The sequence below is a fragment of the Streptomyces sp. NPDC085524 genome, from assembly GCF_044541755.1.
GTDB lineage: Bacteria > Actinomycetota > Actinomycetes > Streptomycetales > Streptomycetaceae > Streptomyces.
This window is the reverse complement of the sequence record NZ_JBITTH010000008.1, coordinates 168,384-223,110: the sequence shown is the minus strand read 5'-3', so window position 1 is coordinate 223,110 and position 54,727 is coordinate 168,384. Positions and strand designations below refer to the sequence as shown.

The following is a 54,727-nucleotide window of genomic DNA, read 5'->3' as shown; positions in this document are numbered from 1 at the left end:
GACAGGGTGCTCGAAGCCGACGCCGACGGTGAGGGCGCGGTGACGATGCTGCGCGGCAAGGACCTGCAGGACAGCCTGATCGACGAGTCCGCGATGCCCGGCATCGACCGGGACCTGCTCGCGGGCCCGTTCGCGCACATCGTGGTGGACGAGGCACAGGAACTGACCGACGCGGAGTGGCAGATGCTGCTGCTGCGCTGCCCGTCGCGGAGCTTCACCATCGTCGGCGACCGCGCCCAGGCGCGGCACGGGTTCACTGATTCGTGGCGGGAGCGGCTGGAGCGGGTGGGCTTCGACCGGATCGAGATGGCTTCGCTCAGCGTCAACTACCGGACGCCGGAGGAGGTCATGGCGGAGGCCGAGCCGGTCATCCGGGCCGTGCTCCCGGACGCGAACGTGCCGGCCTCCGTGCGCAGCAGCGGCGTGCCCGTCGTGCGCGGACCCGTCTCGGAGCTGGAACCGGTCCTCGAGACCTGGCTCGCCGCGAACGCCGACGGTGTCGCCTGTGTCATCGGCGCTCCCGGATTCCGGGCGACGTCCCGGGTCCGGTCGCTGACCCCGAGCCTGTCGAAGGGGCTCGAGTTCGACCTGGTCGTCCTGGTCGATCCGGAGGACTTCGGCGGGGGCGTCGAAGGAGCGGTCGACCGCTATGTCGCGATGACCCGGGCGACCCGGCAGCTCGTGATCCTCACGAGCGCCTGACACCGGTCGGCGCCGCCGTCGTCGTGCACCAGGACGGCGGCTGCGGCCGTCCGGGCCGGGGCCGGATGAAGGAGGGGTCAGATGAATCCGAGGGCGGAGGCGCCGCCGAAGCCGCCCAGCAGGACGAACACGGGCATCAGGACCTTCAGCTCCACCCAGCTGCCGGCCCGGAAGCGCATCCCCTTCGGCGGGCCCAGCGCGTACCAGCGCTTTCCGGCGATCGGGAGGGGCCACAGGACCGGGCAGCCGGAGACGGTCAGCGCGTCGCCGATGTCGTGGACCAGGGCGCCGAGCACGATCGGCAGGCCGAGCCAGAGGTACTCCTGGCCCGGTCCCGTGAACAGCCAGTTCGCTCCGTTGCCCGGCTGGTCGAGGACTCCGGCCAGGATCCAGGCGCTGGTGGCGCCGAGCAGCCAGACCAGGACGTCGCTGGACACCCGGGCGGCCCGCCACAGCAGGCCTTCGACGGCCAGGACCAGGTGGACGAAGAGCAGGGCGAGCACACCCCAGCGGTCGGCGGTGACGGCGAGGGCGGAGGCGCCGCCGCCTATCAGGACGGCCCAGAGCCAGGTGTGCGTCAGGGTGCGGTGGCCGCCGGTGCGGCGGGCGTCCTTCTTGGAGCGGGTGGCCTTGTAGACGGCGTAGGAGATCTTGTCGACCACCTCGCACAGGCCCCGGGACAGCGGACCGAAGGCGCGCGAGATCGTCGCCGACTTGTGGTCGAGGTCGGGGGCGAGGGCGGCTCCGGCGCAGATCAGTGCGCCGACGACGAGGACGGGCCAGGGCATCGGGTGCCCGGCGGCCGCGGTCGCGGCGCCCACCCCCAGCCAGGCAGCCGCCCCGGACAGTGAGTGCGCCGGACCCATCATGGTCGTTCCCCGCCCCGGTGGTGTCGTGTTCGGGCCCTGTCGACTGGTTCGTTCGGGCCGCATCGACGGCACAGCGTACCGTCGGTGATCTTCGTTCCGTCCGCCGGTTCCCTCATCCGGGCGGAAGCCAGGCAAGATGGGGGCGTGACCCTCATTGATCAGCTCCCGCCGAACGCCGACCCCGACGCCCTCTTCGAGGCTTTCTCCTCGTGGGCCGAGGAGCAGGGCATCACCCTGTACCCGGCTCAGGAGGAGGCGCTGATCGAGGTCGTCTCCGGGGCGAACGTGATCCTTTCCACTCCGACGGGCTCCGGCAAGAGCCTCGTGGCCGCCGGCGCGCACTTCACGGCGCTGGCCCAGGACAAGGTCACCTTCTACACCGCGCCGATCAAGGCCCTGGTGTCGGAGAAGTTCTTCGACCTGTGCAAGCTCTTCGGCACCGAGAACGTCGGCATGCTGACGGGCGACGCCTCCGTGAACGCGGACGCCCCGGTGATCTGCTGCACCGCCGAGGTGCTGGCCTCCATCGCCCTGCGCGACGGGAAGTACGCCGACATCGGCCAGGTCGTGATGGACGAGTTCCACTTCTACGCCGAGCCGGACCGCGGCTGGGCCTGGCAGATCCCGCTGCTGGAGCTGCCGCAGGCGCAGTTCGTCCTGATGTCAGCGACCCTCGGCGACGTGAAGCGGTTCGAGGAGGACCTGACCCGGCGCACCGGCCGGCCCACCTCGGTGGTCCGCTCCGCGACCCGGCCCGTCCCGCTGTCGTACGAGTACGTCACCACGCCGATCACCGACACGATCACCGAGCTGCTGGAGACCCGGCAGGCCCCCGTCTACATCGTGCACTTCACCCAGGCCCAGGCGGTCGAGCGGGCGCAGTCGCTCATGAGCATCAACATGTGCACCCGCGAGGAGAAGGACAAGATCCAGGAGCTGATCGGCAACTTCCGCTTCACCACGAAGTTCGGCCAGAACCTCTCCCGCTACGTCCGCCACGGCATCGGCGTGCACCACGCCGGCATGCTGCCCAAGTACCGGCGCCTGGTGGAGAAGCTGGCGCAGGCCGGCCTGCTGAAGGTGATCTGCGGCACCGACACCCTCGGCGTCGGCGTCAACGTCCCGATCCGCACGGTGCTCTTCACGGCGCTCACCAAGTACGACGGCAACCGCGTCCGCACGCTGCGCGCCCGCGAGTTCCACCAGATCGCCGGCCGCGCCGGCCGGGCCGGGTTCGACACGGCGGGCTATGTGGTCGCGCAGGCGCCCGAGCACGTCATCGAAAACGAGAAGGCCCTCGCGAAGGCGGGCGACGACCCGAAGAAGCGCCGCAAGGTGGTCCGCAAGAAGGCCCCGGAGGGCTTCGTGGCCTGGTCGGACACCACCTTCGAGAAGCTGATCGCGGCCGACCCGGAGCCGCTGACCTCGCGCTTCAAGGTCACCAACATCATGCTCCTGTCGGTCATCGCCCGGCCGGGCGACGCCTTCCAGGCGATGCGCCACCTCCTGGAGGACAACCACGAGCCGCGCAAGGCCCAGCTGCGGCACATCCGCCGGGCCATCGCGATCTACCGCTCGCTGCTGGACGGCGGCGTGGTCGAGAAGCTCGACACCCCGGACGCGGAGGGGCGCACGATCCGCCTCACCGTCGACCTCCAGCAGGACTTCGCGCTCAACCAGCCGCTGTCCACCTTCGCACTGGCCTCCTTCGACCTGCTGGACCCCGAATCCCCCTCCTACGCCCTGGACATGGTGTCGGTCGTGGAGTCCACGCTGGACGATCCGCGCCAGATCCTGGCCGCCCAGCAGAACAAGGAACGCGGCATGGCCGTGGGCGCGATGAAGGCCGACGGGATCGAGTACGAGGAGCGGATGGAGCGGCTCCAGGAGGTCACCTATCCCAAGCCCCTCGAAGAGCTGCTGGTCCACGCCTACGACGTGTACTCCAAGAGCCACCCGTGGGTGCGCGACCACCCGGTCTCCCCGAAGTCGATCATCCGCGACATGTACGAACGCGCCATGACGTTCACGGAGTTCACCTCGTACTACGAGCTGGCCCGCACCGAGGGCATCGTGCTGCGCTATCTGGCGAGCGCGTTCAAGGCGCTGGACCACACCATCCCGGACGACCTCAAGTCCGAGGACCTGCAGGACCTGATCGAATGGCTCGGCGAACTGGTCCGCCAGGTCGACTCCAGCCTGCTGGACGAGTGGGAGCAGCTGGCGAACCCGGAGGTGGAGACGGCGGAGCAGGCCCAGGAGAAGGCCGACCAGGTCAAGCCGGTCACCGCCAACGCGCGCGCCTTCCGCGTCCTGGTGCGCAACGCCATGTTCCGCCGGGTGGAGCTGGCCGCCCTGGACCACGTCAACGTGCTGGGCGAGCTGGACGCCGACGCCGGCTGGGACGCCGACGCCTGGGCCGACGCGATGGACGGGTACTGGGACGAGTACGACGACCTGGGCACCGGTCCCGACGCGCGCGGCCCGAAGCTGCTGCAGATCGAGGAGGACCCGGCGCACGGCCTGTGGCGCGTCCGGCAGACCTTCGCCGACCCCAACGGGGACCATGGCTGGGGCATCAGTGCCGAGGTCGACCTCGCGGCTTCCGACGAGGAGGGCCGGGCCGTCATCCGGGTCACCTCGGTGGGCGAGCTCGGCGCGCTCTGACCGCCACCCGCGTCCCGACGTCCCCGCCACCGACCGTGGAGATCCTCTGATGACGAACCCCGCCGAGAGACTGGTCGACCTGCTCGATCTGGAGCAGATCGAGGTCAACATCTTCCGCGGCGCCAGCCCCCAGGAGTCGCTCCAGCGCGTCTTCGGCGGGCAGGTCGCCGGCCAGGCGCTGGTGGCCGCGGGCCGCACCGTCGAAAGCGCCCGGCCCGTCCACTCGCTGCACTCGTACTTCCTGCGCCCCGGCATCCCCGGGGTGCCGATCGTGTACCAGGTGGAGCGGGTGCGCGACGGGCGGTCCTTCACCACGCGCCGGGTCACCGCGGTCCAGCAGGGCAAGACGATCTTCAATCTCACCGCCTCCTTCCATCGTCCGGAGGAGGGCGGCATCGAGCACCAGCTGCCTCCTCACCACTACCCCCACCCGGACACGCTCCCGAAGGTCGCGGACGAGATCCGCGAGCACCTCGGGGAACTGCCGGAGGCGCTGGAGCGGATGGCCCGCCGTCAGCCCTTCGACATCCGGTACGTCAACCGGCTCCGCTGGACCCCCGAGGAGCTCAAGGGAGCCGATCCCCGCAGCGCGGTGTGGATGCGCGCCGTCGGCCCCCTGGGCGACGACCCGCTCGTGCACACCTGCGCCCTCACCTACGCCAGTGACATGACCCTCCTCGATGCCGTGCGCATCCCGGTGGAACCGCTGTGGGGGATGCGCGGGTTCGACATGGCGAGCCTGGACCACGCCATGTGGTTCCACCGGCCGTTCCGTACGGACGAGTGGTTCCTGTACGACCAGGAGTCGCCCATCGCGCACGGCGGCCGGGGCCTGGCCCGCGGCCGCATCTACGACCTGGAGGGCAGGCTGCTGGTCTCCGTGGTCCAGGAAGGCCTCTTCCGCCCCTATCCCGCCCCGAGCACCTCCCCGAAGAACTGAGCACGCCCATGCCCACCCCGGCCCTCCCCTGCCCCTGCGGGCTGCCCGCCGCCTACCCGGACTGCTGCGGCCGCTTCCACTCCGGGGCTCAGCAGGCCCCCACCGCCGAGCGGCTGATGCGTTCCCGCTTCAGCGCCTTTGCGGTCGGTGACACCGCCTACCTGATGCGCTCCTGGCACAGCTCGACCCGCCCGTCCGACCTCGATCTGGATCCCGGGCAGCGCTGGGAGCGGCTGGAGATCCTGGCGACCGAGCGCGGCGGGATGTTCGAGACGGAGGGCTCGGTGGAGTTCCGTGCCCACTACCGGGAGGGCCGGCACAGGGGCTCGCTGCACGAGCACAGCGCGTTCGCCCGCGAGGAGGGGGCCTGGGTCTACGTCGGCCCCCTCTCCCCCGTCGCGTTCGACTGACCGCGCGCCCCGGTGAGGGCGAACCCCAGACTGGTGCAGTACCAGTGGATCTCCTCCGGCTGATCCGCCTTCAGCAGCCGCGAGGCCACCGCAGCGGCCGCGGGCACCTGCGGGTGCCCGTACGGCGGTGGCGGGGCGAGGGCGGCCAGTACGATCCGCTCCGCCCGGTCGGGCACGGCGGCCCGCAGCTCGCCCTCCGGGAGCACGGCCGCCAGGACCGCGGCGCGCGCCCACGGGTCGGCCGTCCGTCTCAGCAGCAGCCCGACGTGCCGCCCCCGCCACCTGCGGGGGCGCAGATCCGCCTTCGCCGCCATCAGCTCCCGGTCCCCCGGGGGTGCGCTCCCCCGCAGCACGGCCGGGTCCCGGGCCGCGAACTCCCGCAGCTCCGCGGCCAGATAGAGCCACACAACGGCCCGGTAGCGGTTGATGCGGTAGCCGACCGGGGTGAGGTGCCCGCAGCGAGCGAGCCGGGTGAACCGGCTCGGGCCGACGCCCAGCGCCCGCGCGGCGGCCGCCGCTCCGGCCACGGTCTCGACGCGCCCGCGCAGCGCGTCCGCCCCGGCTTCGCCCGGCGGGCACTCGGCCGACCTGACCCGGTCCAGCTCGGCCCGCGCGAAGCGTGCCGCGCCGCTGCGCGCCGGCGGCCCGGCGCGCACGATCCCCAGCTGGACGGCCCTGGCGAACTCGCTCCGGCTGAGCCCCAGTTCACCGGCGGCCCGCGCACTCCCCACCAGTACGTCCGCGGCCGCGGGCACCGCTGCATCCCGCCCCGGCCCGGCCTGCGACGCCACGGCCGGCGCCGCCGTCGTCTCCCTCTGCATCATCACGGTCTCCCCCACGAGCAGCGATTACTCTGTGTGAAGACCGTAACTCGGTGCGACGACATCGCGCCGGGCCTGTGGACAACTCCGGGACCTCAGCCGCCGGTGATACGCCGCTCCGCGACTCCCAGGTGCTCGCCCACCCGGTTGACCAGCAGCGTCATCTCGTACGCGACCTGGCCGATGTCCGCCTCGGCCGCGCTCAGCACGCACAGGGAGCTGCCCGCGCCGGCCGCCATCACGAAGAGGACCCCCTCGTCGTACTCGACCATCGTCTGGCGGACCTCACCGGCCCGGAAGTGCCGTCCGGATCCCTTCGCCAGGCTCTGCAGCCCGGCCGCCACGGCCGCCAGGTGCTCCCCGTCCTCCCGCGCCAGCCCGGCGCTCGCGCCCGTCACCAGCCCGTCGTTGGAGAGAACCACCGCGTGCCGCACCTGCTGGACCCGGCGCGTCAGGTCGTCCAGCAGCCAATCCAGCTGCTTGTCCAGTGCCATTCCCAGCCCCTCCCCGTCGACGCGGCCGACGTGGCCGCGCCCCACCCCGCATGGTCGTCCCGCAAGCCTTCCCCACCAGCGCCTTTCCGGCAAGGAGGATGTGCTCATGGCGAAGAAGATGACTCAAGAGGAATGGCGTGCATTCGTCAGCCACTCCACTCGCACCGGCAAGCTCTCCACCGTCCGCGCGGACGGAAGTCCGCACGTCGCTCCCATCTGGTTCGTGCTCGACGGCGACTCCTTCGTCTTCAACACGGGCAAGGACACCGTCAAGGGGCGCAACCTCGCCCGTGACGGCCGGGTCGCGCTCTGCGTGGACGACGACCGGCCGCCGTTCTCCTACGTCGTGCTCCAGGGCCGCGCCGAGATCAGCGAGTACGACGACGACCCGGACTCCATGCTCACCTGGGCGACCAGGATCGGCGCACGCTACATGGGCGAGGAGCGGGCCGCCGCCTTCGGCCGCCGCAACGCCGTCCCGAGCGAGCTCCTCGTCCGCGTCCGGATCGACAAGGTGATCGCCACGGCCGGAATCGCCGACTGACGCGGGCCCTGCCGCAAGCCCGCCGACCGGACGGACCCACCGACCGACAGCCCACCCCACCCACCAGCCCACCCACCTGCCGGCCGGGTCACACCGAATCGGCCTGCGGCTCCACCGAGTCCAGCAGCCGGGCGGTGTGCACCCGCCCGGCGTACTCGACCAGCCTGATCAGCACTTCCTTCCCCGAGTCCTTGTCCCGCGCGTCGCACAGCACCACCGGTGTCCCCTGCTCCAGGTCCAGCGCCCGCGAGACCTCGTGCGCCCCGTAACGCCGGGCGTCCGTGAAGCAGTTGACCGCCACGACGAAGGGGATGCGCCGGTGCTCGAAGTAGTCCACCGCCGGGAAGCAGTCCTCCAGCCGCCTCGTGTCGGCGAGCACCACCGCGCCGAGCGCGCCCTGTGACAGCTCGTCCCACAGGAACCAGAACCGGTCCTGGCCCGGGGTGCCGAACAGGTACAGGGACAGCCCCGAACGGATGGTGATCCGCCCGAAGTCCATGGCCACGGTCGTCGTCGTCTTCTGGTCCACTCCGCCCGTGTCGTCGACCAGTTCGCCCGCCTCGCTCAGCAGTTCCTCCGTCCGCAGCGGACGGATCTCGCTCACCGCGCCCACCAGAGTGGTCTTGCCGACCCCGAAACCGCCCGCGACGAGGATCTTCAGCGCCAGCGCGGCCAGTTCGGGATCCTCCCCCGGGTCCGCGGCCGGTGCCGAGCCCGCTCCCGGCAGCCCGTTGTCGTGTTGTCCCATCACAGCGCTCTCAATCCCTCGATGACTTCACGCAGAATCCGCTCGTCCGGCAGTTGTGCGGGCGGTACCGGCCTGCTGACCTTGACGTGGCCGCCCTCCAGCAGATCGCCCAGGAGCACCCGCACCACCCCCACGGGCAGGTCGGCGTCGGCCGCGAGCTCCGCCACCGACTGGGTCTCGGACCGGCAGAGTCCGAGGAGGGCCCGGTGTTCGGGGCCGAGCAGCGACTCGGCCTCCGCGTCGGTGGCCGCGGCGCCGTCGGTGTCCATGACGACCAGGGCTATCAGGTCGAACCGGACCCCGTGGGGCCCCGGCTTGGTGCGCCCCCCGGTCATGGCGTACGGGCGGACGAGCGGGCCCGCGTCGGCGTCGTACCACTGGCCGTTCATGTGCCGGACCGCCGCCCTCAGCCCGCGGCCGGCGGCCGCGCCGCGAACCGGGGCGGGGTGTAAAGGTGTTCGCCGACCCGCTTCACCAGGCGGGCCATCTCGTACGCGATGAGGCCGATGTCGGCGCCGGCGCCGCTGAGCACCGCCAGGCAGGAACCGTCGCCCGCGGCCGCCACGAAGAGGAACCCCGCGTCCATCTCGACCATCGTCTGGCGCACGCCCCCGGCGTGGAAGTGCCGGCCCGCACCCTTGGCCAGGCTGTGGAAGCCGGACGCCACGGCGGCCAGGTGCTCCGCGTCCTCCCGGCTCAGCGCGCTGGAGGCGCCCACGGCCAGCCCGTCGTTGGAGAGGACCACGGCGTGCCGGACCTCGCGGACCCGGACGACCAGGTCGTCCAGCAGCCAGTCCAGTTCGCCGGACCTGCGGCCGCCGTCGAGGCCGATCCGCTGATGTTCGATCATCACACTTCTCCTTCGCTGCCTGCGTGGGGGGAGTTGTCCTGGACGCCGCGGACCCAGCCGGCCCGGTACGCCGCCATCCGGTCCCGGGCCTGCTCCGGGCTGCGGCCCGGCGGGTCCTCGGGGAGGCGTGCTCCGGCCGGGGCCTCGGGGGCCGGGGCCTCGCGCAGCTGGGGGACGAGGCTGGCCTGGCGCACCCGGCGCGGCAGCTCCGTGACCCAAGCCGGGGCCGGTACTGGTGCCGGTGCCGGTGCGGCCGGCGCCGTACGGGTGACGACGCCCCCGGTGGTGCGCGGCCGCAGCGGGGCCACGGGGGCCGGGCCGGGTTCCTGCGGTGCGGGGGTCCGGTCCGGGGCCGGGATGCCGCGCGGCTCCTCCCGTACGACGGTCACGGCGGGCGGCCGCTCCGGCCCCGGGACCGCCTTCGGCCGGGGGGCGGCCGGGGCAGCGGCCGGCGCCTGGTTCCTGGTGCGGTTGCGGGTGTGGGCCGGGGGCTCCGGGGCGGGTGCCCGGTCGGTCTCGGAGGTGCCGGCCGTGATCGCGCCCTGGAGCATCGAGTTCGGCAGGAGGACCACGGCGGTGGTGCCGCCGTACGGCGACGTGCGCAGGTGCACCTTGACCCCGTGGCGGGCGGAGAGGCGGCTGACCACGAAGAGGCCGAGCCGGTCGCTGTCGAAGAGGTCGAGGGCCTCGGACTGCTCGATGCGCCGGTTGGCGTCGCTCAGGGATTCGCGTCCCATGCCGAGCCCGCGGTCCTCGATCTCCAGGACGTAGCCGGCTCCGACGGGCTCGCCGCTGACCCGGACCTTGGTGTGGGGAGGGGAGAACTGGGCGGCGTTCTCGATGAGTTCGGCGAGCAGGTGGGTGAGGTCGGCCACGGCGCCGCCGACGACGGCGGCCTCGGCGAGCCGGCGGACCTCGATGCGCGGGTAGTCCTCGATCTCGGAGACGGCGGCCCGGACGACGTTCGTGAGGGGAACCGGCAGCCGCCAGGCCCGGCCCGGGGCGGCGCCCGACAGGATGATCAGGCTCTCCGCGTGCCGCCTCATCCGGGTGGTCAGGTGGTCGAGGCGGAACAGGTCGCCGAGTTCGTTCGGGTCGTCGGCGCGGCGTTCCATCGAGTCGAGCAGGGTGAGCTGCTTGTGCACGAGGACCTGGCTGCGGCGGGCGAGGTTGACGAAGACCCCGGAGACGCCGCTGGCGAGCTCGGCGCGTTCGACGGCGGCGCTGAGCGCGGCCCGGTGGACGGTGGCGAGGGCCTCGCCGACCTGGGTGATCTCGTCGTCGGCCGGTGGTCCGGCCGGGGCCTCGGCCACGACGTCGATCTCCTCGCCCGCGCGGAGCCGCTCCATCGCCTGCGGGAGCTTGCGGCGGGCGATCTCGAGGGCGGTGTTGCGCAGCGAGACGAGTTCCACGACCAGGGCGCGGCCGATGCGGACGGAGATGACGAGCGAGGCGGCGACGGCGGCCAGGCCCAGGACCACGGCGGCTCCGGCGGGGCTGAGCGCGCCCTCGGTGAGCGGGTCGGACGTGGCGGCGGCAGCGGTGTGCGCCGCCTCCTGGATCTCCCGCATCGAGCCGCCGACGCCCGCCTGGGCCGCTTCCCAGCCCGCGGGCACGGTGCGGCTGTCGCGGGTGGTGCCGGCGGCCAGGGCCCGGTCCTCGGCGGCGGTGAGGTCGGCGTAGAGGGAGCTCTTGGCCACGGACTGCCAGGCGGCCCGCTGCTCATCGGGGAGGTCCTCCACCGTCGCGGCGGTGAGGGCCCGGCGGGATTCGATGGCGCCGGTCAGCCGGCGAAGCGTTTCGGCGGTCCGCGGGCCCGGTACGGCGAGCAGCGCGTCCTCGCGGGAGAGCATTTCCCCGGCGCGGGCGAATTCGAGCAGGACCCGTGCGTCCGGGCCGAGTTCGGCGTCCCGGCCGCCGCTCAGGGCTCCGCTCACGGCGAGGGCCGCGTCGACCACCGCGGTGTAGGTCTCGTAGGCCGCTTCGGGGGTGGCCCTGCGGGCGACGATGTCCTTGCGGGCCGTTCCCAGCGCCTCGGCCGCGGCCACGAACGCGCCCAGTCGGATCGTGATGTCGGCGCGGTATCCGCCGGAGTCGGCGACGGTGTGCCGGTCTCCGAGGCGCAGCCGCCGGACGGCGGACTCGGTGCGGCGGACCTGCGGGTCCAGGGCGGCACCCGGGTCGGCGGCGGGATCGGCGAGGAGCCGGACCGCGGTGCGCCGCTCGGCCTGGAGCTCGGTGACGGCGGCTGCGACGGGGGTGCGTATCTGGGTGTCGACACGGTGGGCGAGGCCCAGGCGGGCCATGTCCTGGGCGGTGCTGACGGTGGCGAAGCCCCAGAGCGCGAGGAGCGAGACGACGGGGACCATCAGCAGGGAGACGATCTTCGCGCGGACGGTCGCGGGCCGCAGCCGGGAGCCGGGCGCGCGCGGGGCGTCGGGGAGGGGCTGGTGGGGCTCGGGTTCTGCCGGTTCCTCGGCGGGCGGCCCGGCGTGGGCCCGGCGGCCGCGGGCCGGGGGCGCGGGCGGGCGCTGCGCAGCTGCTTCCGGGTGTCTGCGGGGTCTGCGCATGGGCTCCTCGTTCCGGGCGGTGCCTAGGGGTGCGGATGTGCGGGGCGGGCGGGGGGCGGGCCGGCGTGGCGTGCGCGCCGGCGGCTCAGCGGGCGGTCGGCACGGGGTGCGGGACGGGCTGGGCGGAGGCGGATGCGGAGGCGGCCCGCTCGTCCGCGGTCGGGGAGAGGGCGACGAAGGCGGCGGTGATGAAGAGGTACGAGCCGAGTCCGACGGCCAGCGGGAAGATGAACTGCATGGCCGTGGCGCCGGGCAGGGCCGTGTCCGAGGGACTGACGGCGACGCCGACGGCCATCATTCCGGTGTAGTGCATGCTGCTGACCGCGGCGCCCATGACGAGCGAGGCGCCCGCGACGGCGAGCGGTGACTTGATGTTGAGCGCGGCCCACAGGGCGGCGGTGGCCGCGACCACGGCGATGACGACGGAGAGGCCGACGACGAGCGGCTTGTACGAGACGTGGCCGTGCAGGCGCAGGGCAGCCATGCCCAGGTAGTGCATGCTGGCGACGCCGAGGCCGGTGGTGAGGCCGCCGAGCACGAGGGAGCGGCCGCGTTCCTTTCCGTAGCCGACGGCGAAGACCCCGGCGCCGACGACGAGTACGGCCACGAGCAGGCTGAGGATGGTGAGCGGCACGTCGTAGTGGATCTCGGTGCCGGTGACGTCGAAGCCGAGCATCGCGACGAAGTGCATCGTCCAGATGCCGGTGCCGATGGCGGAGGCCGCGGTGAGGAGCCAGTTGCGGCGGGAGGATCCGGTCGCGGCGAGCGCGCGGACGGTGCAGCGCAGCCCGAGGGCGGCGCCGATCGAGGCCATCACGTATGACAGCACGGGTGTCAGCCAGCCATAGGCTGCGTGGTCCAGGTGTCCCATGGCCACGGGACGCTAGTGCGGGTGACCCCACGAACAAGGGGCGCATTTCGAAAGCAGCTGGAACTGCTGGAATATGACAGAGATACGTTCATCTCCGATCACGCCACGCACCAGCTTGCGCACGCACCGCAGGGGTGCCCGGTGGGGGATCATGGGCGCATGAGCGAAGACCACACGCACGTCCGGGAATTCTTCGGGGCGCGCGCCGCCGGCTGGGACCGCAAGTTCCCCGAGGACGGGCCCGCGTTCCGGGCCGCCGTCGCCGAGTTCGGGCTGCGGCCCGGGGACCGCGTGCTCGACGCGGGCTGCGGCACCGGCCGGGCGCTGACCGCTCTACGGGCCGCCGTCGGGCCCGCCGGGACGGTACTGGGCGTGGACCTCACCCCGCAGATGCTGACCGCCGCGCAGCGGGCCGGACGGGCCGCCGAGGGCACCCTCCTGCTCGCCGACGTGGCCCGGCTGCCGCTGCGCGACGGGGCGCTCGACGCGGTGTTCGCCGCCGGGCTGATCGCCCACCTGCCCGAACCGGCGGCGAACCTGCGCGAACTGGCCCGGGTGGTCCGCCCCGGCGGCCGGCTCGCACTGTTCCACCCGATCGGGCGGGCCGCCCTCGCCGCGCGCCACGGCCGTGAACTCACCCCGGACGACCTGCGGGCGGAGCACAACCTGCGCCCGCTGCTGGCCGGTTCGGGCTGGGACGTGACCTCGTACGCCGACGAGGACGCACGCTTCCTGGTCGTGGCCGTACGCCGTCACGAAGGCGGCTGAGCATCGGCCCCCGCGGGCCGGCGGGGGTGCGGGACCGGGCAGCCGCTCGCGCCGTGCACCGGGAACGTGCCGAGCTCGCCGACGTCGTAGCCGTCGGGGTAGCCCTTGATCTCCGGGTTCTGCCGGGCGTAGTGCGGGGCAGTGCGCGGGGGCAGCAGCCGCACCGCGCGCCCGCGCAGCCGCAGCGCGCCGCGCACCAGGCGCTCGATCCGGGGGTGCGGGCGCGCGTAGCGGAACGCGGTGAGCAGCGGCTCGTCGAGGAGGGCGAGGCTGCCGCGGCGCACGGCCGGGGCGAGCGGGGCCGGGTACCAGGAGGCCATCAGGTCGAGGGTGGCGTCGGCGACCTTGCGGCCACCCTCGTCCCAGCCGAAATGGGCCTCTTCGTACGCGTTCAGGGTGGTCTCGAACTCCTCGAAGGAGCCCGGGATGTCCGGGATGCCCAGGTGTCGGCCGAGGGTGGCGTAGTAGTTCGCCGACGCGCGCCGCTCGTGGTGGGTCAGCGGGCGCCAGCCGTACGCGTCAAGCCAGCGCGCCGGGATCACCACGAACGTGCACAGCACGTAGCGCATGTCCTCGTCGGAGATGTCGTAGCTGCGGTGCATCTGGTTGACGCGGCGGATCGCGGTGCGGGCGGTGTCGCTCTCGAAGCCGTGCTCGACGACCGCGTCGAGGAGCAGCGCGGTGTCGTCGTAGCGTTTCTGCGTACGGTCGGTGAACTCGGCGGTCTCGGCCAGCAGGCCGCCGATGGACGGGACGGCGTAGGTCCGGAAGAGGGCGAGCTCGAGGGCCCGGGTGTAGTCCCAGGGGAACTCGTAGGTGGCGGTGAGCCGGTAGATGGCGAGGAAGTCCTTGTCTGGGTCGAGCCGGAGGATCTCCCTCAGCCGGTCGTAACGCTGCACCGGGTGTCCCTTTCTGTGGCGGGCTGCCAACTCTACGTGCAGGTAGCGGGCTTGGAAATCGTCACCCGCAGGCTCTCGACGGGCGGGTTACCCGCTGGTTAAGGTGCGCCGACGAGAGAGCTCCGGGAGGCCAGGTGTCCGACGACGAGGGTGGCGGCTCGCTGTACGTGCTGACCGCCGTGCTACTGACCCCCGCGCAGTTCCCCAGCATCCTGGGCGACGATTTCGCCGAGGCCTGCGCCCTGCTGGGGGTGGCGCCGTCCGGGGAGGGGTACGGGCTGGTGCTGGGCCAGGACGAGGAGGGCGCGCGCTGGACGGTCGTCGTGGACGACGTCTCCCTCGTGGCCACGGCGATCGCCTCCTGGGACTGCGGGATGGACTACGACCTGTCGCCCGACGAGCGGAGCATCGTGATCTCCCTGGCCGGCTGGCCGCTGGAGCTGTCGGTGTCCGCGACGGGCATACCGGAGCCGCACGATCCGGAGCAGGGCGCGGACGGCACGGGGCGGGTGCCGCTGGCGCCGCCGTCGGCCGAGGTGTGGGGGCCGGTCCAGCGGCGGATGGGTGCGGACCAGATCGCGCGGGAGTGGGCCGACTGGCGCGAACGGGTGGCGACGGACGGAGGGGCGGCCGCTGCCGCACACCCCGGGCTCGCACGGGCGCTGGAGGAGGCCCTGGAGTACACGCGGACCCCGCCGCCTCCGGGCCGCGTGCGGTCGTCCTTCGCCGGTGAGGGCGCCCGGACGCTGCGCGTGGACGGGCCGGGCTGGTCGCTGGTGGCCCGTACGGGAGAAACCGGAGGCCCGGACGCCGCTTTCGTCCTGCTGGACGAGGAGCCGAGCGAGGTTCTCACGGTCCCCCACGAGGGGCATCATGATCTTTCGCAACTGCTGGCGGCGCTGGACCGCGTCGCGGTGCGGCCGGCCTGAGCTCCGACCGGGGGGCGGGAACCGGGCGCGCGTACGAGGGGAGAGACGATGGTGGAGTCGGAGCCCGTGGGCGTGGTCGTGGGGGGCCGCACGGAGGTGCTCGACGACGACTGGGGGCGCGAGACGGCGGTGATCCGCCTGGACTCCCTCCGGTTCGGCCCGGAGGCCCTGTTCGGGCTGGAGGACTTCTCGCACGTCGAGGTGGTGTACCACTTCGACCGGGTGCCCGTGGAGAAGATCGAGACGGGCGCCCGCCACCCGCGAGGCAACACGGACTGGCCGCTGGTCGGCATCTTCGCTCAGCGCGGCAAGAACCGGCCGAACCGGCTGGGCCTCTCGCGCTGCCGGCTGGTGAAGGTGGACGGCCTGGACGTGCACGTGGAGGGCCTCGACGCGGTGGACGGCACTCCTGTACTCGATCTCAAGCCGTACATGGCCGAGTTCGGGCCGCGCGGCGAGGTGCGGCAGCCGGAGTGGGCGACGGCCCTGATGCGCGACTACTACTAGAACCCGGGCCGGCGCCCGTGGGCGGACGCCGGCCGGCCCGCCACCGGCAACGATCCGCCCCTGGCGTCGCAGTTCGGCCAGCCGGGCCGAAAATCGCTCTGGATCCCCTCGTTCCGGAATGATCGAATCAGCCCCGTCACTGACCCGGCCCAAAGGGGAGGCAACGCCCCCTTTGGGCACTTCTTCCGACGGAGGCCGATCTCTTGAATTGCACGTCGTACCTGGATCTGCACCGGCAAGTCGCGCAGGACATCGACGCGGAGATCGAATCCGCACTGGAGCGGCTCGGACCCCTCGCACACATCACCCGGAATTCAGTGGCGAAGCTCCTGGACCACCGCAAACTCAGACATCCCCTTTCGGTGCTCCCCCTGCTCGCGCACGCCATCGAGACGGGGAACCCACGGCCGGCCATGCCCCTGTCCGCCGTCCACCTGCTGTGGTGGACCTCGGCCTGCTACCTCGACGATCTGGCCGATGCGAACGGCACACGGATGTGCGGCGAACTCACCGAGAACGAGGCCCTGCTCGCCTCCGTCATCACCGGCAACGCCCTCCCCATTCAGATCATTCTGGCCCAGAAACTGCCGGAATCGGTGCGAAGGCGGCTGGTGACGGAAATCCTCAAGGGATGGATCATCAGCGTCGACGGCCAGATAGACGACATGCGGGGAGAAATCGGAAAGGCGTCGCGCGCATCGGTGGCCGAGACGTACCGCACCAAATCCGGCGGACCTTTCGGGATGATCACGGCCATGGCCGCAATTTTCTCGAGGACCACTGCCCGGAAAGTGGAGCTGTGGCGTGAGTTCGGGTACGTATTCGGCGTCCTGTGGCAGCTTTTCAACGACCAGGAGGACATCCTGTCCGGCCGAGGCGAGGATCTGCGCAACGGCACCGTGACCTACCTCCTCGCCTCCGTCATCGAGGACGCTCCCGCGCGGTCCAGGGACCACATCCTGGGACTGCGCTCCGCTGCGCCCCGCTCGGCCGTGGCCAGGGCGGAACTCGATGTCCTCATGCGGAGGCCCGTCGCCCTCGGCCGCTACCGGGCGGACATCGACGGCTTCCGCGGCGAAGCGCACCGGATCCTGGACGAACTGGGCGGCGACCAGACCTACTCGCCGGTGCTGCGCCACCTCGTGGACCACGCCTCCCAGATGCTCCTCGAACCCGCCCTCGCACCGGTCGCCGTGCGCAGCGCGGCCTGACCGGGCAGGCGGCTCTGACCGGGCACGCGGCCTGACCGGGCACGCGGCCTGACCGGGCAGGCGTGACGGGCTCCGCACGAGGCAGGCCCGAGTCCGGGCGCGGCAGGCCCGAGTCCGGGCCGTCCTGACGGCACCGGGTTGGGCGGCACCCGTGCCGAGGCTGCCGCACGGCAGGCGGCGGGGTCAGCGGCCCAGCTGCTTCCGGGACACGCCCCGGAGGCGACGGCGCTGCGAAGGGTCCAGCAGGAGGTAGGCGGCGGCCGGCACCCCGATCAGGACCAGCAGCCCCGCCCAGAACCCGACGCTCCAGAACAACACGATGGCTGCCACGACTCCGGCAACCGCGACCTTTCCGCGATGGGACATCTGCGGACACCTCCTCCAGGGGTCGACCACTACCCCCCTCAACGCGCGGCCCCGGCCCCGCGTTCCCGGATGTCCGGACCACCGTCGCAGCGGGCGGGCGCCCCGCTCCGGGAAACCGGCCGGGGCCGGGTGACCCGGGGGCCGGGTGACCCGGGTGGCCCCTCCCGGAGGCCCTCGGTCGGGTACTCTCGGCGGCCCTGTGCCCCGGTAGTCAAGTTGAGGGATGCGTGCTGCCCAAGACCCCCGACCTCGTCCACCTCATCCGCTGCTCCGCCGTCTTCCTGCCCGGCGAGCCCGGTGAACCCGGCCGCAGCGGCCGGATCGGCTTCTGGCGGCCCGACGGCGAAGCCGCCTGGGCGGGCGCCGACGCCGACCCCACCGGAGCGGGCGGTTTCGAGGAGCTCACCGTCGTCACCCCCCAGTTGCGCCGGGCCACCGTGACCGCGCTCGTGCTCCCCGTCGACGAGGCCCTCCCGCTGCTCACCCGCGCCCGGGCGGCCGCCGCCCCCGCCCCGGCCGCCGCATTCTGGGGCGCCGCCGCGCTGCTCGCCCTGCACTTCGCGGCCCGTGGCCGGCTGCTGCCCGGCCTGAGCCCCGGCGGCCACGACGCCTGGCGGATGGGGCCGCTGGAGGCCTCGGACCTGGACGCCGTCCGGGAGCTGGCCGCCGCCATGCCGCCCGCGGCCCGCTGCGTACCCCTGAACGCGGACGGACCGCCCCTGCTCCCCACCCCGGAGCCGCTGCTGCGCGCCTTCCTCGACGCCGTCGCCGACACCCTGCCCCGCTCCCCCGCTGCGCCCGCGGCCGCCGGCGGTCCCGCCTACGCCGCCCGGCCGCCGAGGCTGTACCCCGCCCTGCGCGGCTGGGCCGCCGAGGTGGCGGCGGGCCACGACGCGGGCGTGCGCATCTCGCTGCGGATCGAGCTCGGCGGGCCCCTGGAGCGGGCCCCCGACTTCCGGGCAGTCCTCCAGATGCACGGCGTGGCCGACTCCGCGCTGGTAGCCGACGCCGCCGACGTCTGGGCCGGCTCGGGGGCCGCCGCGGCCGCGTTCCCGCCCGGTGCCCGCATGGAGGCGCTCCGGGCCCTGCGCCGCGCCGCCCGGCTGTGGCCGCCCCTGGCCCCGCTGCTGGGCGCCGCCGTGCCGGACTCCGTGGAGCTCGCCGACGAGGAGGTCACGGAGCTGCTCGGCGCAGCCGCCGCCGAGCTCGCCGCCGACGGCGTGCAGGTGCACTGGCCGCGTGAGCTCGCCCGGGAACTGGGCGCCCGCGCCGTCGTCACCTCCCCCGGAGGCCCCGATGCCGCCCTCCCCTCCGGTCTGCTCTCCCCCGGCACGCTGCTCTCCTTCAGCTGGCGCCACGCCCTCGGCGGTCTCGGCGACCTCACCGCCGCCGAACTCGACCGGCTGGCCGAGTCCAAGCGCCCCCTCGTCCGGCTCCGCGACCAGTGGGTCCTGGTCGATCCCGCCGCGGCCCGCCGGGCCCGCGCCAGGCAGGGCCGCGAGCTCGCGGCGCCGGACGCGCTGGCCGCCGTACTCACCGGGTCGGCCGAACTGGACGGGACGCCGGTCGAGGTGGAGGCCACCGGCCCCCTGGAGCAGCTGCGCGCAGCGCTCGCCGCCGAACCACACGAATGCGACGGAGCCGAGGCCGCCGAGGCGCCGCCCGAGCTCCGGGCCACCCTCCGCGACTACCAGCTGCGCGGGCTGCGCTGGCTGGCCCGGATGACCTCGCTCGGCCTGGGCGCCTGCCTCGCGGACGACATGGGCCTCGGCAAGACCGTCACCCTCATCGCGCTCCACCTGCACCGGGGCCGCCAGGACCCGGTCACCGGGCCGACCCTCGTGGTCTGCCCGGCCTCGCTGCTCGGCAACTGGCAGCGGGAGATCGAGAAGTTCGCGCCCGGCACCCCGGTGCGCCGCTTCCACGGACCCGGCCGCGAGCTGTCGGGCCTCACCGGCGGTTTCGTGCTCACCACCTACGGCACGATGCGCCTGGACGCCCCCGAACTCGCCGCCGTCCGCTGGGGCATGGTCGTCGCCGACGAGGCCCAGCACGTCAAGAACCCGCACTCCTCCACCGCCAAGGCCCTGCGCACCATCCCCGCCCCGGCCCGGGTGGCCCTCACCGGCACCCCCGTCGAGAACAACCTCTCCGAGCTCTGGGCCGTCCTCGACTGGACCACCCCCGGGCTCCTCGGCCGCCTCGGCACCTTCCGCACCCGCTACGCCGAGCCCGTCGAGAGCGGCCGCGACCCCAGGGCGGCGGCCCGACTCGGCGCGCTCGTACGGCCGTTCCTGCTGCGCCGCAGGAAGACAGACCCGGGCATCGCGCCCGAGCTGCCGCCCAAGACCGAGACCGACCACACCGTGACGCTGAGCCGTGAACAGACCGCTCTCTACGAGGCCGTCGTACGCGAGACCCTCGCCGCGATCTCCGAGGCGGACGGGATGGAACGGCGCGGACTGGTGGTGAAGCTCCTGACCTCGCTCAAGCAGATCTGCAACCACCCCGCGCAGTACTTGAAGGAGCACGGCCCGAAGGGACACGGCACCGGGGGCAACGGCGCCGGGGACTCCGCCGCGGCGCGCTCCGGCAAGCTCGAGCTCCTCGACGAACTCCTCGACACGATCCTCGCCGAAGGCGGTTCCGTCCTCGTGTTCACCCAGTACGTGGCGATGGCCAGGATTCTGGAGAAGCACCTGGCCGGCCGCGGGATCACGGCGCGGCTCCTGCACGGGGGTACCCCGGTGGCGCGCCGCGAGGAACTCGTGGACGAGTTCCAGGCGGGCGGGGTCCCCGTCTTCCTGCTGTCCCTGAAGGCGGCGGGCACCGGACTGAACCTCACCCGCGCCGGGCACGTCGTCCACTTCGACCGCTGGTGGAACCCGGCCGTCGAGGAGCAGGCCACCGACCGGGCCTACCGGATCGGCCAGACCCAGCCCGTGCAGGTCCACCGGATCATCGCCGAGGGCACCGTCGAGGACCGGATCGCGCGGCTCCTGGAGCGCAAGCGGGAACTCGCCGATGCCGTCCTCGCGGGCGGGGAGGGCGCACTGACCGAACTGACCGACGCCGAACTGGCCGAACTCGTGGCGCTGCGCCCGGCCCTGGGGAGCGACCGGTGACCGAGAACGACGAGAGGACCTTCCCGGCACTGCCGCCCGCTCCCGGCCGAGGCTTCGCCCACACCTGGTGGGGCCGGTCCTGGCTGAGCGCCCTGGAGGACGGCGCGCTCGACGGGCAGCAGGTCAAGGCGGGGCGCCGGTACGCGCGTTCGGGCGCGGTGGGCGCCGTGTCGGTGCGCCCGGGCGGGCTCACCGCGGTGGTGCGCGACCGGGACGGGACGGGGCACCGGACGGACGTACTGGTGCAGGAGTTCACCGAGGCGGAATGGGACCGGCTGCTGGGGCTGGCGGCCGCGGAATCCGGGTACATCGCGGCGCTGCTGGACCGGGAGGTCCCGGCGGAGCTGGCGCAGGAGGCGACGGCGGCCGGGGTGGAGCTGCTGCCGGGCATGGGGGACCTGGACCCGCGCTGCGACTGCGGCGAGTGGGACCACTGCCCGCACACGGCGGCGCTCTGCTACCAGGTGGCGCGGCTGCTGGACCGGGACCCCTTCGTGCTGCTGCTCCTGCGCGGGCGGGGCGAACGGGAGCTGGTGGCGCAGCTGGAGGCGCGCAGCACGGCGGAGGCCGGGGAGGCCCGGGAAGCCGTGCAGGCGCCGTCCGATGCCGGGGTCCCCGCGGCGGACGCGTTCGCGGCGGCGCGGACCCTGCCGCCGCTGCCCCCTCCTCCGGGCCTGCCGGAGGCGCCGGGCCAGCCGCCGACGCTGGACACCGGGACGGAGCCGGAGTGCGAACCGGAACTCGACGTGGACGCTGTGGAGTTCCTCGCCCAGGCGGCCGCGGACGAGGCGTTCCGGCTGCTCGCCCTGGCCCTGGCTCCGGGCCACGCCGACCGTGCCCCGACGGCCCCGCTGACCGTGGCCGAAGATGCCGTACGACTCACCGCCGAGGCATCCGATTTCCGGGTCCGCTCCCGTCTGGCGGCGGCTACCGGACGGGACCGGGCCGCCATGGACCTGGCCGTCCGGGCCTGGGGCTTCGGCGGGCCGGCCGCACTCGCGGCACTGGAGGACGACTGGGCGCCGGACCGGGCGACGCTGGCGCGGGCGCGTGCCGCACTGGCGGCGGCCTGGGCCGACGGGCGGGCTCCGGTGCTCCGCCGGATCCGCGCCCGCTGGTCCGAGGCGCCCGAGGGGCCCGATGCATCCCGGGGCCCCCAGACGTCCGAGGCCTCCGAGGCGAGCGCGTCGCAGGCCTCGGGCGCCGAACGCCAGCTGCGTCTGGGCCGCGAGGGCCGCTGGTGGCCGTACCGCCGCGAGGCGGGCCGCTGGTTCCCGGCGGGCCCGTCGGCCCCGGATCCGGCCTCGGCATGGGCGGCCCTGGACACCCCGCCGGCCTGACCCGGATCGGGCGAGCCGGACCGCGAGCCCGGCCCGAACCCGAGCCCGTCTCGGCCCGAGCCCGCTCCATCCCGGCCCGGCCCGGCCCGGCCCAGCACAGCCCGGCCCGGCCGCCGCCCGGCCCCCGGCCGGGTTCCGGCCCGCCCGCCGTCGTACTGGCCGACGCACCCCTTGCCGGGTCCCGGCGCCGGGACGACGATGGGGCGCTCCGGGGACCGCGGCACCACGGGAGGATGGCATGGACGATCCGTCGGTGGCGCTGCCGGGCGGGGCCGATCCCGCCGAGCGCACGCATGAACTGCGGCGCGCGGAGCGGCTCGGCTTCGTCCCGGGCGCGCGCTGGGCGGAGACGGCGAGGGGGACCAACGCCCCCGGTACGGCGGTGGCGGTCGGCGAGCCGGTGCACGTCTTCGGGGCCGAGCACTTCAGCCGGCGCGTCCACCCCTGGACCTGCGCGGCGGCCCCGGTGCGGGATCCGCGGACGGGCGGGCTGCTGGGCGCGGTGGACATCACCGGCGGCGACGGGCTCGCCCACCCGCATTCCCTGGCCTTCGTACGGGCGGTGGCGCGGGCGGCGGAGGCCCAGCTGACGCTGGTGGAGTAGGCCAAATCTTGCTCAAGGCCGGGCCTGCGCCCGTCGGCCGGGCCTGGGAGGCGTCTACCTTGTCCCGACATGAGTGTCGATCGTGACTGTGGGTCAGAGGTGCCCGTCGCGCGTCGCCGACTGGTGCGTGCAGGGTTGCGCGGGGCCGCGGTGTTAGGGGCGGGGCTGGTGTGCGGGGCGTCGGCAGCCTCGGGAGCGCGAGCCGGGGCGGCAGCCGTTGGCAGGGCGCAGCCGTGCGGGCCGGGGCGTGCGTGGCGTGAGCTGGTGGCGGGGAACCGGCGGTGGCGAACGTTTCACGAGAGCCATCCGGACCGCGCCGGGAACGTGCGCCGGGAGCTGGTGGGTGGGCAGCACCCGTTCGCGGTGGTCCTGGGGTGCGTGGACTCGCGGGTGCCGCCGGAGTTGGTCTTCGACCAGGGGCTGGGTGATCTGCTGACCGTGCGGTCGGCGGGTGAGGTCCTGGACGAAGCGGTCCTGGGCAGCATCGCGTACGGGGTGCTGGAACTGGGCGTCCCGCTGATCGTCGTCCTGGGTCATCAGGGGTGCGGGGCGGTCGCCGCGGCCGTGCACGCCGAGGCCGGCGGCGCTCTCCCGGCGCACATCCGCTACCTGGCGGAGCGGATCCGGCCGGCGATCGACCACCGGCTTCAGGGCGAGGCCCGGATCGACGCGGCGGTCACCGAGAACGTGCGCCGGGTCCGGGCGCGCCTTACCGCTGAGCCGGACCTCGCCGCCCTGGTCGCTGACGGTTGCCTGGACATTGTCGGTGCACGCTACGAGCTGACCAGCCAGCTGGTGCGCAAGGTGCCCTGATCGGCCATGGTCGGTGAACTTCCCGGCGGACCCGCACCAGCTAGACTTGCAGAGTTATGCAATTTACTAGTTCTGGATATGGTGGACGGGGGTTGCGGTGTGGCCGGGTTCGAGGAAGCGGCGCTGGAACGGGTCCGTGTGGCGCGGGCTCGTCTCCAGGCTGCGCAGGAGGCTGACGATGCCTTCGAGGAGGCACAGGCCGCGGAGGAGCTGGAGGACGCGCTGCGCGTGGCCCACGACCACGGCGTGGCCACCGGTGCCGGGGACAGGCGATGAACCTCGCGGTGCCTTCGGCTGGTCCGGGGTGTCGGTGATGGCCGGGCACCCCCGCGGGCAGACGGCTGTCGAGACACGCAAGCACGTGTGGACGGTGCCGCTGGTGCCGGGTTCCGTGCGGGCCGCGCGCGAGCGCAGCGAACGCTCTCTGGTCCTCTTCGGGCTGGAGAGCTCCTCGGCGCTCTTCGGAGCCGTGCTCTTGGTGGTCAGCGAGCTCGTGACCAACGCCGTCCGGCACGCTCAGCACTCACCGGACGCCGAAGTCACCCTTCACATGACCGAGCACCTGCTCGTGGCCTCCGTCGGGGACCTGGACTCGCGCCCGCTCACGCTGGCCGATGCCGGCCGGGCCGCCGGGCAAGGGCTGCGCACGGTGGCTGACCTGGCGCGGACGTTCGGTGGTGACGTCCGTATCGAGCCTTCTTCCGGTGGGTGCGGCAAGACGGTTGTCGTGCGCTTCATCCTTCCGGAAGGCACGCCGTGACCAGCAGCAGTAGAGAGGCCGTCCAGTCGTACGAGATCACTTACCTCGGCACCGGCCCCGAGCCGGAGGTCCGCACGGTCGAGGCCGGCAAGGTCGCGGCCGTCATCGAGCACGCAGGCGAGCACGGCATGCAGGTTCTCGTCCGTCCGCGCCGCGGCCCGGTCGGGGAGCCGGGCACCGGGAAGGAAGACGCATCATGACGGACAGCCCGCCAGAGAAGGACGCGGCTGCCGAGCACGAGAAGTGGAAGGAGAAGGGCGTCGCGATGCGGGCCTTCTTCTACATCTTCGGCACGCACGTGTTCGCCGGGTTCATCTGGTTGCTCTTCTACCTGGGCCGGCACGCCCAGAAGTGATATCGGGACCGAATGGGATCCAGGCGCGCCTGGGGTGCGGGTTCGGCATGGGAGAGAGCGGCCGCCTTCCGGTGTCAGAAGCGCGTTGAACCCGCACTAACGGAAGACGGCCGCCGCATGTGGGGTGCGGGCCCTGCAGGACCCGCACCGTGGGGCACCATTCAGGTGTGGCGGCCGGCCTTGAGGTCGGCCAGGAGTTCGGCCTGGCCTTCCAGGACGCCGGAGAGGATGCCGCGGGCGACCCGCAGGAGCTCGGCGATCTGGGGATGGGTCAGGCTGTAGTGGACGTTCGAGCCTTCGCGGCGGGTGACCACCAGGTTGGCCTTGCGCAGGACGGCGAGCTGCTGGGAGAGGCTCGCGGCCTCGACCCCTACCTCGGGCAGCATCTCGGCGACCGCGTGCTCGCGTTCGGACAGGAGCTCCAGGACGCGGATGCGCACCGGGTGCCCCAGCGTTTTGAAGAACTCCGCCTTCAGCTGGTACAGCGGCGTGCTCACCTGGGTACCTCTGTCCTGACTGCCCATCTCAACACCCGGAACCGTTCCTTCGTAGGGGCATCGGTTCACCCCTCTTCATACTCGCGACCTCCACAATTGCAGATCCCTGCAATTCATGGACCCGGCGGGGTGCCTCCGCGACATTCGACATGCCGCTCATGATGCAGGTGCCCTTCGCCGTTCTCGGGGAGGGTGGTGCTGTTCTCAGGTAAGGGCGGGTTCCTCGGGCGACTGCGAGGCGGGCCAGTCGTCGGTGGTCCACTGCTTGACCGTCCCGCAAGCTCCGTGGGCTGCCAGAGCTGCGGCGAGGTCGCAGTGGACGGGCACGGGCGGGCAGGTCGCATCGGGAACGAGCGAGCCGTCGGCGGGGATCGCGGCGAGCTCGAGTCGGCGTCCGCTCTCGCCGAGGCGGCGGGCGGCCTGGGCGACGGCGATCTGCCCGCCGGCCGACCAGCCCAGCAGACCGGTCAGGTCCAGGATGACCGGGCCGGTGCCCCGGGCGAGCGCCCAGCCGATCGCGCCGGCGAACCGGTCGGTGGCGTCCGCGCCGAGATACCCGGCCAGGGACAACACGCCCAGGTCCTGACGGGTGGTGTAGCGCCATTCAATCGTCATCGTCAGCTCCTCGACATCACAAGGGAAGGGTGATCCAGATGGCCTTGCCACGCCCGTCCGCATCCGCCCGCACGACAGCGGTGCCGCCGAGCTCCATCGTCAGCTCCACCACCAGGGCCAGGCCGCTGCCCGGCGCGGTGCCGAGCACACCGAACAGAGCGGGCTGGTAGGGGTGACGGTCGTGGACGGCGAACGCAAAGGCCCCGGGTCCGTGGGCGTAGGTCACAGTGATCATCGGTGAGGACACAGCGGCGTGACGGACGGCGTTGGTGACCAACTCGGCCACGATCAGCAGCGCCGGTCCCACGCTCGGATGGCGAAGACCCACCCCGCACTCCACGAGGACCAGCTCGGTGGTCTCCCGGGCGATACGCACGGCCGAGCCCATGGCCGGCACGTCCAGCACGTGCCGGTAAGGCATCGCCTCGACCTGAACACTCACCGGCCCGCCCCCGAGACCGTACGGGCCAGACGGAACCCGGACACGGACTGCGGGTGCAGGCGCAGCAGGGTGTCGTGCGGACCGTGCGCCCAGCCGGGCAGGGTACGCCGGTAGTGGGCGGCCTCGTCCGGGTCGGCGATGACGTCAGCCGGCCCGTGAGCGCTGACCGTCCAGCCGGTCCCGGCCGGGCTGCGGATCTCGTCCACCTGGTAGGTCAGCAGCGCCCGGCCGGGAATCGTGGTGGCCTGTACGGGGGCTCGGACGACGAGGCGTCCGTACTCCATCACGTGCGCGGCGGGCCGTACGACGGCCACCTCCCGCTGGACGTAGACGAGGCGGCCCTGGGCGGAGCCTTCAAGGAGCCACAGGGCCTCGGTGCCGGAGACCTCGATCATGCGCAGGTCGGCGGGGACGGTCATCGTGCGGCCTTCCGGATGCGGTGCGGTCGGTGATGCGTACGGGGCAGCAGGCCCGCCTGCTCCAGGTACTTACGGGCGCCGGCGATCGCCTCGGGAGTGGTGGCGTACTCGCGGCCCTCCAGGCGCAGCAGCTCCAGGGCGCCCACGGCGTCCAGGGCCTGGCGCTGGCCGGGCCGGATACCGGAGGTCATCACGGCGATGCCACGCCGGTTCAGCTTCTCCACCGCGTCCTTCAGGACGAGGGCGCCGGTGGCGTCCAGGGTGGTCACCCGCGACATGCGCAGGATCACCACCTTCACGTCGGCGACCTCGGAGAGTTCGAGGAGGAAGCGGTGGGCGCCGGCGAAGAAGAGCGGTCCGTCGATGCGGTAGGCCACGATGTGCTCGGCGAGCAGGGCGTGCTCTTCGTCGCTGTGCTCGCCGGGCAGGTCGGGGCGGAAGTCGACCTGCTCCATCCGGGCCTGGCTCGCCACCGCCTTCAAGGCGAGGGCTCCGGCGACGACGAGGCCGATGATCACGGCGTACACGAGGTCGAGGATCAGGGTGGCGGCGGCGGTCAGGACGAGGACGACGGCGTCGGAGCGCGTCGCCCTCGCCATCGCGCGCAGCGAGCCGACCTCCACCATGCGGATCGCCGTCGCCAACAGCACGCCCGCCAGCGCCGCGAGGGGGATCTTCGAGACGAGGGGGGCGGCGGCGAACACGATCACGGCGAGTACCGCGGCGTGGGTGAGCGCGGCCAGCCGGGAGGAGGCGCCGGTACGGACGTTGACCGCGGTCCGGGCGATGGCGGCGGTGGCGGGCACGCCGCCGAACAGCGGGGCCGCGAGGTTGGCGACGCCCTGCCCGAACAGTTCCTTGTCCGGGTCGTGCCGCTGCCCCACCGTCATCCCGTCCGCCACCGTCGCGGACAGCAGGGACTCCAGCGCGGCGAGGGCCGCGACCGCGACCGCCGGCGCCAGCAGCGACCCGAACGCGGAAGCATCGAGGAAGGCCAGAGACGGGGCGGGCAGCCCGGAGGGAAGGTCACCGATCGGGGCCGCCGCGTCCAGGTGGAAAAGCTGCGCAACCGCCGTGGCGGCAATGACCGCAACGATCGAAAACGGGACCGTCGGCTTCCACCGGGCGCCGGCCAGCATCACCGCCGCGACACCCACGGAGAGGCCGATCGCCGTCCAGTTCGGGAAGGCCACGAACTCCACGAACGCCCGCCAGGCCACGATCAGGACCTTCTCGCCCTCCGGCTTCTCGACGCCGAGCGCGTTGGGTATCTGCTGGAGGCCGATCACGCACGCGATCCCCAGGGTGAAGCCCTCCACCACCGGTGCCGGCACGTACCGCATGTACTGCCCGGCCCGCAGCAGCGCGAGACCGATCAGCAGGACACCGGCCATGAGACCTACGGTGAGGACGCCGCCGGGTCCGTACGCGGCGACGATCGGCACCAGGACCACGGTCATCGCGCCGGTCGGCCCGGACACCTGGAGGTTCGACCCGCCGAACAAGGCGGCGAGCGCACCCGCGACCACGGCGGTGGCCAGCCCCGCCTCGGCGCCCAGCCCTGAGGAGACCCCGAACCCGAGCGCGAGGGGAAGGGCGACGATCGCCACGGTCAGGCCGGCCAGCAGGTCCCGGCGGGGGCTGCGCGCCATCACCGCGTAGTCCGCCCGGGCGGGCAGGACGGAGCGGACACGGCCCAGCACGGCCGTCACCGCAGTGTTCACGCTCACGAGGCCGCACCCTCGGACTCGCGCAGTTCCTCGAGCAGCACGCTCTGGCCCGTCAGGACCTCGGTCAGGATCCGCCGCGCGGCCAGCATCAGCTGCGCCACGTCTCCGCCCGCCAGCTCGTAGACGACCGTCGCGCCGTTACGGGTCGAGGTGACGATCCCCGACCGGCGCAGGACCGCGAGCTGCTGGGACAGGGCGGAGGGCTCGACCTCGATCGCGGCCAGCAGGTCCCGTACCGGCATCGGCCCGTCCTGCAGCAGCTCCAGGACCCTTATCCGCACCGGGTGCCCGAGCATCCGGAAGAACTCGGCCTTGGCCTGATACAGCGGAACCGGCACGGTCTCGCACCCTTCTCACCACCCCCGAACGGGGCAAACGCCTGGTGCTGTGCCCGCGGCTACCTACGGACACAGCACATGCAGCATCTATGAAATTGCAGACTTTTGCAATTCAACGATTTTGCGGCCCGCTGCCGGGGTGCGGGGCGACATGGGGATCACCGGGCGGCTACGCGTGCCACCCCCACTTGGGAACCTGATCAAGAAGGCCTGACCCGCGCATCGCGCATGCAAGATTGCCGTCTCGGCTGCCTGGAGCACAGAGCGCACCTCCCCGCCGCACACGCCCGTTTCGGGGAGGGTGAGTTCGACCCGCAGGCCGACTGCACGCCTTCCGCCGCGGCCTCCACGTTCAGCGAAGGCCTGACATCAGGCGCCATCGCCAGGCGCCGACAGCCCACCTCGCGTGTTGAAGGACCGAAGGGCAGTCCGGACGTTGAGGAAACCGTCACGCAGGGCATGCATGACGTCGGGTGCGCCGTCAGGGAGACCCCGCCGGTTGGTCTCGGGGTCGAAAATCTCGTGGGCGAGCATCATGAGAGCCTGTTGACGGATCTCGGCGACGTTGGCGTTGCCCGTGCGGGACTTGCCCATCGCGTCCAGCTTTCCGCGTTTCACCTGGATGCCGAAGTACAGGAAGTGCCGGGTCGGCAGGGTGTAGCGCATCCAGATGTCCTTGCCGTACTCCAGCGCCTTGTCCCGGTGGCGAGCGCCGCTGCATCTCCGCGGCCGCATCCGTCATCATGCCTGGTCAGCCACCTTTCGCATCGACGGACTTTCATCAAAATCCGCACACGCCGCCTTCGGGGTTACAAGCAGTCGGGCATCGGCCGGGAGACCCACAAGATGATGCTCGAGCACTACCGGCAGACGAAGAATCTCCTTGTCTCGTACTCGCCGAAGAAGCTCGGATTCTTCTAGGAGCACGAGAAACGGCGCCTGACCTGGGCTTTTGCCCGTCAGGCGCCGTTGGCGTGACCCGCTCGACGCGGATATCCGTTTTTCCTGTTCCTCCCAGTTTCTCCCGCGCCTCTCCCACCCCAGACCGGCTGTTCCGGACCAGTCACGGACCAAACTTGGCTCACGGGGTGGGCGGCACGCCCTTGCTGACGCGGTCCCACTCCTCCATGGACTGCTCGATGAGACGGTTGGCTTGCTCCTGAACGCCATCGAGGAACTTGGCGTAGTACTTGAACAGGACATGGATGCTGTGACCAGCCCGCCGCGCACACTCAGCAGGGTCGACACCCGAGTGGAGCCAGAACGAGATCCCGGCATGCCGGAGGTCGTAGGGCCGCTTCGCCAGGCCGGCCGCGAGCTCCGTGCGGGTCAGGACGTACTCCCGCGCCCTCAACCACGTGATCCCGTACGCCGCCGCCTCCACATAGTTGCCCGCCTGATTTCGGAACAGCCGCCCATCCGGGGCGACACCGAAGCGCTCCACGTGGGCACGCAGGACGCGGACGAACTGCGGCGGAATGGGTACAGGTCGGGTCGCCGTCGCGGCACGGCGCTTGAGCGAGTGGACTTCGTAGACCTCGCCGTCGTCGGTCCAGTCCTTGCCCGCCGTGACGACGCCACCAGTCAGGTTGAGCAAACCCCATCCTGTCTCAGGCAAGTGGCACTGCTCGAGACGGAGGTGAATCACCTCGGCCGGCCGCATGGCCGCAAAGTACATGCAGCCGAAGAACGCCTCGAGATGAGGGCCACGGCCCCGCTGTTGCCCCACGGCCGACAGCAAGCGAGCGACCTGAAGAGGATTGGGTACAGAAGCCGGGTCGACCTCATCCTCGACCGACGGAGCGTTCCACCTGATCCCCGCAAGGGGGTTGTCGACGAAGTAGCCGTTCTCCACAGCCATGTTGAGCACTTCGCTGAACGCCGATCTCTTACGACGCGTGGTCTTGGCTGCAGCAGGCTTTCCGTCCAGCTTGAGGCACAGCGCGTCCAGCGCTCGACGCATGACGGCAGCCTCATTCAGGGAACCAAGGGGGAGGGAATTCCTCTTGACCCAATCGAGCGCCCTCCTCCACTCCTCGGGCGGTTCCTGCTCCCACGCCTTCTTGTTGAACGCGTAGGAGTACAGCGCCCTCCGCAGCACCCGCGGCTCCGGATAGACGGATCCCGGACGAACCAAGGCGGGGGTGACGGTGGCAAACGCGTCTGCAAGGGTTCGACGCGTGTTCCCAGGCGTCCGAGCCCACCGCTGCTCGAGGTACTCATGCGCGAGGTCGTACCATGTCGTCTTCTGCCGTAGCGCTCGCAGCTCCGACGACGGCAGCCCCGACTCTTCGTCAAATGCCTCGCCTTCGCGGGCTGCCGTCATCAGCTTCGAACGCCGACTCTCGGCAAGGCCGAAGGTCATGAACGACTCTGACTTTTCGAGCCCGCTGACCGTCCACCGCACCATGAATGGCTTACGCCGATCCGGGCGCTCGCGTATGTCCCAGAAGCGAACGTTGTAACTCAGCGCCAAGTGTCAGAATCCTTCTCGCAAGCCTCCCACCAGGCATCCAGATCGGAACGACGACACCTGAGTTCACCATTTGGCAGTTTGATCATGCTGGGCGCGTTCCCCCGAGCACGCATCCGATAGAACGCCGACGGACTCATGCGGATTTCCGCCAGAACCTCCGCAAGTTTCAAGGCAGGCGGGCGAGCCATACTTCCCCTCATCTCTGCATATCAGGTGGCCGCGATCGCAAGGCAGGAAAGCGCATTGCATTCCGACCCCCACGGCGGGTGGACAGCTGCGTTCGCTTCGCCCCACCGCCAAGTGCAGCAACTGCGAACAGAGGCAATGGTCCGCACAATCCCCGGTTTCGGAAACCGGGGATCATCCGCTATATTTCGCACCGCCGCCGACGGCGCCACCCGGACGGGCCGCATAAGCGAGCCATCGGGTACCCCCGCTGCTCACTACAAGGCCGGCAACCTGGACCTCTGAGCGCACGAACAGGATTCTCAAGCAGCTGCCCTCCTTGGACTACGACGCGGTGGCGTAATGCAGAGCGCCCTGGAACGACGGATGATCGGCGAGGTTGTAGATTGACATGCACCTGCGAGATGTTCCAGTCCTGTTGGGCCCGTCGCCGTCTGCCGTGAGCGATCTGGTCTCGGAGGCACGACTGCCTGCTACGCGGGCCCGTCGACGACCAAATCCATGACTCTTGGAAATCAAATTGGCAGCGGCCCTAATTCGACGTTGGACTCCATGTCAGGACGAACCAGCGAATGGTCTCGGCCTGGGCGTCGACCGCGGCCAGGAGGCGTCGTGCGGGCGGGCGACACTGGCGAGGAGTTCGATGACGGAGAGGGCCACGGCGACCAGGACGCCGAGCATGAGGGCGCCGGGACTCAGCCGAGGGCCAGGAGGAGTCCGCAGAGCGGGAGGCCGCAGGCCGGAACTGGCCCAGCTCGATCAGGCGGACGACGGTGTAGGCGACGCTCGCGGCGAGGAGGCCAGCAGGGGTACGGGTCAGCAACGGTCCGAGGATGAGCAGAACGACCGCTGCGCAGGCGGCACTGACGATGGAGTCACGCTGGCGGAGTCGGCGAGAGACCAAAGTCGAGCCGCACCTTCTACACGGCAAGACCCTGGAAGGGCGCTGGACGGTGCTCTGCGGCGCGAGACCTCCGGCTGTCAGGGCGCCAGCATCAACTCCCCCAGGCGAGCCGGACATCAGCGCACCGGGTCAGCGTTCGGCGGCGTCCTTCCAGTAGTCCTCCAGCATCTCCCCGGGCCACGCGGGCTGCGTGACGGCGCCCCTCGGCAGGAATTCCTCGAAGACGGCCACCAGGTCCACTACCAGGGTGCCCTCGTCGGCGTCGAGGTCGGTGACGTGCAGGTCTCGCCCGTCGATGCGGAGCAGCCGCGGGAACGACGTCGCGAGCCGGGCCGGGCGCCGGTGGTTGTGGTGCACGAAGGTGCCCGTCGCCGGCCACGCCGGATTGTCGCGCGGACTGCGGGCGTGGAGAGCAACGTCGTCGGGAGAGCCGAAGTTGAAGAACCAGGTGACCTGGAGGTGGGAGAACTCCTCGATCCCCTGCAGCGTCTCCACCGGGTACTCCGGGCGCAGGCGAATGATCGACTCCACACCGCCCTTGAAGTCGTCAAGTCGCCCCTTGTGGCCTCCGACCACGTCGGCGATCACCGGCACCTCGATGGACTTTGCGGACACGCCTTCCCCCTTCTCCGCTCGCGACACAGCAAGGCGGTCGACCACTGGACGTCCGCCTTCACCACCATGGCGCCGTCAGGCTACTCGTTCGAGTACGGCCTTGGCGCGCTCGTCGATCTCCGCCGCCGCGCTGATCCCCCGGTTACGGAAGGGGGACAGCACCCTTCGCATGTTCACGGCGGCCTCACGCACTCGGCCCGACTGCACGCCTTCCATCGCGTCCAGCGCCTGTGCCCACGTCATGCACGCGGCCTCGACGTTGCCCTTGCGGGCCTGCAGCGTGCCCATGTAGCCCAACGTCACCGCATGGGTACGGCTGAAGGTGTCGGCCTTCCGCGTAAGCACGCTGTTGTTGAACTCTCGGAGCGCTCCGTCGAGATCGCCGAGCGTCCACAGGGTGCGCGCGGTCTCGTGAGCTAGGGATGCCCGCTGGAAGAACCACACCCGACTCGGATCCTCGTCACCGGCGCCCGCCGCAGCAAGGTCATCCTCGGCCCGCAGGAGTGCTGCGATCGCGGCCCGTTTCTGCCCATCGGCGGCAAGGCTGCGTGCTTGCACCACACCGAGCAGTGCCCTCTCGCGGGGTGTCGCCAACGTATACCGCTTGCGTTCGACGGAGGCCGTGGCGAGGTCGACAGCAGTCTGCGGGTGGCCGAGGTCCGTTGCCTGGTGAGCCATCGCCCGCAGGATATGGCCGGCGAGCGGAGCGTCGTCGGCTTCGGCCGCGAGCTTGAGAGCCAGGGTGAAGTAGCGCCGCCCGGCTTCGTGGTGGGAGGCATCGAAGCTCATCCAGCCAGCGACGTACACCGCCTCTGAGGCAGCGGCGAGGAGTGCGCGGCGAGTGTCGTCGCTGGTGAACACCCCGCCGATGTATCTGGCGACATCATCGACAAGGTACTGGTAGAGAGCCGTGCGGCCGTCCATGCCGCCGTGTCGCTGGTCTCGCCGAGAGAAGAACTCCGTCATCTCACGTACGGCGCTGACCTCTGCGGCCCCAACCCGGCGGCTCGTCGCGGCCTGCCGGGACTCCGCCCGCTGAGGGGCCTCGTCCCACCACTGCTGTCCAGGCAGGGTCAGGCCGCCCACCGAGTAGGCGGCACCGACCAGCAGCCGGCGGCGTTCGAGGTCCACGTCGCTTCTCCCAAGGTCTACCAGCGCAGTCAGCGTATCGACGTGCCACTCGGATGCCGCGGCCGCACCCATGTCCGTTAAGGAGAGCCCGATTTCGACTGCGGTGACGGGGCGTTGAAGCCGACGAGACAACGTCTCGCACAAGATAGAGGGCGCTCTACCGGAGGGCTGGGTGCCTGCCACCCACATGGCGACGTGCGAGCGGCTCGTTCCCAGCAATTCCTGCGCACCGACCTCAGCCGCGACCCTCACGAAGGCGGCCGCCACCTTCGGCTGCGACCAGCCGGTTTCCGCGATCGCGTCGGCCAGCTTCACGTTTCGCTCGCGCGCCATCGTCTACCTCGGTTCACGAAAACGATCTTTGACGGGTTTGACGGCCTCGGTTGCCGTCCGGAGATACCGCCGCGGTGTGATTCACGGTTCGCTCTTGGTCAACGAAACCACCAACTGCCCTCGCTCGGGAGGAGACCGGTGAAGACCAGCCAGACGCCTGACGACTGCCTCCGACCCGTTCCGGGTAGCGGCGGCGCACAGCGCGAGAACCACCCGTCGGCGGCGGCACTTCAGCTGCAGAACCTCCACCGCTTCAAGTGCTCCGACTAGACGGCCGATCGAGCCCACCACGGGCGCAGGCACGAGCTGCGAGAGGGCGAGCATGGACGGAATCACGAGCCTGGGCAGCGTAATTGACGCCCCCGAGCAACAGACGAGCCTGCGGCTGGCCGCCAACGACAGGGCGCCGGGCAGGGCCCGGTCCTTCACCCGCAACGCTCTGACGGCGTGGGGTGCCGGAGACCTCCTCGACCAGGCCGTACTGATCGTCAGCGAGCTCACCACCAACGCCGAGCGGCACGGCCGGACTCCCGACGCCGGCTGCGTCCTCACCCCTGTTGCGGACTGCGAGCCCGTCGATGAGATCACGCTGACGCTCGCCCTGCAGGCGGGCGTCGTGGGGATCGAGGTGGAGGACAAGTCCCCGCAGCCGCCGGTGCCGCGTATTCCCTCGCTCTACGCCAGCAGCGGGCGCGGCCTGTGCCTCGTGTCGGCGATGGCCGACGTGTGGACGGCCTGCCCCCTGAAGGACGGCAGCGGAAAGCGGGTGATCGCCTTCATCAAGCGCGCGGAGTCCCCCGTAACCCCCTGAGCCCCTGCCCTTGGAGATCACTCATGCCTTCTCGGCTCACGCCCCTGCGCGTGCTCCTGCTCGATCTGGACGGCGTGCTCGTCGACACCCGCCCCGTCATGGAGAACGCCTGGCAGCAGGTCCAGAAGGGCCACGGCCTCAACGTGCCCTTCGAGATGTACGAGCGTCACCTGGGTCGGCCCTTCGCCGACATCATGGACCAGCTCGGGCTCGCAGACGCCGAGGCGATTCACCAGACGTACTCCCAGGCGTCGACAGCCGCGTCCCATCTCGCCCGACAGTTCGACGGCGTCGCGGAAGTCCTGCACGCCTTCGCCTCTGCCGAGTGGCGGCTGGGGATCGTCACCTCGAAGCCTTTGAACCGCGCTGCCCCGCTCCTGGCCCAGCTCGGCGTTCCGTTCGCCACGGTGCGCACTCCGAACGGGGTCGGCCGGGGCAAACCCGCGCCGGACCCGATCCTGCTCGCCCTCATCGACCTCGGCGCCGACCCGGCCGATGCGCTGTACATCGGCGACATGGCGGTCGACCAGGAGGCCGCGCGCCGCGCGGGCGTCCCGTACGTACACGCGGCCTGGGGCTACGGCGCCCCGGGCCGCCCGGCCCCCGTCGTCGCCGAATCCCCGAAGGACCTGCTGCGTCTCATGGACGCCGGGCCGCTCCTCGAAGGGAGCACGGTATGACACCGCCGAAGCGCACGACCCTCGGCATCGCCCGGGCAGAGTCAGCTGGCAAGCCCCTGTGGGCACTGGTCGGCGAGGGCGCTCTCGCGACCATGAAGTCCGACCGGATCACCACGTCCGAGCTGGAGGCCTTGCCCGTCGAACCGGCATCAGCCGGAGCGCGGGTGGACCAGGTGATGGAGTCCCTCGAAGCGTACGGCGCTGATTTGACCAGGACGCCAGGTGGCGCGGGGTGGTCGTACGTCCAGCACGTGCCAACGCGGCGCCTGGTCACGCAGGTCGTCCGCAAGCTGGCTGCGCTCAGCGCCTGGGAGCCGTTCGTGAAGGCCCCCGGTCCGCTGAGGTCCGCGCCGCACGAAGGACTCGTCGGGCTGCGGTCGAGCAGCTCCCGCGAGTACCGCGCGTACACCGTCACCTGGTCGGGCATCGCCTACCTGCTCGGAGCCGCGGCCCCCCGCAACCCCCGCCGTTCCCCTCAGTTACGTAACCTCCCTCCCCGCCCAGTAGCCGTAGCGGCACCGAGCCCGGCCCCCTCGGAGCTGCCGCGGAGCGAGGTGGTGGCATTGTCGTGGTCTTCCCGTCACGCCGACACTCTCCTGCCGGTGCTGGGGGAACTGGCCCGAGAGGGGTCCCCGAGCCTCGTGGTGGACCTGGCGACCGACCCGGCGGAGAAGTGCCCGGCTTCGGGAGTCGCGGGGGTGAACCTGTGCTCGCCCCCGGCCGGTCTCTTCGACCTCTCCGGCGCTGTGGCCGGTCTGCGAGCGCGGGACGACGGGCGCATCGTCCGGGTCGACGAGCACGAGGTGCAGCTGGCCCGTCTGGTCCGTCTCGTGTCCGTACTACTGGAGACGAGCGGCGGGTGCACCCAGCCCTCGTGGCGCTCCGTGATCCAGGCGGAGACTTGGCTGGACGGCGTTCTCGCCGCAACCCGGCCGCACACCGTCCTCGTCAGCAACGACACCAGCCCACTTGGTGCGTTGGCTGTCCATGCGGCAGAGCGCCATGGCGCGAACACCGTGCATATCCAGCACGGGGCCTGGACGGCCGAGTCGGTCGCATGGCCCGCGCTGCACAGCCGGGACATCGTCGTCATGGGTGAACGGGATCTCCCTCTCGCCAGGGCGTGGGCCCGCCACCCTGATGCCGAAGTCCATGCCCTGGGCCAGCCCCGCTTCGACGCGCTCGCCGAGCTCGACATCCAGGCCCAGCGGCGCTATCTGGAGACACTCCTGGCACCCACCCTTGGCCCAGGACCTAGCCGTATCGCCGTGTGGGCCTGCCAGCCCTTCGGACCTGACCGGCTCAAAGCGCAGGCGGATCTCCTCCTGGACGGCCTGTGGAAGGCCGGCGACAGCTGGGGCCTCGTCATCGCGCCGCACCCTGCGCAGAGCCTGGACGTCTTCGCCCCTCTACTCGAACGGGATGGCCGGCCGCTCGTCGCCGTCGCCGATCCCCGGGTCGGAGCTCGCGGCTGCCTCGCCGGTGCCGATGCCCTGGCGAGCGCCTATTCGACGTGTGGCATCGAAGCCGCCCTGGTGGGGGTTCCGGTGCTCGAAATCGGGTCGCCTGGCGAGCGCACGCTCGGACTCTCCGAGCACGGCCTCGCACGGCGGTGCAGCACCTCCGATGACGTCACCAAAGCCCTCACCGCCTTGCGCGGAAGGCGCCCGCCTGAAGACCCGGCCGCGACGGACACGGTGTGCCGGTGGCGCGGCGACAGCGCCACCCAGGTCGCGCGCCTCATCACCCGCCGCAACGACGGCCGTTCCACGCACTCCCACCACGCCCATCACGATGCCCGCGGCACCGAGTCCGAACTGCCGCAAGGCGAAGGAGCAACCGCCCGATGACACACCTGACCGCCGACAGCGTCGCCGAACTCTTCGTCGGCGCTGTCGCCCTGGCCAAGAGCGGCGAGAGGGTCAGCCCGCGCGGCATGGCGACCCGTGAGGTCCTCGACGTCCATATGCGACTGACCCAGCCGCGGGCCCGCCTACTGTCCGCGCCGCCGGTGCGCGTCATCAACCCCGCGTTCGCCGTGGCGGAGACGGTGTGGCACCTCTCCGGCTCGGACGCCCCGTGGATCTTCGACTACAACGCGCGTCTGCGGCAGTACGCCGACGACGGTGTCCTGCGGGGTGCGTACGGACCGCGGATGCGGAACTGGTCGGGCAGCGTGGATCAGCTGAGCCGCGTCGTCGAGATCCTGAAGGAGGACCCCGACTCCCGCCGGGCGCTGATCCAGCTCTACGACCCGGCCCAGGACGCCGCCGGGCACAAGGACGTGCCCTGCACGCTGGGCTTTCGCTTCTACCTGCGTGCCGGCCGCCTGCACATGTCGACCACGATGCGTGGTCAGGACGTGTGGATCGGCATGCCGTACGACCTGTTCTTCTACACCGTGCTGCACGAGCTGGTCGCGGGCTGGCTCGACGCTGAGCTGGGCGAGTTCCACCACCACGTGGGATCGCTGCACATCTACGACGACCACCTGGACCAAGCCGAGCAGCTGAGCTCGGTCACCGCGAGCTCGATCATGCCGGACCTCACCACCCCATGGCGGGGCTTCGACGGCCTCCTCGACCAGGTCGTGGCGCGGGACGTGACCGGCCACCCGGGCTGGGACACGATGGCAGCCACACTCCACAGCTACCGCCTGTGGAAGGACGGCTCCCGTGACCAGGCGTGGCGGGTCGCCGACAAGACCGACGGCCCGCTGGGCGAGGCGCTGACCGCCTGGTACGGCGAGCTGAACCACCGTGCCCACACCTCCACCACGCTCGAGTCGGCGGGGACGCGGTGATGGCGGCCACGAACCGGGCGCCCTCGGTCATCCTCGGCCTGTGCTCCTTCACGCACGACTCCTCCACCGCCCTACTCGTGGACGGGGAGCTGATCGGCTTCGTCGAGGAGGAGCGGCTCTCTCAGCAGAAGCACACCAAGGACTATCCCCACCACGCTGTCGATTGGCTGCTGGGAGAGGCCGGGCTCACCGCCGCGGACATCGACGCGGTGGCCTACAACTTCCAGCCCGCCCACTACCTCGCCGAGTCGTCGGCGGCCCTTCGCCTGGCGTTGTCTCCGGCGACGCGCGACCGGGCGCTGCCGAGGGCTCGCGGCTTCGCCAAGGTGGCACTGCGAACCCAACTGCGCACGCGCGCGCTCGGCCGGCGGTTCCCCTCCGCCCGCGTCCTCCCTGTCCTGCACCACCGGGCCCACCAGCTTGCGGCGTTCGCCGCTTCCGGGTGGAACGAGTCGGCCGTGCTCGTCGTCGACAGCCTTGGCGAGCGGCAGACCACGACAATCGCCCGCGGGCACGACGCGCTCCGCCCCTCCGTCCGCACCCTGCAGGCGATCAACGACCCCGCCTCGCTGGGTTACGTGTACGGCGCGGTCACGGAGCACCTCGGATGGCGTCGCGGTGATGAGGAGGGCACAGTGATGGCACTCGCCGCCCTCGGCGACCCGGAGCGGTTCCGGCACCTGTTCGCCCGGGCTGTGTGCACCACGCCGACGGGGTTCGTGGTGGACCCCGGATACTTCCCGCCACGCGTACTGACCTCGGGCTACCCGCGGACCTCCCGGCGTTTCATCACCGAGACGTGCCCCGAGCGTCACCCGAGCGAGCCGCTTCAAAACGTCCACCGGGATCTGGCCGCAGCCCTCCAGGAGCGCACCGAGCAGGTAATGGTGCACCTGGCCCGCCGGGCGGGAATGATCAGCGGATCGCGCCGTCTGTGTGTCGGCGGTGGAGTCGCCACGAACTGCGTGGGCATCGGCCGGATCATCGAGGAGGGCATCTTCGACGAGGTGTTCGTCCCGCCCGCCCCGGGCGACGCCGGCACCGCGATCGGAGCCGCCATCGCCGTGCACACCGGCAGCCGCAGCCGGCGGCCCGTGTCCGGCGTCGCCCGGGCCTGCTACCTCGGACCGTCGTTCCAGAACCAGGCCCTCGACCTCACGCCGTGGCCCGATCTCCAGCAGAAGACGCTGGGCGTCGAGACTGCAGAGTTCCTCGCCGACCAGCTCGCCCACGGAATGATCGTCGGCCTCTTCCAGGGCCAGGTCGAGGCGGGCCCCCGCGCCCTGGGGAACCGTTCGATCCTCGCCTCCCCCCTGGAGCCCGGGGTCGTCGAGCGGTTGAACGCCACCGTGAAGTTCCGGGAGCCGTTCCGCCCCTTCGCCCCCATGGTCCTGGCCGAACGTGCCGGGGAGTTCTTCACCCTCGGTCAGGAAGCCCCGTACATGTCGATGGCGTCCGGCGTGACCGACAAGGCGCGCGAACGCGTGCCGGCCATCGTGCACGCCAACGGAACATCCCGGCTCCAGACCGTCGCCCGGTCGCAGAACGCGTTCATGCACGACGTGCTGAGCGCCTTCGCCCTCCGCACCGGGGTACCCGTGCTGATCAACACCTCGCTCAACGTCAAGGGCAAGCCGATCTGCGGGACACCGGAGATGGCGCTGGACTGCCTGGTCAACTCCGGGCTGGATGCCCTGCTGCTGGAAGGCCGGTGGATCACCAAGTGAAGATCGGCTACAGCTTCTGGGGTTTCCTCGGTAACGGGATCACCGACACTCCGGACGGGGGACGCATCCACCGCCGCCCACTGATCGACGCTCTCCTCGACCGCGGCCACGAGATCGTCTTCCTGCAGGCCAACCGGGACCTGATCGAGGCCGGCGATGACCTGGGGAACGCCTACACATTCCACGGCGGCAGCCCGGACATCGATGTCCTGTTCCTGGAGTGGCGCTGGGCGATCAACGGGCGCAACACCACCCCGTGCGGCACTGAGGGGCACACCTGCGACCTGCACCGCCAGGCCGAACTGGTCAACCGGTACACCGTGCGCAAGAAGACGCCGACCGTGCTCTGGGACAAGGACCGCCAGCTCCCGCTGGACAGCGTCTTGCGGAGCGCCCGTCAGACCAGCGTGTGCGAGGCCGCTCTCGAACCGACACCGGGCGCCCACCGCCTGCTCTTCCCGGTCGACGACCAGCTCCTCGCCTCGGCGGATCCGGTCGCCCTCGCCCAGAAACCCCGGGACCTCGTCCTCGGGTACGTCGGCAACCAGTACGACCGCGACGAGCACTTCGACCGCTTCTTCGCGCCGGCCGCCGCCCGGTTCGAGCACCTGGTCGGGGGCAAGTGGACCAAGAACAGCCGCTGGCCCCACGTCCGATTCCTCGGCAGGCTCCCGTTCGAGGCGGTCCCCGCCGTGTACGGCAGGTCCCTGGCGACGGTGCTCATGCTGCCGGAGCGGTACGCCGCCGTCGGGCAGATGACGCAGCGGATCTTCGAGGCCGTGCTGGCCGGCTGCCTCCCGCTCGCCCCTGCCGACATCCTTCACGCCGACCGCTTCGTGCCCGAGGAGCTGATCGTCAGCTCCGGTAGCGAGGTGATCGAGCGGCTGAACCACTTCCAGCGAATCGCCGGCACCCAGCAGCACGCGGACCTGGTCGCGGCTTGCCTGGACCGCCTGAACCTGTTCCGCCTGAGTCGGCAGGCCGACGTGCTGGAAGCCGTCCTGGCCACGACCGCCGGCCCCGTCTCGGTGCAACGGGGAGCGGCATGACGCAGCTGACCCCCCAGGCCATGGCGTCTGGAATCGCCGAACCAGTTCGAACGTCGGGTGCGACCGAGCACCCGCGCACCTCTACGCTGGAGCACCATGAAGAAGGTCGCCATCGTCGGCTGCGGGGGCAGCGGCAAGTCGTACCTGGCACGCGAGCTCGCCAGGATTCTCGACGCCCCGGTCACCCACCTGGACGCCGCGTACTACGACGACGAGTGGAACGAGCTGCCCTCGGAGAAGTTCACCGCCCTGCAGCGGGAGCTCGTCTCGCAGCCGAGGTGGGTGATCGACGGGAACTACAACTCGACGCTGCAGATCCGGCTCGAAGCCTGCGACACGGTGGTCCTGATGGACGTCTCGACCATGGCCGCGCTGTACGGGATCCTCTCCCGGCAGATCCGGCACGGGGCCGGGCACAAGGGCAACGGCGTCCACAACCGCATCCACTGGGGTGTGATCAAGTACGTGGCGACGTACCGCCGCAAGATGCGCCCGCGCGTGATGGCCAAGATCGAGGAGTTCGCCTCGGGCCGGGCCGACGTGGTGCTGCTGTCCAACCGGCGGCGGACGCACCGCTGGCTGCGGAAGGTCGCCGCCGAGCACCGCTGAGCACTCCGCGCCCCCGAGTGGAGGGCGCGGCATGAGCGGCACCAACCCCTTCCTGGACCCCGGGCGGCAGACGGAGTTGTACGGGCACGCCTCTCGACTGGCCGGCCGGTCCAATGCCCTGATGCGGGCGAAGACCTCCGGGGGGCCCGTACCGGACACGATCGTCGGGTTGGTGCGCAACCACCACGAGCGACCGGACGGTCTGGGCCTGGTACTGGACCTGGGCTGCGGTCGCGGCACGAGCAGCCTGGCCTTCGCACAGGAACTCGAGCCCCGGCGCGTCGTCGGCCTCGATGCCGCGCCGGCCCTGATCGAGCACGCCCGCCAGCGCGCCCAGCGGCTACCCGGCCTCCCGGTGAGCTTTATGCAGGGGGACTTCCACCGTCTCCCCGTGCCGGCCGGGTCGTGCGACATCGTCGTCGCCGCGTTCTGCCTGTACCACTCACCGCGCCCGCAGGCGGTAGTCGCGGAGATCGACCGGGCGCTCGCTCCCGGCGGTCTGGCCGTGCTCGTCACGAAGGGGCTCGACAGCTACCGAGAGATGGACCAGCTGGTCGCTGCCGTCGGCCTCGACCGGCGAGCCGAGCAGCACGAAAGCCTGTACATCTCGGTGCACAGCGGCAACCTCGCCGACGTAGCCGCTGTGTCGCTCGATGTGCTCGTCGTGGAGCACGAAGAACACAGCTTCACCTTCGACGGCCATGACCACCTGGCCGAGTACCTGGCCACCAACCCGAAGTACAACCTGGCCCCCGGCCTGTACGGCAATGCGGGCGCCCTCGCGGCGACCCTGCACGAGGTTCTGCCGGACCGGCCTCTCACCACCAAGTCTCTCGTGACCTTCGTCGTGGCCCGGGCGCGGGGAGGACAGCAGTGAGGATCCGCCATTTCACCAAGCACTACGAGACGCCTGGCGCGGTAGCCTCCGCAGCCCGCCACCACGCTTGGCTCTCCGAGCACGTACGGCCGTTGCGCCTGCCGGCTTTGTCGGTGGTCGGGCCGACCAGCCTGACGTACGAGCGGATCGACGGGCGCCCGGCCCGGCCCGAGGACCTGCCGTCCCTCGCCGCGCTGCTCGGCGACGCCCATGGAGCCGCCTGGACCAGCGACCTCCGACCGGCCGCGCTGAACACCCCACACCGATTCCGCGACGGCACCGCATTCGACGACTACATCGGTCCCCGCCAGACCGCCCTGCGGAAAAGACTCGAGCAGGGCCACCTGCCGGACCAGACCGCCGTCCAGGCGATGCTCGGGCTGCTGGAGAAGACTGCCGAGGGGCCAACTGCCTTCTACAAAGACAGCAATCCCCGGAACTTCATCGTCACCGAGGCCGGCGACATCTACACCGTCGACACCGACGACCTCACGCTCGCCCCGATGGGTTACGACCTGGCGAAGCTGATCGTGACGCTGAGCCTGACGTACGGGCCCCTCCCGGCCCCAGCCATCGACGCCGCCCTGCTCACCTACAACGAGGCCGCCGAACGCCACGCCACCCGGCTCGGCACCACGGACCGCGAACGACTGGACGACCTCCTCGCCCTGCACTCCGTACTGACCGCTCCTTACATCGGGCGCAACGGCTACCGCTACGCCTGGCCCCGACTCTTCCTCCGAGGTTCCGCATGATCACCACCGAACTCGTCTTCATCCGCCACGGCGAGGCCCAGTGCAACCTCGACGGCCTGGTGGGAGGCCCGCGCACCTGCACCGGGCTGACCAACCGCGGATACGTGCAGGTCGAGCGAGTCGCGCTCCGCCTTGCCGCCGAGCACCGCGACAAGCCGTTCGACGCGATTTGCGCCGGCCCTCGCATTCGCCTGCGCCAGACGGGGGAGATCATCAGCCAGGCCCTTCGCATCCCCGTGTCCGCCGACGATCGTCTCGACGGCCCGGCCCACGGGGCCGCTGACGGCATGCCCTGGACAGAGGTGAAGGACGCTGCCGACGGTGGGCCGCATGCCCACCCGGACAGGCCCTGGGCTGCTGGATCCGACACGTGGAACGGCTACCTGGAGCGGGCCAGCCGCTTCCTGCAGGAATTCATCGACCAGCACGAGGGCGAGCGCGTCCTGTTTGCCGCGCACGGCGAGACAGTGATCGTCGCGCACACCCTGCTCCTGGGAATCCCTCTCGGTTCCCCAGCCGGATTCACGGTCTCCCACGGGTCCATCACCCGCTGGCAGCACCACCTCAACCGGCTCGGACAGAGGCGGTGGATGCTCGACCGCCACAACGACACCGAGCACCTCGCCGCCTTAGCGCGGGAGGCGGCCGCGTGATCACACAGTTCGACGACCCGCGCCTGAACCTGGCCCGGGGCGCGCTCGGGGCGGTCCGGATCGTGCACGAGCCGGCGCTCCCGCACCGCGTCCTGCATCTGGTCGACGCCGACGGCAACGAGTTCTTCGCCAAGCAGCACAGCGAACGCGACCGGTACGTCCGGGAGCTGCACGCCTATCTCACCTGGGGATCCCAGCTGACCGGCCACGTGCCCCACGTGGTGGGCCGCCAGGACAGAACGTGCACCCTGCTCCTCACCGCTGTCCCCGGCGTACGGGCGGATACCGTCGCACCAGGATCGCCTGATGAGGAGCGTGCCCACTACGAGGCCGGGCGGGTGCTGGGCAAGCTGCACCACGCCACTTCTGTACCGCGCTCGGGTGCTGTCGGCACGGACCTTGCCCAGCGGCTGGGTGACTGGACCGCTCGCGCGGACCGGGCAGGCCTCATCTCCACGCTCGAACGCGAGCGACTGAGCCACAACGCGGATGTCCTGGCGAACACGCTCATGGACAGCGCGGTGTGCCACCTCGACTATCAGCCGCGGAACTGGCTCCTCGGCGACGCCTTCGGACTGTGCGACTTCGAGCACATGCGCCGCGACGCCCGCATCCGCGACTTCGCCCGGCTCGAGTTCCGCCGCTGGCAGGCGGCACCCCACCTGCGGACGGCGTTCTTCACCGGATACGGAAAGCCGCTGAACGAGACCGAACAGCGGCTACTCGAGTCCTTCGGAGCGATCGAGGCCGTCACCTCCCTCGTCCGCGGACATGAGCAGAACGACCTCTCCCTCAGCACCCACGGCCGGACGGTTCTGGCCCGTCTCACCTAAGCCACCCCGTCCCTGGATTCCTGGAGAACCCGTGTCACAGCACCTGTCCCACCCGACCGCCGCTGTCCCCCGTCGGGCTGTGGTGACCGGCGCCGCCGGCTTCATCGGCTCCCACCTCGCGCACGCCCTCGTCCAGGCCGGCGCCGTCGTCATCGGCGTCGATCGGCGCGACCCGGCCACCGACCGCACGGCCGCAGCCAACCTCTCCGTCCTGCGGGAGCTTCCGGGGTACATGCACGTCACCGCCGACCTCCTCAGTTGCGCGATCGATCCGCTTCTCGTCGACGCGAACGCGGTATTCCACCTGGCGGGGATCCCCGGGGTGCGCCCCTCATGGGGACCGAGGTTCGGCGAGTACGTCGCCTCCAACGTCCTCGCGACCCACCGCGTCATGGACGCCGTCACCCGAATGGGCGTTCCCCGGCTGGTGGCGGCCTCCTCCTCCAGTGTCTACGGCTCCACCGACGGCGGTGCGAGCGTGGAGACCGACCGGCCTCAGCCGACATCCCCGTACGCGGTAACGAAGCTCGCCGAGGAGCAGCTCTGCCTCGCGCACTCCGCCCAGGCTCACTGCCCCACCAGCGTCGTCGCCCTGCGGTACTTCACCGTGTACGGCCCCCGGCAGCGCCCCGACATGTTCACGCACCGCGCTCTCACGGCCGCCCTGACCGGCCAACCGCTGCGCTTGTACGGGGACGGTCACCAGCGGCGGGACTTCACGTACATCGACGACGCGGTGGCCGCCACCATCGCCGCGGGCACCCTCCCGACGGCCAGTGGAGTGATCAACGTGGGAGGCGGTTCGAGCGCCTCCCTGCTCGACGTGATCAACATCGCGAACAGCCTTGCCGGGCGCGAGGTCCAAGTTCACCAGGAGAACCCGCGCAGCGGCGACGTCCTCACCACCCGCGCCAACCCCGGCCGCGCCCATGAGGTCCTGGGCTGGCAGCCCCAGGTCGACATTCACAACGGCATGCGGGCCCACATGCAGGCCCTGGCCGCCGAGTCCGCCGCATACGGCCGCGCAGCATGACGGCAGGACCAGGAGGCATTGCAGTGGAGAGCCCTGAGAGAGCGCGCCTTGACGCCTTCTTCCGGCAGGTCACGACACGCTTCCCCGTCGGCGAGAACATCACCACGCTGGTCATTACGCACTTGCTCTCCGAGCGGCCGGCGTTCCTCCGCGCGATGGCGGCGATGTCCACGGTCGGCGCTGTCCTGCCCAAGCCAAGGTCCATCGACCAGCCGACGCTGAAGGACGTCCGATGTGTCTTCACGGTCCATGCCCTGACCCGAGAGCTGTTCACCGACGCAACGAGGGCGTTGGAGTACCTGGAGGACACCGCCGGCGGCAGGAACGTAGTCCTGGTGGACATCGGGGGCTACTTCGCACCATGCCTTGACACCCTGGTGGAGAAGTTCTCCGGCCGCATCCTCGGTGTCGTCGAGGACACAGAGAACGGACACCAGAGGTACGCCGCACTCGACCACCTGCCCTGCCCCGTCGTCTCGGTCGCCCGCTCCCCGCTCAAGGACTGCGAGGACCACCTCGTGGGCCGATCCATCGTCTTCTCGACCGATGCCCTGGTACGCGCCCGCGGCGACGTCCTGACCAGCCGGAACGCCTGTGTGATCGGGTTCGGTAAGGTCGGCCGGGCCATCGCTCAGACGCTACGTGCGCAGGACGCCCGCGTCACCGTGTATGACACCGATCCGGTCAGGAGAGTGCAGGCGCATTCCCAGGGCTTCCGCACGAGCACGTCGACGGCCGCGGCACTCCAGGACGCGGAACTCGTCCTCTGTGCCACCGGCAATCTAGCCCTCCGTCAAGGCGACTTCGCCGCGCTGCGCAACGGGGCGTACCTCGCTTCGGTGACGTCCTCGGAGGACGAACTCGAACTCGCCAGCCTCCATGGGCTCTATCAGCGCACCCCGGTCGGCGAGCACCTGACGCGGTACGAAATCACGGGCCAGTACTTCTACGTCCTGGCCGACGGCGGAGCCGTCAACTTCGTGCACGGTGCGGCAGTCGGCACCTACATCCACCTCGTTCAGGCCGAGATTCTCGCCGCCACCGCGGCGCTCAGCCACGGCCGCTTCCCCACCGGCATACACGAGATGCCGATGCCCGACCGCCAGGCCATCGCCAGGGTCTGGTTCAACCACTTCGACAGGTGACCACGTGCCTCCGTCCTCCAGCACACCCGCGCCGACACCGCGCACCGCACCCCGCCGCCACGTTGCCATCATCCCGTGCCGCTGGGGATCCACCCGGTTCCCGGGAAAGCCCCTGGCGCAACTCGGGAACAAGCCGCTGCTGTGGCACGTCCACCAGCGCTGCGTAGAGGCGAGACGCCTTCACAGCGCGGTGGTCGCAACCGATGACAAGCGCATCGAGGAGGTGTGCCACGAACTGGGGATCGACTGCGTGCGCACTGCGAACCACCTCACTGGTACCGACCGCGTCGCGGAGTGCGCGGAACGCCTGCCCGCCGACGCCTACATCAACGTCCAGGGCGACGAGCCGTTCGTCTCCCCCACAGCAATCGACGCTGTCTCCGAGGCCCTCACACACCTGCCGCCTGGGACGCTCGCAGTGAACGCGTACACGGAGCTGGACGACGCCTGCGCGGTACTGAACCACAATGTCGTCAAGGTCGCCGTAGGCGCCGAGGGCAACGCGCTCATGTTCTCCCGCCAACCGATCCCTTACCCGCGCGGTGACCGTCCGAGGTACCTGCGGCAGCTCGGGCTCTACGGCTTCACAAGAACGGCCCTCAGTTTGTTCCAGCAGCTCCCCCAGGGCCCGTTGGAGCGAGCCGAAAGCGTGGAGATGCTGCGCCTCGTCGAACACGGCCACGGCGTACGGATGGTCGCTGTAGCGGACGATGGTCTCGCGGTCGACACTCCGGAGGACCTCTCCATGGCACATGCGCTGCTTCGTAGCAGGACGCAGGGGCGGCCCCAGTAGCGTTGGGTTGGGTTGGGTTGGGTTCTGGTTCCCGCCCGCTGACGCCAAGAAGATCAATTCACGGTCTGGGCGTTCCGGTCAGTTGTCGCCGGCCTGGGTCGTGTCGGCGTAGCTGTTGAACACGTCGAGCTCGTTCTGCTCGAAGCGGCGGATGCCGCCCCGGATGGAGTCGTAGCCGGCCACGACGGAGGTCGCGGTGGCGTATACGTGCTTGTCGTCCTTGACCTCGAAGTGGAAGGTGAGGGAGACGCGCCGGACATCGGTCACCCAGGCTTCGATCCGGACCGGGGTCTCCCAGGTGTCCAGCGGGTGCTGGTATCGGATGGTCTGCTCGCGCAGGAGGAAGTTGCGGGAGAGGCGCTCGGCAGGATCCTGGGGGACCAGCATGCTGAACATCCTCATTCGGGTCTCTTCCAAGAGGACGCCGTAGCGGGAGCTGTTGAGATGTCCGTTTGCGTCGAGGTCCGACCAGCGAACGGGGCAGTCGTAGATGTGTCGAGACACAGCGGCTCCTGAGGGTTGTGGGATCTGCCGCACCATCGAGGCACCGGCCGATCCGAGGAGGGGCTGGCGCACCCTCCGTGCCGAAGGCCCACGGGCTGCGGGGATCGGCCGTCCGGACGTTTCCGCTGCGTCCGGACGACCACGCCCCGCCCTCCCAGCGCCCAGACGGAGGCAGCACCAGTCGTGACAGTAAGTGACTTGCTTTGGTCAACGAGCTAGCCACACCAGCTAGTGCGGCAGCTCCTCGCCCGCTTGGAGGTCGTTGAAGATCTCGCGAAGGAGGGTGGCCCGGAGGTCCGCCTGGGGCAGCTGCTCACTTAGTCGGCTGAACGCCGCCTGGACGGAGTTCGGCAGCGAGGCACGCAGGAGCAGCTTCAGCTCCGCTCGGGCCTGGGGGTCGACGATCGGCTGGTGGATGCGGTCGATGACTGCTCCGGCCCCCAGCTGCGTGATGCCCCACTCTCCAGGTGCTTCCCGGATGGCCCACACCACGAAGTGGTTCTCGGGCGACAGGGTGAGCTGGCACTCCGGACCGGCCAGCGCACTGAGTGCGGGGAGCGGGACGCCGTCGGGGCCGGCGAGCGCTGCGGCTTCGTTGGCGCTGTCGACGACCAGGCGGGCGGTGAGCGCGCGGGCGGCACGGCGGCGGGCGGCATCGGCTTCGGCCTGGGCCGATGGCTGTGGAGCGGGCGTGCTGAGCTCAGCATGGGCCCAGGCGTTGCGCTTGCCTCCCAGGGCGTCGGTCTTGTCGTCCGAGGACTCGGTCTCGACCCAGGTGATCACTACGAATCGGCAGTGGGGCATCGACGCCGGGTACAGGACGTGGGAGACGACTTCGACGGTCTCCCAGCCCAGGGCGGGGATGATCATCCGGAAAACGTGGCCGTCCCGGTCGGCTTCCAGATCGGCCTCGGTGCGCCAGATCCGCTCGACGTCCGGGTTCTGGCGAACCTCGGCGATTAGGTCGACGAGCTCGGTGTTGTCCTTGTGGGTGGCCTGGGCGAACTTCAGCAGGCGGACGTAGGCCGCAGCGTGCATGTCCCAGTCGTGGTACTGGGTGCGCGCCTCGGGGTTCGTCAGGGCCCAGCGCATGAGGTTGGCACGCGGCTCCATGACCCAGGGCCACCACTCGGCCATCGCCGCGTTGTACGCGAGGATGTTCCAGTTGCGGTCGGTGAGGTATGTGGGCGAGGGCATCTGCCTGTCGATCAGGAGGCGAAGCGCCCGGCGCAGCTCCGGACTGGCATCGATCTGAGGGTCACCGTCGAGCGTGGTGCCGATGTTGTACAGCAGCAGGGCGTGGCGCTCGCTCTTGTCGAGCCCGAGCAGGTCCGCGAGTGCTTCGCACTGAGGCTTGGTGAATCGGGGCGGGACGGCCCCCTTCTCCACGTTGCGGTAGGTCCGGACCCCCATGCCGAGGGCCTTGGCCACCGGGGCCTGGGTGATCCCCGCCGCCTGGCGCCATCTCTTCAGCCAGCCGCCGAACCCCATGAACTGACCGGCGATTTCTCCGCCGTGTGCGCCCTTGTTCTCGGCGTGGTCAGCACCGAAGGGGACTATCCCCTGAGCAACCATGAGGCTCTTCCTTTGTCTCCGCAGTCTCCAGGGCGGCATCCGGTCGAGGGCATGAAAAAAGAGGGGCAGCACGAATGCAGGCCCCCCGGCCGGATGTCTCCCACAAAGACGATACGACGACGTTGAACGCTTTCCACAATTTGTGGCCTCGACCACAGATGGTTGGTTAAACGTGCAACCACACCCGTCAACGCCCAGCCGCGTTCCGTGACGAATCTAGACATTCCCTCACCGGCGGTTTTCCATGATCAGGAAAGCGGCAAATCCTTGCCGGTTTTTCTTGCAAGCGGGCGAATGGCCATTCACGCCGCCGACGGCCACCCCAGGGAAGTCGAAGCAAACCCCCCAACCACCCTTGAAGGTAAAGGGTGTTACTCGGATCCCCCATCCGACCTTCACGCGCCCCACACATCCATCTACGCGCGTGGATTCGCCCTTGAGATGCCGTTGACGAAGGCTTTGCCTGCGGGCTTAAATCCAAACCTGACCAGCCGGTACAGAGCGACAGCCTGCCGGTTCATGAACGTGGGGGCCCTTTTGAAGATCCTTTTTGGCGCGCCCGGAGCACGCCTGGGCATCGCTGCCACACAACGGCTCACACCTGCACGCCCTGACGCATCGACGAAATACTTGGCACGTACAACCTTTCACGGCTTGTAGAGCCAGGTCTGGATCTTGTGCGGGCGTCTGCGTATGTTCGTCGTCCCCCACCGGGAGGCAACCCGGTGACCGGCGAAAGGAACGCGTGCAGGACACACCAAGCGGCTAGTCCGTAAATGCAGTCGGCGCCCGGGAGAAGGCAACTCCCGGGCGCCGGACGCGAAGAGTCTCATCTCCAGCCGAGGCAACGGCCGGAGAGACCCGTCATCACCGCGCCGGCCCTTCCTACAGGACACACCGGCTGCGGCATCACTCAGGGAGAGTTTTGCATGGGCACGCCCCTGCGCGAAAGGCCGGACCCTCGGGCCGCCGCCGCGGACTGTGCAGCGGACACCGCTCACCCGCCCTTTTCGGGCCTCTGGCGCGGGGGTGAGGTCTGATGGCACGCATTCGCACCATCAAGCCCGAGGCTTTCGAATCCGAGGACCTTGCCGCCGTCGATGTCACCGCGGTGCTCACGTTCTTCGGGCTGCTGACCCAGGCGGACGACTCCGGCCGGTTCCGCGACCACCCCGCCATCATCGCCGGGCGGCTGTGGGCGCTGCGCCCGGAGCACACCCCCGCCCACGTTGCCCACGACCTGGAGCAGCTGGCCGAGGCCGGCCTGGTGTGCCGGTACACCGGCTGCGACGGCAAGTCCTGGCTTCACATCGTGACTTGGGACCGACACCAGAAGATCAACCGCGCTTCGGAGTCGCGACTGCCCCGCTGCCCGGCCCACGAGGCGGCGAAGGCGTGCGGCGAGTGCGACCGCCCCCAGTGCCACGCCCAGGCCCATACGGCGGCCAGCCTCCGGCAGCCGCCCCCCGAAGCCCACGAGGCACACGTCGGCGCCGTCGGCGCAGGCGACTCCGCGAGCGCTCACGGAGCGCTCACGCGAACCGTTCCGTCCGATTCGCCCGTATCCATGCCCACTATGACGCGCGCCACCGTCACCCCGAAGCCTGAGACCGAGGCCACTTCGCCCCGGCACCCGCCGCTCGCAAGCGCTGCAAGGGAATCCGCATGTCAGGGCAGTGCAGCCCAAACAGATGACGTGACGGGCGCCACGTTCACTGAGGGTTCACGGTCTGGATCTAGGATCTTGGATCCTGGATCTTCCCGTAGGGGGCGCGAGGCGCCCGCGCTCGGCTCCTCCCCGGAGACTGCGCTGGAGGCGGCCGACGCGAGCGAGTGGTCGGCAAAGGTCTTGATGGCCGAGTACCTGCGCGGCTGCCCCGGAGGGCGTCCACCGAAGAAGGTCCTCGGGCACCTGGGCAAGGAGATCCGCTCGCTGCTGGACGAGGGCTACGGCCCCGACGTCCTGAGGCCGGCGCTGGAGCGACTGCGCGCCAAGGGGCTCAACCCCAGCGTCCTGCCGAGCCTGGTCAACGAACTCCTCAACTCCGGGCCAGCGCCGTCGTCGAGCTCGAGCCCGTCCTCCGCCTCCGGCGCGGGGCCCTGGGCCAGCGCATCCCCCGCCTACACGCCGTACCTCAACCCCACCGAGCCGACTGGAACTTTCGGAGTCGCCCTGTGAACCGCACCAGCCTCGCCGACCCCCAAACCACCGCGGACAACGCTGCGATGGTCTGGATGCGGCGCAAGCTCGCCGAGCGCGGCATCGACCCCACCGCCCCGGTCGCGGACACCCCGGAAGCGATCCCCGCTTTGGAGGCCGCTCAGCTGCGAATCCCGCGCGACTACCGCGAGGCCCAGGTCGAGCATCCCGCCGTAGCCGAGTGGGTCCGCACCATCGCCAGTAGCGCCGTCGGCCACGCGGCGAGCCCGCTGATCCCGCACTTCGGGACGCCTGGGCAGCGGGAGATCACCCACGGTCACAGCCTGCTGCTGTGGGGCTCGACCGGCGCCGGCAAGACGCACCAGGCGTACGGCGCGATCCGCGCCCTGACCGCCGCAGGGTGCGGGGTGCGCTGGCACGCCACGACCGCCGCCGACCTGTTCGGCGAGATGCGGGCCCGGGGCAGCGGCGATCCCGAGTACCTCCTGCGGCGGATCGTGCGAATCCCGCTGCTGCTCCTGGACGACCTCGGCGCCGCCAAGAGCAGCGAGTGGACCGAGGAGATCACCTTCCGCCTGCTCAACTGGCGGGCGCAGAACCAGCTGCCGACGATCGTCACCTCGAACTTGCCGCCGGTCCGCATGCCGGGGATGGCCTCCGGCCAGCCGGTGCTGCGGGACAAGGTCGGCGACCGCGTGCTGAGCCGCCTGTCCGGCATGTGCACCCCGGTCCACCTCGACGGCCCCGACCGCCGCTTCCGCGCCGCCTGACCCGCCGCGCCCGCAACCTTCCACCGCCCGGCCCGCGAACCGGTGTGCCGACACCCGCCGCCACGTCCCGCGCACGCTCGCCGCCCGCGGCATGCCCTGGAGACCCATCCCATGCGCCACATCACCACCAACACCCAGCCCGTCCCGGACCTGCGCGGCATCGCCGACATCTCGTGGCACGACCAAAGGAACTGCCGCGACCTCGACCCTGCGGAAGCCGACCGGCTGTTCTTTCCCGCGCCGCGGGCCCACACCGACATCGCCGAGGCCAAGACCCTGTGCGGCGCCTGCCCCGTACGCCAGGCTTGCTTCACCCACGCCCTGGACAACGACATCCGGTGGGGCCTGTGGGGCGGGCTGACTGAGGCGGAACGGAAGCCCTGGCGTGCCAAGGTCGCCAAGCGGCTCGACTACCAGCGGGTCCGCGCCGCCCTCATGGGCCGGGATGTCCATCTCTCCGCCGCTGAACGCGAGGCCGTCTCTCGCGCCGCCCACGTACGCGGATGGAGCGCATCGCGGCTGGCCTACGCCCTCGGGGTCGACCTTGATCACGCCCGCGATCTCCTGCGCGAGGCCCGTCACGCGGTGGCCGACCGCGACCGGTACTGGAAGGTCCCGGCCGCGGACAGCGAGGAAGCCGGCACCCCGGACCAGGGTGAGGAGGCCAGCAGCGAGACCGCCCCCGAGGAAACGTTCTGCCAGGTGCCCCGCCAGGCCCAGACGAACGAACTGATCAACGCCCTGAAGAAGGCGGCCTGAACTGCCCGGCGCTACTTCCCGCCCGGTCCACCGCCGGCGGACGCACACCACATCACCCAGCGAGCCCGGAGAAAGGAAGCCCTTGACCGAGGAGACCGCCGACCGATACGCCCTGATCGCTGCCGGGACAGTGATCATCGTCCTGACCGGCGCCGGATTCTGGCTCTCCTACGCCCATCTCGCCGAGGTCGCCGGGCGGCACGGCCTGGATCGCTCGCCGATCCGGCAGTGGGCCTGGCCCGCCACGCTGGACATGTTCATCGTCGCTGGCGAACTGCTGATGCTGCGGGCCGGACTTCGCAGGGTGACGGACTGGTGGGCGGTCGGGCTGACGGCTGTCGGGTCACTCGGATCGATCGCCCTGAACGTGGCCGGCGTGAACGGCACCACGACCGGTCCGGTTCCGCTCCTGGACTACCTGGTCGCGGCGGTCCCACCGACCGGCGCGATGCTGGCCTTCGGAGTCCTGATGAGGCAGATCCAGCAGCGCGTCGCCAGGCCCGTCCGGAACAGCCGGACCGAAACCCGGACCGGACCGGGGCTGAGCGGGACCGCCGGACCGCAGGACCGCACGGAAACCCGGACCGGCCCCAACCCGGACGGGACCGACACCCCCACCGGACCGCCCCGACCCGGACCGGACCCGGACCCAAGCCGGACCGCCGGACCGCAGGACCGCACGGAAACCCGGACCGGCCCCAACCCGGACCGGACCAACACCCCCACCGGACCGCCCCGCCCCGGACCGAAACCCGGACCGCGTCAAACTCGGACCGGCCCGGCTCGCCCCCGGTCCGTCCGGGCGAAGGTGCATGCCGGACGGTCGGACCGCCGGACCGGACCGCGTCGCCTGTCCGAGGCCGAGGTCGTCGAGCTGGTCCTCCCGGACGTCCCCGCGGTCCTGGCGGCGGAGGGGAACGTGCAGATCACCAGGGCACAGCTGCGGGGCATCATGCGCGCCCGCGGAATCCCCCTCGGCAACGAGCACATCGGTCCCGTCCTGACCGCGCTTCGTGCCGCTACCGCCTCCACCACATCCTCGGAAGGAGCCACCCGCCGATGAAGACGTGCGACCGATTCACCGACCTGAAGGCCGGATACGAACGCGACATCACGTTCCTGCGCAACCATGCCGCTCGTCACGCGGGCAGCAACGCCTCGAAGTCGAGCACGCGTCACGCCCTGGCGGTGAAGCAGAACATGGCCAAGGCCCTCTCCCGCCATTACACGCACTGCCCCCTGTGCGGGTGAGCTGCACCCCTGCCAGTTCGGCGGCCCGGACCAGCACCCGGGCCGCCGCCCCGTTCCCGCACCTCGCCTCCCGGAAGGAGCCGAAAGCGC

58 protein-coding genes and 1 pseudogene (1 of these 59 running past the window's edge) are annotated in these 54,727 nt (G+C 71.0%); 35 read left to right on the top strand and 24 right to left on the bottom strand.

Features of this window, described 5'->3' with window-relative positions:
* Nucleotides 1-702 carry the final stretch of an RNA polymerase recycling motor ATPase HelR gene (gene helR / locus ACIGFK_RS14980; protein WP_400052019.1) on the top strand. Its footprint begins 1,458 nt before the window's first position, so the window shows 702 of its 2,160 coding nt (coding positions 1,459-2,160); its start codon lies beyond the left edge, outside the window; it ends in the stop codon at nucleotides 700-702.
* Nucleotides 703-779: 77 nt separating this feature from the next.
* Here helR and ACIGFK_RS14975 read toward each other — a convergent pair whose 3' ends face one another.
* Complete coding sequence (locus ACIGFK_RS14975) at nucleotides 780-1,571, bottom strand: metal-dependent hydrolase (RefSeq protein ID WP_376655007.1); 792 nt, start codon at nucleotides 1,569-1,571, stop codon at nucleotides 780-782.
* An 84-nt stretch (nucleotides 1,572-1,655) separates the two neighbouring features.
* Here ACIGFK_RS14975 and ACIGFK_RS14970 point away from each other — a divergent pair, with 84 nt between their 5' ends.
* The 3 genes from ACIGFK_RS14970 to ACIGFK_RS14960 are packed head-to-tail and all read left to right on the top strand — an operon-like array spanning nucleotide 1,656 to nucleotide 5,588.
* Entirely contained in the window at nucleotides 1,656-4,238 is a 2,583-nt protein-coding gene (locus ACIGFK_RS14970) for a DEAD/DEAH box helicase (protein WP_376655006.1), read from the top strand.
* Nucleotides 4,239-4,287: 49 nt separating this feature from the next.
* Nucleotides 4,288-5,178, top strand: coding sequence for an acyl-CoA thioesterase (locus ACIGFK_RS14965; RefSeq protein ID WP_376655005.1), 891 nt, complete (start codon nucleotides 4,288-4,290; stop codon nucleotides 5,176-5,178).
* Between the two features lie 8 nt (nucleotides 5,179-5,186).
* Nucleotides 5,187-5,588, top strand: a complete 402-nt coding sequence (locus ACIGFK_RS14960; protein WP_376655004.1) for a YchJ family protein — start codon at nucleotides 5,187-5,189, stop codon at nucleotides 5,586-5,588.
* On the opposite strand, the gene ACIGFK_RS14955 is transcribed toward ACIGFK_RS14960, so the two are convergent.
* Together ACIGFK_RS14955 and ACIGFK_RS14950 are read right to left on the bottom strand one after the other, a co-directional pair.
* Nucleotides 5,552-6,412 carry a DUF6397 family protein gene (locus ACIGFK_RS14955; RefSeq protein WP_400052015.1) on the bottom strand — a complete coding sequence of 287 codons (861 nt, stop codon included), beginning with the start codon at nucleotides 6,410-6,412 and terminating at the stop codon, nucleotides 5,552-5,554. The genes ACIGFK_RS14960 and ACIGFK_RS14955 overlap by 37 nt on opposite strands.
* Before the next feature lie 92 nt (nucleotides 6,413-6,504).
* Complete coding sequence (locus tag ACIGFK_RS14950) at nucleotides 6,505-6,903, bottom strand: roadblock/LC7 domain-containing protein (protein WP_376655002.1); 399 nt, start codon at nucleotides 6,901-6,903, stop codon at nucleotides 6,505-6,507.
* Nucleotides 6,904-7,009: 106 nt separating this feature from the next.
* Here ACIGFK_RS14950 and ACIGFK_RS14945 point away from each other — a divergent pair, with 106 nt between their 5' ends.
* On the top strand, nucleotides 7,010-7,447 hold the full coding sequence (locus tag ACIGFK_RS14945) for a PPOX class F420-dependent oxidoreductase (protein WP_386467035.1): 438 nt from the start codon (nucleotides 7,010-7,012) through the stop codon (nucleotides 7,445-7,447).
* A gap of 88 nt (nucleotides 7,448-7,535) precedes the next feature.
* Here the strand turns inward: ACIGFK_RS14945 and ACIGFK_RS14940 are convergent, their stop codons facing one another.
* The 5 genes from ACIGFK_RS14940 to ACIGFK_RS14920 all read right to left on the bottom strand — a co-directional run bounded on the left by ACIGFK_RS14940 (nucleotide 7,536) and on the right by ACIGFK_RS14920 (nucleotide 12,486).
* Nucleotides 7,536-8,195: an ATP/GTP-binding protein gene (locus ACIGFK_RS14940; protein WP_376655000.1), complete on the bottom strand. Its 660-nt coding sequence runs from the start codon at nucleotides 8,193-8,195 to the stop codon at nucleotides 7,536-7,538.
* Nucleotides 8,195-8,584, bottom strand: coding sequence for a DUF742 domain-containing protein (locus tag ACIGFK_RS14935; RefSeq protein WP_376654999.1), 390 nt, complete (start codon nucleotides 8,582-8,584; stop codon nucleotides 8,195-8,197). Before ACIGFK_RS14935 ends, ACIGFK_RS14940 begins: the two co-directional genes overlap by 1 nt.
* Before the next feature lie 17 nt (nucleotides 8,585-8,601).
* Nucleotides 8,602-9,045, bottom strand: coding sequence for a roadblock/LC7 domain-containing protein (locus ACIGFK_RS14930; protein WP_376654998.1), 444 nt, complete (start codon nucleotides 9,043-9,045; stop codon nucleotides 8,602-8,604).
* Nucleotides 9,045-11,615 carry a nitrate- and nitrite sensing domain-containing protein gene (locus tag ACIGFK_RS14925; RefSeq protein ID WP_376654997.1) on the bottom strand — a complete coding sequence of 857 codons (2,571 nt, stop codon included), beginning with the start codon at nucleotides 11,613-11,615 and terminating at the stop codon, nucleotides 9,045-9,047. The genes ACIGFK_RS14930 and ACIGFK_RS14925 overlap by 1 nt, the downstream gene beginning before the upstream one ends.
* Nucleotides 11,616-11,700: 85 nt before the next feature.
* Nucleotides 11,701-12,486, bottom strand: coding sequence for an MHYT domain-containing protein (locus tag ACIGFK_RS14920; protein ID WP_400052011.1), 786 nt, complete (start codon nucleotides 12,484-12,486; stop codon nucleotides 11,701-11,703).
* A 159-nt stretch (nucleotides 12,487-12,645) separates the two neighbouring features.
* Here ACIGFK_RS14920 and ACIGFK_RS14915 point away from each other — a divergent pair, with 159 nt between their 5' ends.
* Nucleotides 12,646-13,254: a class I SAM-dependent methyltransferase gene (locus ACIGFK_RS14915; protein ID WP_376654995.1), complete on the top strand. Its 609-nt coding sequence runs from the start codon at nucleotides 12,646-12,648 to the stop codon at nucleotides 13,252-13,254.
* On the opposite strand, the gene ACIGFK_RS14910 is transcribed toward ACIGFK_RS14915, so the two are convergent.
* Entirely contained in the window at nucleotides 13,239-14,153 is a 915-nt protein-coding gene (locus ACIGFK_RS14910; protein WP_376654994.1) for an oxygenase MpaB family protein, read from the bottom strand. The genes ACIGFK_RS14915 and ACIGFK_RS14910 overlap by 16 nt on opposite strands.
* Before the next feature lie 134 nt (nucleotides 14,154-14,287).
* Here ACIGFK_RS14910 and ACIGFK_RS14905 point away from each other — a divergent pair, with 134 nt between their 5' ends.
* From ACIGFK_RS14905 to ACIGFK_RS14895, 3 genes are all read left to right on the top strand, one after another.
* Complete coding sequence (locus ACIGFK_RS14905) at nucleotides 14,288-15,082, top strand: hypothetical protein (RefSeq protein WP_400052009.1); 795 nt, start codon at nucleotides 14,288-14,290, stop codon at nucleotides 15,080-15,082.
* A gap of 48 nt (nucleotides 15,083-15,130) precedes the next feature.
* The gene (locus ACIGFK_RS14900) at nucleotides 15,131-15,589 is read left to right on the top strand and encodes an SAM-dependent methyltransferase (protein ID WP_400052007.1); all 459 of its coding nucleotides are present in this window, start codon (nucleotides 15,131-15,133) and stop codon (nucleotides 15,587-15,589) included.
* A gap of 203 nt (nucleotides 15,590-15,792) precedes the next feature.
* On the top strand, nucleotides 15,793-16,800 hold the full coding sequence (locus ACIGFK_RS14895; protein ID WP_376654991.1) for a polyprenyl synthetase family protein: 1,008 nt from the start codon (nucleotides 15,793-15,795) through the stop codon (nucleotides 16,798-16,800).
* Between the two features lie 183 nt (nucleotides 16,801-16,983).
* Here the strand turns inward: ACIGFK_RS14895 and ACIGFK_RS14890 are convergent, their stop codons facing one another.
* Nucleotides 16,984-17,166 (bottom strand): hypothetical protein, encoded by a 183-nt coding sequence (locus ACIGFK_RS14890; protein ID WP_376654990.1) that lies wholly within the window; start codon nucleotides 17,164-17,166, stop codon nucleotides 16,984-16,986.
* A gap of 227 nt (nucleotides 17,167-17,393) precedes the next feature.
* Between ACIGFK_RS14890 and ACIGFK_RS14885 the strand changes: the two genes are divergently transcribed.
* The 4 genes and pseudogenes from ACIGFK_RS14885 (at nucleotide 17,394) to ACIGFK_RS14870 (ending at nucleotide 23,048) form a co-directional block, all read left to right on the top strand.
* Nucleotides 17,394-20,291, top strand: coding sequence for a DEAD/DEAH box helicase (locus tag ACIGFK_RS14885; RefSeq protein ID WP_400052005.1), 2,898 nt, complete (start codon nucleotides 17,394-17,396; stop codon nucleotides 20,289-20,291).
* Nucleotides 20,288-21,631, top strand: a complete 1,344-nt coding sequence (locus tag ACIGFK_RS14880) for an SWF or SNF family helicase (protein WP_400052003.1) — start codon at nucleotides 20,288-20,290, stop codon at nucleotides 21,629-21,631. Before ACIGFK_RS14885 ends, ACIGFK_RS14880 begins: the two co-directional genes overlap by 4 nt.
* A gap of 301 nt (nucleotides 21,632-21,932) precedes the next feature.
* A pseudogene (locus ACIGFK_RS14875) lies at nucleotides 21,933-22,229 on the top strand (GAF domain-containing protein); the annotation flags it as partial.
* Between the two features lie 75 nt (nucleotides 22,230-22,304).
* Complete coding sequence (locus tag ACIGFK_RS14870) at nucleotides 22,305-23,048, top strand: carbonic anhydrase (RefSeq protein WP_376654987.1); 744 nt, start codon at nucleotides 22,305-22,307, stop codon at nucleotides 23,046-23,048.
* Between the two features lie 66 nt (nucleotides 23,049-23,114).
* Here the strand turns inward: ACIGFK_RS14870 and ACIGFK_RS14865 are convergent, their stop codons facing one another.
* The gene (locus tag ACIGFK_RS14865; RefSeq protein ID WP_376654986.1) at nucleotides 23,115-23,285 is read right to left on the bottom strand and encodes a hypothetical protein; all 171 of its coding nucleotides are present in this window, start codon (nucleotides 23,283-23,285) and stop codon (nucleotides 23,115-23,117) included.
* 76 nt (nucleotides 23,286-23,361) lie between these two features.
* On the opposite strand from ACIGFK_RS14865, the gene ACIGFK_RS14860 reads away from it, so the two are divergent.
* From ACIGFK_RS14860 to ACIGFK_RS14850, 3 genes are read left to right on the top strand one after another with little or no spacing between them, the layout of a single operon-like run.
* Nucleotides 23,362-23,808, top strand: coding sequence for an ATP-binding protein (locus ACIGFK_RS14860; RefSeq protein WP_386467020.1), 447 nt, complete (start codon nucleotides 23,362-23,364; stop codon nucleotides 23,806-23,808).
* Nucleotides 23,805-24,008, top strand: a complete 204-nt coding sequence (locus ACIGFK_RS14855) for a hypothetical protein (protein ID WP_386467018.1) — start codon at nucleotides 23,805-23,807, stop codon at nucleotides 24,006-24,008. Before ACIGFK_RS14860 ends, ACIGFK_RS14855 begins: the two co-directional genes overlap by 4 nt.
* Entirely contained in the window at nucleotides 24,005-24,163 is a 159-nt protein-coding gene (locus tag ACIGFK_RS14850) for a DUF6126 family protein (RefSeq protein WP_386467016.1), read from the top strand. The genes ACIGFK_RS14855 and ACIGFK_RS14850 overlap by 4 nt, the downstream gene beginning before the upstream one ends.
* Before the next feature lie 161 nt (nucleotides 24,164-24,324).
* Here ACIGFK_RS14850 and ACIGFK_RS14845 read toward each other — a convergent pair whose 3' ends face one another.
* From ACIGFK_RS14845 to ACIGFK_RS14795, 11 genes are all read right to left on the bottom strand, one after another.
* Complete coding sequence (locus ACIGFK_RS14845) at nucleotides 24,325-24,660, bottom strand: helix-turn-helix transcriptional regulator (protein ID WP_045946683.1); 336 nt, start codon at nucleotides 24,658-24,660, stop codon at nucleotides 24,325-24,327.
* 204 nt (nucleotides 24,661-24,864) lie between these two features.
* A complete protein-coding gene (locus ACIGFK_RS14840; protein WP_376654982.1) occupies nucleotides 24,865-25,275 on the bottom strand; it encodes an STAS domain-containing protein in 411 nt (136 codons plus the stop codon).
* 16 nt (nucleotides 25,276-25,291) lie between these two features.
* Entirely contained in the window at nucleotides 25,292-25,717 is a 426-nt protein-coding gene (locus ACIGFK_RS14835; RefSeq protein ID WP_400051999.1) for an ATP-binding protein, read from the bottom strand.
* Entirely contained in the window at nucleotides 25,714-26,136 is a 423-nt protein-coding gene (locus ACIGFK_RS14830) for a pyridoxamine 5'-phosphate oxidase family protein (RefSeq protein WP_376654980.1), read from the bottom strand. The genes ACIGFK_RS14835 and ACIGFK_RS14830 overlap by 4 nt, the downstream gene beginning before the upstream one ends.
* A complete protein-coding gene (locus tag ACIGFK_RS14825) occupies nucleotides 26,133-27,788 on the bottom strand; it encodes a SulP family inorganic anion transporter (RefSeq protein WP_376655094.1) in 1,656 nt (551 codons plus the stop codon). The genes ACIGFK_RS14830 and ACIGFK_RS14825 overlap by 4 nt, the downstream gene beginning before the upstream one ends.
* A 74-nt stretch (nucleotides 27,789-27,862) precedes the next feature.
* Nucleotides 27,863-28,204 carry an ArsR/SmtB family transcription factor gene (locus ACIGFK_RS14820; protein ID WP_376654979.1) on the bottom strand — a complete coding sequence of 114 codons (342 nt, stop codon included), beginning with the start codon at nucleotides 28,202-28,204 and terminating at the stop codon, nucleotides 27,863-27,865.
* 369 nt (nucleotides 28,205-28,573) lie between these two features.
* On the bottom strand, nucleotides 28,574-28,870 hold the full coding sequence (locus tag ACIGFK_RS14815) for a hypothetical protein (protein WP_400052103.1): 297 nt from the start codon (nucleotides 28,868-28,870) through the stop codon (nucleotides 28,574-28,576).
* 415 nt (nucleotides 28,871-29,285) lie between these two features.
* The gene (locus ACIGFK_RS14810) at nucleotides 29,286-30,680 is read right to left on the bottom strand and encodes a tyrosine-type recombinase/integrase (RefSeq protein ID WP_400051997.1); all 1,395 of its coding nucleotides are present in this window, start codon (nucleotides 30,678-30,680) and stop codon (nucleotides 29,286-29,288) included.
* Nucleotides 30,671-30,868, bottom strand: coding sequence for an AlpA family transcriptional regulator (locus ACIGFK_RS14805; RefSeq protein WP_078632552.1), 198 nt, complete (start codon nucleotides 30,866-30,868; stop codon nucleotides 30,671-30,673). The genes ACIGFK_RS14810 and ACIGFK_RS14805 overlap by 10 nt, the downstream gene beginning before the upstream one ends.
* 1,031 nt (nucleotides 30,869-31,899) lie before the next feature.
* A complete protein-coding gene (locus ACIGFK_RS14800; protein WP_389411224.1) occupies nucleotides 31,900-32,385 on the bottom strand; it encodes a TrmO family methyltransferase in 486 nt (161 codons plus the stop codon).
* A 75-nt stretch (nucleotides 32,386-32,460) separates the two neighbouring features.
* Entirely contained in the window at nucleotides 32,461-33,849 is a 1,389-nt protein-coding gene (locus ACIGFK_RS14795) for a Tat pathway signal protein (protein ID WP_400051995.1), read from the bottom strand.
* A 322-nt stretch (nucleotides 33,850-34,171) separates the two neighbouring features.
* Between ACIGFK_RS14795 and ACIGFK_RS14790 the strand changes: the two genes are divergently transcribed.
* From ACIGFK_RS14790 to ACIGFK_RS14725, 14 genes are all read left to right on the top strand, one after another.
* Nucleotides 34,172-34,660 carry an ATP-binding protein gene (locus tag ACIGFK_RS14790; protein WP_400051993.1) on the top strand — a complete coding sequence of 163 codons (489 nt, stop codon included), beginning with the start codon at nucleotides 34,172-34,174 and terminating at the stop codon, nucleotides 34,658-34,660.
* 23 nt (nucleotides 34,661-34,683) lie between these two features.
* Nucleotides 34,684-35,340 carry an HAD family hydrolase gene (locus ACIGFK_RS14785; RefSeq protein ID WP_400051992.1) on the top strand — a complete coding sequence of 219 codons (657 nt, stop codon included), beginning with the start codon at nucleotides 34,684-34,686 and terminating at the stop codon, nucleotides 35,338-35,340.
* Nucleotides 35,337-37,190, top strand: coding sequence for a hypothetical protein (locus ACIGFK_RS14780; protein ID WP_400051990.1), 1,854 nt, complete (start codon nucleotides 35,337-35,339; stop codon nucleotides 37,188-37,190). Before ACIGFK_RS14785 ends, ACIGFK_RS14780 begins: the two co-directional genes overlap by 4 nt.
* Nucleotides 37,187-38,143 carry a thymidylate synthase gene (locus tag ACIGFK_RS14775; RefSeq protein WP_400051988.1) on the top strand — a complete coding sequence of 319 codons (957 nt, stop codon included), beginning with the start codon at nucleotides 37,187-37,189 and terminating at the stop codon, nucleotides 38,141-38,143. The genes ACIGFK_RS14780 and ACIGFK_RS14775 overlap by 4 nt, the downstream gene beginning before the upstream one ends.
* On the top strand, nucleotides 38,143-39,870 hold the full coding sequence (locus ACIGFK_RS14770; protein WP_400051986.1) for a carbamoyltransferase: 1,728 nt from the start codon (nucleotides 38,143-38,145) through the stop codon (nucleotides 39,868-39,870). Before ACIGFK_RS14775 ends, ACIGFK_RS14770 begins: the two co-directional genes overlap by 1 nt.
* Nucleotides 39,855-40,919, top strand: a complete 1,065-nt coding sequence (locus ACIGFK_RS14765) for a hypothetical protein (protein ID WP_400051984.1) — start codon at nucleotides 39,855-39,857, stop codon at nucleotides 40,917-40,919. Before ACIGFK_RS14770 ends, ACIGFK_RS14765 begins: the two co-directional genes overlap by 16 nt.
* Nucleotides 40,920-41,015: 96 nt before the next feature.
* Nucleotides 41,016-41,528 (top strand): topology modulation protein, encoded by a 513-nt coding sequence (locus ACIGFK_RS14760; RefSeq protein WP_400051982.1) that lies wholly within the window; start codon nucleotides 41,016-41,018, stop codon nucleotides 41,526-41,528.
* Nucleotides 41,529-41,559: 31 nt separating this feature from the next.
* Nucleotides 41,560-42,405, top strand: a complete 846-nt coding sequence (locus tag ACIGFK_RS14755) for a class I SAM-dependent methyltransferase (RefSeq protein ID WP_400051980.1) — start codon at nucleotides 41,560-41,562, stop codon at nucleotides 42,403-42,405.
* Complete coding sequence (locus tag ACIGFK_RS14750) at nucleotides 42,402-43,160, top strand: phosphotransferase (protein ID WP_400051979.1); 759 nt, start codon at nucleotides 42,402-42,404, stop codon at nucleotides 43,158-43,160. Before ACIGFK_RS14755 ends, ACIGFK_RS14750 begins: the two co-directional genes overlap by 4 nt.
* Nucleotides 43,157-43,813 carry a histidine phosphatase family protein gene (locus tag ACIGFK_RS14745; protein WP_400051977.1) on the top strand — a complete coding sequence of 219 codons (657 nt, stop codon included), beginning with the start codon at nucleotides 43,157-43,159 and terminating at the stop codon, nucleotides 43,811-43,813. The genes ACIGFK_RS14750 and ACIGFK_RS14745 overlap by 4 nt, the downstream gene beginning before the upstream one ends.
* On the top strand, nucleotides 43,810-44,646 hold the full coding sequence (locus tag ACIGFK_RS14740; RefSeq protein WP_400051976.1) for a phosphotransferase: 837 nt from the start codon (nucleotides 43,810-43,812) through the stop codon (nucleotides 44,644-44,646). Before ACIGFK_RS14745 ends, ACIGFK_RS14740 begins: the two co-directional genes overlap by 4 nt.
* Before the next feature lie 31 nt (nucleotides 44,647-44,677).
* On the top strand, nucleotides 44,678-45,679 hold the full coding sequence (locus ACIGFK_RS14735; RefSeq protein WP_400051974.1) for an NAD-dependent epimerase/dehydratase family protein: 1,002 nt from the start codon (nucleotides 44,678-44,680) through the stop codon (nucleotides 45,677-45,679).
* A 23-nt stretch (nucleotides 45,680-45,702) separates the two neighbouring features.
* Nucleotides 45,703-46,824: an adenosylhomocysteinase gene (locus ACIGFK_RS14730; RefSeq protein WP_400051972.1), complete on the top strand. Its 1,122-nt coding sequence runs from the start codon at nucleotides 45,703-45,705 to the stop codon at nucleotides 46,822-46,824.
* 4 nt (nucleotides 46,825-46,828) lie between these two features.
* The gene (locus tag ACIGFK_RS14725; protein WP_400051970.1) at nucleotides 46,829-47,617 is read left to right on the top strand and encodes a 3-deoxy-manno-octulosonate cytidylyltransferase; all 789 of its coding nucleotides are present in this window, start codon (nucleotides 46,829-46,831) and stop codon (nucleotides 47,615-47,617) included.
* A 78-nt stretch (nucleotides 47,618-47,695) separates the two neighbouring features.
* Here the strand turns inward: ACIGFK_RS14725 and ACIGFK_RS14720 are convergent, their stop codons facing one another.
* Both ACIGFK_RS14720 and ACIGFK_RS14715 read right to left on the bottom strand, forming a co-directional pair.
* Entirely contained in the window at nucleotides 47,696-48,157 is a 462-nt protein-coding gene (locus tag ACIGFK_RS14720; protein ID WP_400052097.1) for an acyl-CoA thioesterase, read from the bottom strand.
* Between the two features lie 192 nt (nucleotides 48,158-48,349).
* Entirely contained in the window at nucleotides 48,350-49,696 is a 1,347-nt protein-coding gene (locus ACIGFK_RS14715) for a helix-turn-helix transcriptional regulator (protein WP_400051969.1), read from the bottom strand.
* Nucleotides 49,697-50,735: 1,039 nt separating this feature from the next.
* On the opposite strand from ACIGFK_RS14715, the gene ACIGFK_RS14710 reads away from it, so the two are divergent.
* From ACIGFK_RS14710 to ACIGFK_RS14690, 5 genes are all read left to right on the top strand, one after another.
* Nucleotides 50,736-51,875, top strand: coding sequence for a hypothetical protein (locus ACIGFK_RS14710; RefSeq protein WP_400051967.1), 1,140 nt, complete (start codon nucleotides 50,736-50,738; stop codon nucleotides 51,873-51,875).
* Nucleotides 51,876-51,922: 47 nt separating this feature from the next.
* Entirely contained in the window at nucleotides 51,923-52,627 is a 705-nt protein-coding gene (locus tag ACIGFK_RS14705; RefSeq protein ID WP_400052096.1) for an ATP-binding protein, read from the top strand.
* Between the two features lie 111 nt (nucleotides 52,628-52,738).
* Entirely contained in the window at nucleotides 52,739-53,386 is a 648-nt protein-coding gene (locus ACIGFK_RS14700; protein WP_400051965.1) for a WhiB family transcriptional regulator, read from the top strand.
* An 82-nt stretch (nucleotides 53,387-53,468) separates the two neighbouring features.
* The gene (locus ACIGFK_RS14695) at nucleotides 53,469-54,449 is read left to right on the top strand and encodes a DUF2637 domain-containing protein (RefSeq protein ID WP_400051963.1); all 981 of its coding nucleotides are present in this window, start codon (nucleotides 53,469-53,471) and stop codon (nucleotides 54,447-54,449) included.
* A complete protein-coding gene (locus ACIGFK_RS14690) occupies nucleotides 54,446-54,637 on the top strand; it encodes a hypothetical protein (protein ID WP_400051961.1) in 192 nt (63 codons plus the stop codon). The genes ACIGFK_RS14695 and ACIGFK_RS14690 overlap by 4 nt, the downstream gene beginning before the upstream one ends.
* The last annotated feature ends 90 nt before the right edge of the window (nucleotides 54,638-54,727 follow it).

Bases quoted from the DNA above. Each gene is read 5' to 3' on its own strand.
- ACIGFK_RS14770 (WP_400051986.1), top strand. From the start codon at position 38,143: ATGGCGGCCACGAACCGGGCGCCCTCGGTCATCCTCGGCCTGTGCTCC.
- ACIGFK_RS14825 (WP_376655094.1), bottom strand. From the start codon at position 27,788: ATGGCGCGCAGCCCCCGCCGGGACCTGCTGGCCGGCCTGACCGTGGCG.
- ACIGFK_RS14720 (WP_400052097.1), bottom strand. From the start codon at position 48,157: ATGGTGCGGCAGATCCCACAACCCTCAGGAGCCGCTGTGTCTCGACAC.
- ACIGFK_RS14805 (WP_078632552.1), bottom strand. From the start codon at position 30,868: ATGGCTCGCCCGCCTGCCTTGAAACTTGCGGAGGTTCTGGCGGAAATC.
- ACIGFK_RS14870 (WP_376654987.1), top strand. From the start codon at position 22,305: ATGAGTGTCGATCGTGACTGTGGGTCAGAGGTGCCCGTCGCGCGTCGC.
- ACIGFK_RS14760 (WP_400051982.1), top strand. From the start codon at position 41,016: ATGAAGAAGGTCGCCATCGTCGGCTGCGGGGGCAGCGGCAAGTCGTAC.
- ACIGFK_RS14715 (WP_400051969.1), bottom strand. From the start codon at position 49,696: ATGGTTGCTCAGGGGATAGTCCCCTTCGGTGCTGACCACGCCGAGAAC.
- ACIGFK_RS14975 (WP_376655007.1), bottom strand. From the start codon at position 1,571: ATGATGGGTCCGGCGCACTCACTGTCCGGGGCGGCTGCCTGGCTGGGG.
- ACIGFK_RS14935 (WP_376654999.1), bottom strand. From the start codon at position 8,584: ATGAACGGCCAGTGGTACGACGCCGACGCGGGCCCGCTCGTCCGCCCG.
- ACIGFK_RS14780 (WP_400051990.1), top strand. From the start codon at position 35,337: ATGACACCGCCGAAGCGCACGACCCTCGGCATCGCCCGGGCAGAGTCA.
- ACIGFK_RS14795 (WP_400051995.1), bottom strand. From the start codon at position 33,849: ATGGCGCGCGAGCGAAACGTGAAGCTGGCCGACGCGATCGCGGAAACC.
- ACIGFK_RS14955 (WP_400052015.1), bottom strand. From the start codon at position 6,412: ATGATGCAGAGGGAGACGACGGCGGCGCCGGCCGTGGCGTCGCAGGCC.
- ACIGFK_RS14860 (WP_386467020.1), top strand. From the start codon at position 23,362: ATGGCCGGGCACCCCCGCGGGCAGACGGCTGTCGAGACACGCAAGCAC.
- ACIGFK_RS14930 (WP_376654998.1), bottom strand. From the start codon at position 9,045: ATGATCGAACATCAGCGGATCGGCCTCGACGGCGGCCGCAGGTCCGGC.
- ACIGFK_RS14850 (WP_386467016.1), top strand. From the start codon at position 24,005: ATGACGGACAGCCCGCCAGAGAAGGACGCGGCTGCCGAGCACGAGAAG.
- ACIGFK_RS14945 (WP_386467035.1), top strand. From the start codon at position 7,010: ATGGCGAAGAAGATGACTCAAGAGGAATGGCGTGCATTCGTCAGCCAC.
- ACIGFK_RS14830 (WP_376654980.1), bottom strand. From the start codon at position 26,136: ATGACCGTCCCCGCCGACCTGCGCATGATCGAGGTCTCCGGCACCGAG.
- ACIGFK_RS14705 (WP_400052096.1), top strand. From the start codon at position 51,923: ATGGTCTGGATGCGGCGCAAGCTCGCCGAGCGCGGCATCGACCCCACC.
- ACIGFK_RS14815 (WP_400052103.1), bottom strand. From the start codon at position 28,870: ATGCGCTACACCCTGCCGACCCGGCACTTCCTGTACTTCGGCATCCAG.
- ACIGFK_RS14915 (WP_376654995.1), top strand. From the start codon at position 12,646: ATGAGCGAAGACCACACGCACGTCCGGGAATTCTTCGGGGCGCGCGCC.
- ACIGFK_RS14925 (WP_376654997.1), bottom strand. From the start codon at position 11,615: ATGCGCAGACCCCGCAGACACCCGGAAGCAGCTGCGCAGCGCCCGCCC.
- ACIGFK_RS14700 (WP_400051965.1), top strand. From the start codon at position 52,739: ATGCGCCACATCACCACCAACACCCAGCCCGTCCCGGACCTGCGCGGC.
- ACIGFK_RS14745 (WP_400051977.1), top strand. From the start codon at position 43,157: ATGATCACCACCGAACTCGTCTTCATCCGCCACGGCGAGGCCCAGTGC.
- ACIGFK_RS14790 (WP_400051993.1), top strand. From the start codon at position 34,172: ATGGACGGAATCACGAGCCTGGGCAGCGTAATTGACGCCCCCGAGCAA.
- ACIGFK_RS14965 (WP_376655005.1), top strand. From the start codon at position 4,288: ATGACGAACCCCGCCGAGAGACTGGTCGACCTGCTCGATCTGGAGCAG.
- ACIGFK_RS14900 (WP_400052007.1), top strand. From the start codon at position 15,131: ATGGTGGAGTCGGAGCCCGTGGGCGTGGTCGTGGGGGGCCGCACGGAG.
- ACIGFK_RS14785 (WP_400051992.1), top strand. From the start codon at position 34,684: ATGCCTTCTCGGCTCACGCCCCTGCGCGTGCTCCTGCTCGATCTGGAC.
- ACIGFK_RS14690 (WP_400051961.1), top strand. From the start codon at position 54,446: ATGAAGACGTGCGACCGATTCACCGACCTGAAGGCCGGATACGAACGC.
- ACIGFK_RS14775 (WP_400051988.1), top strand. From the start codon at position 37,187: ATGACACACCTGACCGCCGACAGCGTCGCCGAACTCTTCGTCGGCGCT.
- ACIGFK_RS14890 (WP_376654990.1), bottom strand. From the start codon at position 17,166: ATGTCCCATCGCGGAAAGGTCGCGGTTGCCGGAGTCGTGGCAGCCATC.
- ACIGFK_RS14950 (WP_376655002.1), bottom strand. From the start codon at position 6,903: ATGGCACTGGACAAGCAGCTGGATTGGCTGCTGGACGACCTGACGCGC.
- ACIGFK_RS14755 (WP_400051980.1), top strand. From the start codon at position 41,560: ATGAGCGGCACCAACCCCTTCCTGGACCCCGGGCGGCAGACGGAGTTG.
- ACIGFK_RS14940 (WP_376655000.1), bottom strand. From the start codon at position 8,195: ATGGGACAACACGACAACGGGCTGCCGGGAGCGGGCTCGGCACCGGCC.
- ACIGFK_RS14920 (WP_400052011.1), bottom strand. From the start codon at position 12,486: ATGGGACACCTGGACCACGCAGCCTATGGCTGGCTGACACCCGTGCTG.
- ACIGFK_RS14710 (WP_400051967.1), top strand. From the start codon at position 50,736: ATGGCACGCATTCGCACCATCAAGCCCGAGGCTTTCGAATCCGAGGAC.
- ACIGFK_RS14960 (WP_376655004.1), top strand. From the start codon at position 5,187: ATGCCCACCCCGGCCCTCCCCTGCCCCTGCGGGCTGCCCGCCGCCTAC.
- ACIGFK_RS14840 (WP_376654982.1), bottom strand. From the start codon at position 25,275: ATGACGATTGAATGGCGCTACACCACCCGTCAGGACCTGGGCGTGTTG.